We start from the raw sequence: 55595 nt of genomic DNA, 5'->3' as shown, positions 1-55595 counted from the left end.
CCGGACGACCCGGCCCTTCAGCCAGGCGCCCGTCGACCCGGTGCGGCGCCCGAAGGAGAGCGCCGAGGCGTATCCGCCGACGAGGAAGAAGATGCCCAGCATCTGGAGCACCCAACTGGCCGGGGCCAGGCCGCCGAAGGCGGACAGCGGACTGGCGTTGTGCAGGCCGCCGTCGGCGTCGAGGGTGAAGCCGCCGAGCAGCCAGTGGCCGGTGGGCACGGCCAGCAGCGCCAAGGCGCGCAGCCCGTCGATCGCCCGGTCGCGGTGGGCGGGAGTCCGACCGTCGATCCGCGCGGCGACCTTCCGCAGCGGGGCCAGGGTGGCGCAGGCGCTCATCGGACCTCTCCCTTCGCGATCGTGGCGAAGGCCGCCAGGGACTGGGTGCCGGGCACGAAGTAGCCGGTGTGGCCCTCTACATCGGCGGCGGGCACCCGGCGGGCGCCGAAGGCCGCGGAGGTGGGGTCGACGCCGTGGCCGATCCCGGCGAACTCGACGTTCGGGACGTCGGCTATCCAGTCGGAGGGACCCCGGGCCGCCCAGACGCGGGCTCCGGTGCGCAGCGCCGCCACGGTGTCGGCGCGCATCCCGGGGGAGCCGAAGGCGACGATGTCGGCGGCGTCGGTGTGCCGGGCCGCGAGCCCGCACACCACCGAGCCGTAGCTGTGGCAGAACAGCACCGGGTCCGGCGCGCCCACCGCGTCGAGTCCCGCGGTGAAACGGGCCAGCCGGGCCGCCCCGGCCCGGGCGAGGCGACCGTCGGCCGCGTCCAGCCCGACACCGACCGGGGTGGTGTAACCGATCCACGCGACGACGGCGGTGGACCCGCCGGACCCGGACCCGGACCCAGACCCGGAGACGGACCCGGACCCGGAGACGGACCCGGACCCGGACCTGGACCCGGACCCGGACCTGGACCCGGACCCGGACCCGGACCCCGTCCCGGTCGCTTCGCGCAGGGACCGGGCCATGCCGGCCGGCCCGGTGGCGGGCTTGCGCCGGGCGTCGTACCTGGCGGCGTCGTTGTCGGAGCCCGGCACGATCACCGAGACGTGCTCCGCGTGTTCCAGGTCCCCGAACACCTCGACCACCTGGCCCCGGCCACGGGGGTCGAAGGCCAGGATCTGCCGGTCCGGCGCGGCGAGGGAGGCGTACCGCGCCTCACCCGTGGCGGCCACCGCGATCCGGTTCGCCTCGTACCGCAGAGGGAGTGGCGCCCCCTCCAGATTGCCCACCACCAGCGGGTGGGACCTCAGCAGCCTCCGGCGTGCCGTGTCGTCCAGCCCGGCGAAGAAGGCGGCGACCTCGCGCGGCGCCGTGGTCGCCGGATCGGGCAGCGACCGGCCGGACGCCGTATCGGCCCGCCAGGCGGCGGTGCCCGGCGGCGGCCCGGTGACCGCCGCCTGGCTGTCGCCCGAGGCCCACCCGGCGGTCCCCCCGACGAGGGTCACCGCCAGTGCGGCCGTGACCAGCGTCCTTCCGAAGCGGCGCATGTCCCTTCTCCTCTCCTCGTGACGAGGAGGAAGGTAAGGAGGGGGTATCGGCCGTCACGTCGGACCGTGGAGCCAAGTCGTATGTCATACCCCGGTAGGGGGTGGAGGAGAAGCCGTCAGTAGACGAGCAGACGGTCGCAGGTGTTCGTCCCGCTGGGGAGCGAGCTGTCGCTGTTGAGGATGTAGAAGGACCGGGCGAATCCCATCGCCGTCATCTTCGCCCCGGTCCCGCGGCGCACCGGGCCCGAAGGGAAGCCGCCGGGAAGCGGCCGGGTGGCGGGATCAGCCGGAGTCGCCCGGTCGTACCAGCCCCGCCTCGTACGCGAAGATCACAGCCTGCGCCCGATCCCGGAGGTCGAGCTTGGCCAGCACCCGCCCGATGTGCGTCTTCACCGTCTGCTCCGCCAGCACCAGATGCCCCGCGATCTCCTGGTTCGACAGCCCGCGCGCGATGAGCTCCAGCACCTCGGTCTCGCGCGGGGTGAGCCCCTTCAGCCGCAGCGCCGGGTCCTTGCGCGGCGCCGGGCGCTGCTGGACGAAGTCCGCGATCAGCCGCCGGGTCACCGAGGGAGCCAGCAGGGCCTCGCCCGAGGCCACGACCCGGACCGCCGCGATCAGATCGGCCGGCGGGGCGTCCTTGAGGAGGAACCCGGAGGCGCCCGCGCGCAGCGCCTCGTACACGTAGTCGTCGATGTCGAAGGTGGTCAGCATCAGCACCTTCGGCCGGTGCACCACCCCGGGTGGCGGATCGAGGATCTCCCGGGCGGCCGTGAGCCCGTCCATCTCCGGCATCCGCACGTCCATCAGCACCACATCGGGGTGCGTGGAGCGCGACACCCGCACCCCCTGCCGCCCGTCGGGGGCCTCGCCCACCACATCGATGTCGGCCTGCGCCGACAGCAGCGCGGCGAACCCGGCCCGCACCATGGCCTGGTCGTCGACGATGATCACGCGAATGGTCAACTGGGGTCCTCGGTCGGATCGTGCAAGGGCAGCCGGGCGGCGACCCGGAAGCCACCGTCGGGCAGCGGCCCCGTGTCGAGCGTCCCGCCGGTCAACCGTACGCGCTCGCGCATCCCCACCAGACCGTGCCCCGTGCCCGAACTCTCCAGCTCCACCACGGCGTCCCGGGCCGGACCGTTGACCACCAGCACGAGGACCTCGTCCTCGTCCACCGTCACCGAGACCCGGGTGGGGGCGCCGGGCGCGTGCCGCACCACATTGGCCAGCGCCTCCTGCACGATCCGGTACGCCGACAGGTCCACCGCCGGTGGCGCCGCCCCGGCCGCCCCGGCCGCCAGCGACAGCTCCACCGGCTGCCCGGCCCGTACGGTCGCCTCCACCAGCTGCTGGAGCCGGTCGATCCCCGGCTGCGGGGCGCGCTCGCCGTCGGCGCCGTTCGACGGGCCCGCCCCGTTCGCGCCGTCGCCGCGCAGCACGGTGAGCAGCCGCCGCATCTCGCCCAGCGACTCCCGCGCGCTCGCCGCGATCGCCGCGAACTCCTCCCGTACGGGCTCGGACATGCCCGGCACCCGGTACGGCGCCGAATCGGCCTGCACGGTGATCACCGACATGTGGTGGGCCACCACGTCGTGCAACTCGCGTGCGATCCGGGCCCGTTCCTCCAGCAAGGTGCGCCGGGACCGCTCCGCCTCGCTGATGCTCTCCTGTTCGGCGACCCGCTGCTGCGCGTCGCCGAGTCCCCGCAGCGCGCCCGTCAGGACGAGCATGACCCCGGCGAGCACGAAGAGCAGGGCGTTGGTGTTCATCACGCCCGCGGGCTGGGAGAAGCCCAGTACCGTACCGACGACACCGGTCACCAGCCACACCCCGACCAGGGTCCGGACGGGCTCGCGCAGCCCCAGGCAGGCCATCAGCACCAGATAGCCCACGATGGTCATCGGCGGCCACGGCCAGGAATGCCCGGCCACCTTGTCGGCACCGATCAGCAGCACCGCGGCGACGGTGTCGGCGGCCAGGACGACGATCCAGGCGTGGAGCGGCCGGGTCAGCGCGAGGAGCAGCGGTACGGTCTGCGCCACTCCCAGCGCGCCCGCCCAGCCGCCGCCGACCCCGTAGTCGTTGGACAGCACCGCGATCGTCACCGGCAGCAGGGTGACGACGAAGATGCCGACGACGAGGAACGGCGTCGCCCGCTGCCACCGCTTCGGTGCTTGCGCGAACAGGGGTTGCGCCGCCCCGGCGGGCGTGCGCAGCACCAGGGCGAGCCGTGCCAGCGCGCCGGGCACCCGGGCACCGGCCGCCGAGGAGGTACGGATACGTGCGCGGGTCCGGCCGCGCAGCCGGGTGCGGGGTTCGTCGCTCATGATCGGTCCAGCCTATGCGCCGGTGGGCCGGGAGGCGGGTGGGGCTAGGCTGCTGGCCTGTCGATCATGGGGGACGCGGGCATGGGTGGCGCGGCGGCGTTGGAGAAACTGGTGCCGGTGCTGCTGGCGTTCGGCGGCGGGGTGCTGCTCGCCCGGCGGAAGATCGTGCCGGCCGAGGCCTCCAAGGTCTTCTCCGACTACGCCTTCCTCTTCGCCGTCCCCTGCTACCTCTTCGGCAACATCTACGCCAGCGACCTCGGAGCCCTGTTCAACTGGCGGGCGATCGGCGGCTACGCCGGGGCCGCCGCCCTCGCCGTGGTGGCGGTGGCCGCCGTGGCGGTCGCCCACGGTCTGCGCGAGCCCCGCGACGTGGCGCTGCGCGTGATGGCGGGAGTCCAGGTGAACACCGCCTACTTCGCCGTCCCCGTCTTCATCACCGTGTTCGGGACCGCGGCGCCGATCTTCCCGATCCTGCTGTTCCAGGTCTGCGTGCTGTCCCTGGTCGTCATCGCCCTCATGGAGCTGGGCCGCGCGGGCGCGGAGGCCGGCGGCCCGGGCCGCCGCCTCTCCCGCGCCGTCGGCGCCTCGCTCGCGACCCCGCTGGTCCTCGCCTGCAACGCGGGGATCCTGCTCAACCTGCTCTCGGTACGGATCCCGGCGGTCGTCCTGGACGGCGCCGCGTTCGTCGGGGACAGCGCCTCCCCGGTGGCCCTGTTCGCCCTCGGCCTCCACCTGGGCGGCCTCGGCCTCGACCTCCGGGGCACCACGCGCGAGGAATTCGCCCTCATAGGCTTCAAGTGCCTGGCGTTCCCGCTGCTGACCTGGGCGGTGTGCGGGCTGCTCGTCGGCGTGCGGGGCGAGTGGCTGGCGTACCTCGTCCTGATCGCGGCGATGCCGACCCCGCAGAACCTGTTCATCTTCGCCCAGCGCTACGACGTCGGCGTCGACCTCTCCGCGTCGATCGTGATCAAGAGTTCGCTGGTGTCGCTCCTGCTGCTGCCCCTGTGGCTGCAGACTGTGGTCGTATGAACGCCAACACCAACGCCAACGCCGATGATTCCGGCCCCTCGATATCGCCGAGCGCCGTCAGCTTAGGACTGCTCGCCGCCTGGACCGTGCACGACCTCGAAGAAGTGGCCACCATGGCGCGCTGGTCCCGGACCCGGGTCCCCGCCCTGCGCGAACGCCACCCCGGCGTACCCGACCGGGTCTGGCGGAGCCTGGAAGCGGTGGACGGCCGCGAGTTCGCCACCGCGGTCGCCGTGATGGGACTCGTCGTCGCGGCCGCCTCCGCCGACGGGTACCGCACCGGCGGGCGCTCCGCCTTCTACCAGGCCTCGCTGAACGGCTTCGGCCTGCACGGCCTCGTCCACGTCGCGCAGGCCGTCGCCACCCGCGGCTACACCCCCGGCGTGGTCACCTCACCGCTGCTCGTCGTCCCCTTCACCCTGTGGGCGCGCGGCCGGCTCCGCCGTGCCGGCGTCCTGCGGCCCACGCGGGCGCGCGACATCGTCTCGGGCCTGGCCCTCGCCGGCGCGGCCACCGCGGTCTCGCACGCCGTCGCCCGGCGGATCCACCGGGCCGCGTCCGCCCCGTAGGCCGTCTCCCGCCCGTACGCACCCCGGGCGGCATCGGCTCGTTGTCCCGGCATGGAACTGCCGACCATCGCGGCGCCGGGCGTCGGTGAACGGGCCGACGCCGTGGCCGATGCCGCCTGCCACCTCTACGACACCATCGCCCCCCGCGGAACCGGCGCGCCCGGCGGGTGGAGCCGGACCGCCGCCGAGGACGCCGCCGAGGCGATCGAGACCACCGCCCACGCCCTCGCCTCCGTCGACCCGGGCGCCGAGGTGGTCCTCGCGCCCGTCCACGCGGCCCTCGCCGACCTGCGCCGCCGGCTCGGCCTCGCACCCGCCGACGGGCTGAACGGCGACGGGCTCCCGGCGACGCCGCGTACGGTCGGCAACCCGCGCCGCACCCGGTGGGTGCGGGTGCTCACCGCCCCGCCTTCGCCCCGGCAACCGCCTTCTCGTACAACTTCCTGATGTCCGCGCCGAAGTAGGAGCTGTACGAGGTGTCGGCCTTGTCCCCGCCGGTCTTCCAGCCGCCGATGACCCCCACCACGTCACCGGTCCCGGTACGCGCGTCGTAGCGGGTCAGGAACGGGCCACCGCTGGTCCCGCCGGGATAGCCGGTGCAGTTGATGCGCAGGAACGACCCCGGGATCCGCGCGTCGGCGCTGGTGAACTTCGTCGTCCGGTTGACGCACACGCGGGGCCGGGCGGCGGAGGCCGGGTGACCGATCAACGTGACCCGCGCCTGCGCGTAACCGGCGCCGGTCACCAGCCGGTTCCCGCCGACCACGGCCTCCACCGGGAAGCCGCGGGTGTTCGGACCGACCTGGGCGAAGGCCACGTCGAGGGCGGCCGCGCGGTCGACGCCCTGGGAGCGGTAGCGCGGGTCGATCCAGATCTTCGAGTGCCCGCCCGCGTCCCGCAGGACCGGGAACATGCCGTACGGCTGCGGCTTCGCCCGCGTGTACTGCGGTACGAAGGCCACCTGCTGGGTGTCGGAGCCGAGCAGGCAGTGCCCCGCGCTGAGCACCAGGTTGCGGCCGGGGGAGGAGACCACGCTCGCGGTGCAGAAGTAGGCCCCGCCGCCCTTGACGAGGAACATTCGGCCGGCGACCGGGATGCCGTCGAAGTTCTGCCCGATGCCGGGGGTGAGGGCGGGCAGCGGGGGAACGGCCGCGCGCGCCGGTGCCGGAAGCGGAGCCGGGGTCGGGGGCGCCGGCGCGCGGGTGGGCGTGGGAGCGGCGGTGGCGGCCGGCGTGGGAGCGGCGGTGGTGGCCGGCGTGGGGGCGGTCGCGGGCGTGGGCGCGGGTGTGGCGGTCGGGGGCACGGACGGCAGCGGCAGCCCGGTCGCCGCGGGGGGCGGCGTGGCGACCGGGATCTCCGCGGCCGGCTCGACGGGTTCGGTGGGCTGGACGGGCTCGACGGGCTCGACGGGTTCCGCGGGTTCGGCCGGCTCCGGCGGTTCGGGCAGTTCGGGCGGCGCGGGATCGACGCGGTCGGGCGGCGCGGGGGGCAACGGGGCTGCGGAGGCCATCCGTTCCGCGGTCCAGAAGGACTGCGCCTCACGCGCCGACCAACGGCCGACGGCCACCGGGGCGGTGCCGCCCACGGCCCCGGCCACGGGCAGCGGCCCTGCCGGCACCAGCAGGGCGGCCACCACCGCGGCCATCGTCAACGTACGTCGCATGCCGGACACTCCCTAAACGGCCTGGGGGAATCGGAAGAGCCGGTCCGGGTCGTGGACACGCCGGACCTCCTGCAGGCGCGCGAGGTTCGGGCCGTAGTAGGCCTCGCGCCAGCCGGTGAGCTTCGGGTCGATGTAGTTCTGGTAGGCGCGGCCGCCCACCCAGGGGCGCAGGTCCTGCCAGAGCCCGTCGAGCCAGCCCTGGTGCCGGGCCACCTCGGCGGCCGGTGCGGACTCGGGCCAGTAGGCCAGGTACTGGGCGAGGAAGAGGCTGTCGCGGTGCACGAAGGCGGTGGAGCCGGCCGGGACCCGGTTCACCGCGCCCCCGCAGACCCCGTCGAACTGCACCACGCCCAGGCCGCCCGGGGGAACGCCCGTGCCGTACCGCCGTACGGCGTTCAGGACCGCGGCGATCGCCGCGTCGGGCAACCCGCCGCCCGCCCAGAAGTCGGACCGGGCGGCGTACGAGTCCCGGCCGAGCCGTCCCTGCGGATCCCGGCCGGGCAGGGCGCCCGGCAGCCGGCACTGCGCGGAGCTCAGCTCGGGGCAGCCGGACATGGCCCGGACGGTGTCCTCGTGGCTGCGTACGGTGATCCAGCTGTCCCGCGGCGCCCCGCCGACCAGGTCGGACAGCCGGGTCAACTGCCGTTCCAGCTCCGGGCGCCCGTCGAGGCACACCACCCGCACCGCCGGTGCCGCCGCGGCTCCGGCACCCACCTCGACGGTGAACTCCACCTGGCTCCAGAAGGGGTCCGGCAGCCCGGCCAGCCAGCGCTGCCAGCCGCGTAGCACGGCCGCGGAGTCACCGCCGGGCCAGTGCAGTTCGGCGAAGGCGCACGCGCCGACCGGATGCGTGCGGAAGCGGAATTCGGTGACCACGCCGAAATTGCCGCCGCCCCCGCCGCGCAGCGCCCAGAACAGCTCCGGATCGCGCTCGGCGGAGACTTCGCGGACGATCCCGTCGGGGGTGACCACCCGGGCCCCGGTGAGCCGGTCGGCGGTGGTCCCGTAGGCCCGCGAGGACAGGCCCAGGCCGCCGCCGAGGGTGAGTCCGGCGATGCCGACGGAGGGGCACAGCCCGGTCGGGACGGACCGGCCGCGCCCGGCGAGGGCCGCGTGCACGTCCCCGAGCCGGGCGCCGGCGCCGACCCGTACGCCGCCGCCGCTGTCGCCGTCGCCCTCGACCGACACCGCGGCCATGGCTCCGGTGTCGACGACCAGCCCGGCGGATCGCGTGGACCAGCCGGCGTAGCTGTGCCCGCCGCCGCGCGGGACCACGGGCGCGCCGGTGCGGCGGGCGAAGTCCAGGCAGACGGCCACGTCCCCGGCGTGCGCGGGATAGGCCACCGCGGCCGGGGCGACGGTGTCGTACCGAGGCTGGAACAGCCGGCGGGCCTCCGGGTAGTCCGGCTCCCCGGGGAGCACCACGCGCCCGTCGATCCCGCGCGCCAGCGCACCGTAGTCCGGGGTCCGGGCCGCCGCCCCGACGGTGGCGAGGACGGCCGCGGCCGCGCTGCCCAGGACCTGGCGGCGATTGAGGCTCATACCTCCTTCCTGCCACCGCCCGGGCCGATAGCCGTGCAGGCGGGTCCCACACGCACCGGGGTGCCCCCTGAACGGCGCACAGCCGAAACGGTTCGGCTTGTCCTATCGCCGTACCGCGCATCCGTACCGCGATCGCCGGTGAACCGGGGGCCCGGCCCGCCGCCCCCGCGGCGGGTTGCCGAGCCCCGACAAGATCCGAAAGAGACGGCCTGGTGCTGTGGCCGGAAGGGTTTGCCGGGTCGCGGTGTCCGGTGCGGTGCATCGCAAGGCGGAGGGCCGCGGGCCGTACCGGACGTACTTCCGTGGTCCGACAACGCGGCGAGGTGCCGTACCGGGCGCCGTGACCCGGTGGACCTTTCCGGTCACAGCACTAGCTCTTGCGTGCCAACAGGAAGCCGTGGGGGGACCTCTCGTCGGGGCCGGGCTTGCGCACGAGCCGGGCCGCCTCCGTCAGTCCGGCCCCCGCCAGCAGGCCGGCGATCAGCTCCGGCGGTGTCCGGTACACGTCGAGGTCGACCGCATGCCCGTACGCGTGGTCCAGCCGGAACAGCTCGTCGCCCGCCATGAAGGCGACCAGCAGGTGGCCGCCCGGCGCCAACACCCGGGCGAACTCCGCGAACAGCGCAGGCAGCTCCGAGGGCGGGGTGTGCACGGTGGAGTACCAGGCCAGCACCCCGCCGAGGACCCCGTCGGCCACGTCCAGGGCCGCCATCGACCCCACCTCGAACCGCAGCCCCGGATACGTCCGGCGGGCCACCGCCACCATCGCCGGGGACAGGTCGACACCGAAGGCCCGTACGCCGAGCTCGTTCAGGTGCGCCGTCACCCGGCCCGGTCCGCAGCCCAGGTCGGCCACCGCCCGGCCCCCGCCGCCCGAGTCCTCGCGCACGTATTCGGCGAAGGCCGCCAACATGGCCCGATCCAGCGGCTTTCCGTCCAGTTCCGTGCTGAACAGCCGTGCGTAGTCGACGGCGACGGCGTCGTAGGACGCCCGTACGGAGCTGAGGTACGAGGTCTCTGTCATGCCCGTGAACAGTAGCCTCCGGAGCCCCTTCGAGGGGAGATCGACCGAGTGCTCCCGCTCACCCCCCGACCAGCGGATTGGGCAGTTCCGCCCACTGATCGCCCGGAACCCCGGGGCTCAGCCGCATCAAGGTGAGCGCCTTGGTCGGCAGCGGCCCGGTCAGCAGCGCCCCGGTGTCCGAGGTGGCCGGCAGCGCGGACACCTCCGCGAGGGCCTCGGCGAAGGCTCCGGCCGAGCCGGCCGTGGCCCCGAGCGCTCCCGTCAGCAGGGACCCGAACAGCTTGCGCCGCAGCACGCTCACGTCGTCGGTGACCAGCCTGCCTGACAGCGGCGGCACCGGCAGCCCGTGCCGGGCCAGCCGGGCCGGGCTGATCCGGATGTCGGCGAGGTCGCGGTAGACCAGCCGCAGCGGGGCGCCGTCGGCCGAGAGCACGACGAGGAGGTTCTGGCCGTGCGCCTCCAGCGCGACCCCGAGCTCCAGCACCCGCAGGCACACCGAGAGGGCGAGCCGGGCGAACTCGGCCCGCCAGGCCGTCGAGCGCGCCGGGCCGAAGGACGCCAGGGCCGCCACCGGAAGCACCCGCTCACCGGCGGCGGCGTCCGCGTACACCTCGGGCGGCTCACGCAGGACGGCCGCCAGGTCCGGGCTGTGCGCGGTCGTGGCGCCCAGGGTCCGGGTGATGTGCAGCCGGCCGTCGAGCCGTTCGGACAGGCCCTGGGCGAAGGCGGAGACGGCCGCCGCCGTCTCGATGGAGTAGACGGAGATGTCCCGCACGGACGAGGTCAGTCGGGCGCTCAGCGCGGTCTTCACGTGCGCCCCGCCGTCGGCGGGAGCCAGGGTGCGCAGGGCCATCAGCGGATGCGCCGCGAAACCGGCGGCGCCCGGCCGCACCCGCTCGTGCTTCAGGACGTGCGCCGCCTGCCACGGGTGCACCGGGACCAGGACGCGTCCCGCGTCCCGCAGCTCCTGTGGCCAGTCGCCGGTGACCAGGCATTCCTCGGCCCGTACGGCGACCAGCCCGAGCTCCACCACCGGGCGGTGCTCGGGCGCGTACGCCAGCTGCTCGGCCACCGAGAAACCGGGCCGGGACCGGCAGTTCGGGTGGTAGGGGTGTCCGTCGACCACCCGCTGCTCCCACTCCCAGGTGGTCCGCGGGGCCGGGTCCTCCCCGGTGGGCCGACCTGCCCGCGACAGCGCGAGGGAGGCGGTGCAGGCGTCCAGCTCGGCGGCGAACTGCTCCCCGTGCGGCACCCCGAGGGCCGTCACCAACCGCGCGGCCTGCCGGTGGGGCCTGCCGTCGAGCAGCAGCTCGCTCACGTAGGGCTCGGTCGCGTACGGATCCGGCAGCGGGCCCTCCAGCCGGGCGCCCCCGGCCAGCAGCAGCGCCAGGCCGTCGGGCGCCTGCTCGCGGCCCACGACCCAGGGCAGCGGTTCGAAGGCCAGGGCCCGCCACAGCCGGGTCAGCACGGCCGCCCGGGCACCGTCGAGCGCGGCGGCGTACGAGGAGCCGAGCGACGGGCGTACGTCGGCCAGTTCGGCGGCCACGGCCTCTTCGGCCGGGGAGGGGGAAAGGTGCATGCTGAGGCTCCGGCATCGGAATATCGCTTTACGGGATGATCAAGTAATGATTGCGGATACCGAAGATCACGACCGGTGGTTGCGCACCGCGAACCCCCGGCGCACCGGATGGACCGAATGGAATCAGTGGACCTCAACGCCGCCGCCGACGCGTACGCCGCCGCCCCGCTCCTGAACTGCCTGCTCAGGGAAGCGGCCGAACCCGCCGGGGGAGACGGGGCGGGCTCGGGGACCGACCTGCGCGTCCACCGGCTGCGCGGCAGCGGACGGCTGCTCCGGGTGCGCGGCGGACGCCTGCCCGAACACCCCGAACTGCGTGCGGCGGACGGCTGGCATCCACTCAGCCACACCGAACTGGCCAAACTCGTCTCCGACGAACTGGGCCGGTTCACCGGTGTCCCCAACGACGAGCTCCCCGTCGAGATCACCGACAGCCGCGACGCGATCGCCGCGCTGCTGGCCGCCCGGGCCGCCACCGACCCCCCGGCCGACCCGTACCTGCTCTCCGAACAGTCCCTGGTGATGGGCCACCCGCACCACCCCGCCCCCAAGGCCCGCGGCGGAGCACCGGCCGGGAGCTGGTTGCCGTACGCGCCCGAGGCCCACGCCCGGTTCCCGCTGGTCTTCCTGGGGCTGCGCGAGGACCAGATCGCGCAGGAGGGCGGCCCGGCCGCCTCGGCCGCGATCGACGCCCTCGCCGACGCCCTCGACGGGCCGCGCGCTCCCGCCGGGTACCGGCTGCTGCCCGCCCACCCCTGGCAGCTCGACCTGGTCGGCGACCGGCCCGCCGTGCGCGAGGCCTTCGCCGACGGGCGACTGCTGCGGCTCGGCGCGAGCCGGCGGCCGGCCTGGCCGACCGCCTCGATCCGGACCCTGTACGTACCGGACGCGGCGGCCGACGTCTTCGTGAAGTTCAGCCTGGACGTGCGGATCACCAACGACGTGCGCCGACTGTGGCGCCACGACCTGCTGAAGCTGCGCCGTACCGACGCGGCCGTCGAGGCCGGATTCGCCGCGCTGCGCCGGACCGGGTCGGCCGCGGCCTGGCTCCCCGACCGTGGCTACCGCACCGCCGCCTTCGCCTTCGAGGAGCTCGCCGTCCTGGTCCGCGACGGCCTGCGCGCCCACACCGTGCCCGGGGCCACCCCACTGCTGGCCGCCGCGCTCGCCGAGGGCTACCCCGGGAGCCCGCCCACCGGGACCACCGACCCGCTCCGCTGGTGGCGGGCGTACCTGTGCCAGGTCGTACCGCCGGTGCTGGAGCTGTTCGCCCGGCACGGCATCGTGTTGGAGGCCCACCTCCAGAACACCCTGGTCGCCGTCGACGCGGACGGCCTGCCGGTGCAGGCACTCTTCCGGGACGCGGAAGGGGTCAAGCTGCCGGCGGACCTGCCGCGGGCGGATGCCTGGCAGCGCCTGGTCTACTGCCTGGTCGTCAACAACCTGATGGAGATCGCGGGAGCGCTGGCCGAACGGCATCCGGACATCGCGCCGCTCCTGTGGCCGGCCGCGCGGGAGGAGTTCCTGCGCTACGGGACCACCCGCGAGCTCCCCGAGATCGCGGAGCTGCTCGCCGCCGCGACCCTGCCGGGCAAGACCAACCTGCTGCTGCGCTGGACGCGGGCGGACGGAGCGGACGCCCGCTACCTCCCGCTGCCGAACCCGCTGCGCGGCCAGGGGGTGGCTCATCCGGATCCCGCCGGGCCCGCCGAACCCAAGACCTGAGGCACGGGCACGTGCACGACTCGTCGGACTCCTCGGCGTGGACCCGGTCAGCATCGACGATGCCACCACGCCGAATCCGGATCCGCCAGTGGCTCATGGTGCGTTCGCCTGAGCAGAACCAGGTCCAAACCCTCGACCCGCACCCGGAGTTCGGTGGCGGCCTTCGGCGGCAGGAGGAGCAGCGCTTCCTGCAGCCGGTCGCGAGCCCAGCCCTCGCCGCAGCAGGGGCAGGTGAACTCGGCCTCCCACTGCCTCCACCGGCGCTCGGTGCCGTGCACCCGCACGGACCATACGCTCAGCGCCACCGACACGACACCCGGGGACAATCGCTCCCGTTCGAGCACGCGGACGGCGGCATTCGCGGCCCCAGACAGGCCTGGGACATCGCGATACCGAACCCAGGGTCTGCTCCCACCGCGTACCCGAGGTCGGAGCGAAGCCGGTCTCTTACGCGGCACGGCCCCTTCGGAGGTAAGTCATGCAGGCATCCTCCCACAACCCGAGATCGACCGGCTCGGCGCGGAACGGCCCAGTGCGGGTCTCGGCGCCCGCTGACGGACCCCTGCCCCGTATGGTCCGTTCTCGGTTCTCAGTTGAAGACGTCCAGGACGTCCGGCCAGCATCCGCCCTGGTCGGCGGAGCGTACCCGCATCGGGCGCGGATCCGGGTAGGTTTCCGCCGAGGCCCTCGCGCGGACGACCTCCGGCCCGCCGCACGCCGCCACCGCGAAGTCGCCGAAGACCTTGGCGAACGCGGCCGGGTCGCGGAACTCCACGCCGTACGCCCGCCCGTCCCGAAGCGGCACCCACACCACCCGGTCGGACCGTCGCCACGTGGGCACCGGCTGGTCGTCCGCGGTCGACCGCCCCTCCAGCCACAGCCGTGCCACGTGCAGCAGGTTCACGTTCTCCATGGACAGCCGCTTGCGCCGCACACGTAGTTCATGGGTGGTGAGCGCGACCTTCTGGTCCTTCCTCGTATTCCAGCTGATGCCGATCCCGAACGGGCCCCACAGCACGATTCCGATCACCGGCCAGATCACAGCGTTGCTCCACGATCGCAGGAGCGCGCCGTCCAGGAGGCACAAGGCCCCGAAGACCAGGGCCCACTTCGCCGTCATCCGCCAGAATCCGCTGCCCTGCCGGTACAGGACCCGCTGCTTTGTCGTCATTGCCATGCCCGCACGCTATCCGCAGCCGTCCCACCTCCCCGAAGGCCGTCCGTCGTGGGGAGGGGCCGGGTACGGGTACGGGGCCGAGGCGGCCGATGCCCAGGTGAACCGAGCAGCCGCGCCGGGAACAGCGGGTCCGGCCGGCATCGTTGCATCGACCGGGGGTCCGGCACCGCGGGGCGGGAACGATGTCGTCCGCCCCGGCACGATCCGGCCTCCCGGGATCGCGGAACGCCCTCCGCGCACTCGGACCGACATATCTCTTCGCAGGAGGACTTCTTCATGACCGACCGGCCCCTGACGCTCATGGCAGTGCATGCCCACCCCGACGACGAGGCCACCGGAACCGGAGGAGTCCTTGCGCGGTACGCGGCAGAGGGCATCCGCACGGTTCTCGTGACGTGTACCGACGGCGGTTGTGGTGACGGGCCGGGGGGTGTCAAGCCGGGTGATCCCGGGCACGACCCGGCGGCCGTCGCCCTGATGCGCCGACAGGAACTCGAGGCGAGCTGTGAGGTCCTGAGCATCGGTGACCTGGAGCTGCTGGACTATGCCGACTCCGGAATGATGGGCTGGCCGAGCAACGACGCTCCCGGATCCTTCTGGAAGACCCCCGTGGAGGAAGGCGCTGCCCGACTCGCGGCCCTCATGCGGCACTACCGGCCCGATGTGGTCGTCACCTATGACGAGAACGGCTTCTACGGCCACCCCGATCACATCCAGGCCCACCGCATCACGATGGCGGCGCTGGAGATGACCGAGCTGACACCGAAGGTGTACTGGACGACGATGCCGCGCTCGGCGATGGAGCGGTTCGGCAAGATCATGCGCGAGTTCGGTGAGGACATGCCGGAGCCGGATCCTGCCGAGGCCGCCGCGCTGGCCGACATCGGCCTCCCCGACGATGAGATCTCCACGTGGGTGGACACCACCGCGTTCAGCGGCCAGAAGTTCGACGCGCTGGCCGCCCACGCCAGTCAGGGCGAGAACATCTTCTTCCTCAGGATGGGCAAGGAGAGGTTCGGCGAGCTGATGGGCATGGAGACTTTCGTCAAGGTCCAGGACCCCACCGGCGCGGCCGTACCCGAGAACGATCTCTTCGCCGGCCTGCGCTGACCTGACCTGACCTGCGCTGACCCGACCCGAACCGACCCTCCGGCCGGGGGGCCCGGGCTCGATCCCGCCGCGTTCCGCCCCCGCCACGCGCCCTACCGGCGGAAGTGGGCCCGGTGCTCCTGGAGGAAGGCGTCCAGGGTGCGGGGCGGGCGGCCCAGGACGTCGAAGACCGTGGTGGTGGGGATCTCGGGTCGGGTGACGGCGAGTTGCTGGATCTCCGTCACGTGGTCGGCGAGCCAGGCGGGCATGTGGGCCTCGCGGATGAGGTTGTCCCGCAGTTCGGCCGGTGTGAGGTCGACGTAGCGGATCGGACGGCCGGTCAGGGCGGACAGCCGTACGGCGAGGTCGGGGTAGGAGACGGCTTCGGGCCCGGTCAGCGTGTAGGTGCGGCCGGCGATATCCGGCCTGGTGAGGGCGGCGGCGGCGACGTCGCCGATGTCGCGGCAGTCGACGTAGTTGCAGGGCGCGTCACCCGTCGTGCCGAGGATGAGGCCCTGGGCGACGGCGGGGGCCAGGCGCAGCAGGTTCTGCGTGAACGCGTAGGGGCGTAGGACGGTGTGGGGGAGGCCTGTGGCCCGCAGGTGTTCCTCGACGGCGTGGTGTCCGCGGGAGACGGCGACGGGGGAGTCGGGTTCGGCGGCGGGTGCGGAGATCTTGACGATGTGTCCGACGCCGGCGTGGGTGGCGATGTCGATGACACGGGTTTCGAGTTCGACCTGTGCGGGGCCGTTGGCCATGGCGAGGAAGAGCTGGTCGGCGCCCTCGAAGGCGGCGCGCAGGGAGTGGGGGTCGGTGGCGTCGGCGTACCGGACCTCGACGGGCGGTCGGTGCGTACCGGTGGCGCCGGGTATCGGGGTGTGCGGGGTGCGGGTCAGCGCGCGGACGGGTACGCCGAGCGTGCGGAGGCTGTGGAGCAGGGCGTTCCCGGTCGCTCCGGTCGCTCCCATGACAACGATCATCGTGTGCTCATTTCTTGGTGACGTGCCGGCGACACCGTGGTGGTGCCGCGCCAGCGCAGGGTGACGATGGTGGTGGCGAGGGCCGCCGAGACGGGCAGGTCCACGCGCAGGCGCTCCAGCCACGGGGCGGCCGGTATCGGGGTGTGGGCGGGCAGCCACTGGGCGGCGAACCATCCCAGCAGGGCGGCCGTGCCGACCGTGCTGAGGACGAGTACGGCGGTCAGGACGCCGCGCGGCGTGGTGAGGGTCCACCGTCGGGGCCGTCCGCCGCGCCGCAGCCAGCAGCCGACCAGGAACGCCACCACGGCGGAGGTGCCGGCGATGGAGGTGCAGGCGGCCACGGCCAGGTCCCGCTGCCCGGTGACGATCCCGGCCGTGCCGGCCATCAGTGCGGGGGCGGCGTAGGCGGTCAGCACCTCACGCCAGAGGCGGAACGGTCCGGGCGGCCGGGGGACCGTTCGGTCGCGGCGGCCGGTTCTGTGCTTCGTTGCGGGCATGCCGGTCTCTTTCTCGGTCGGATGCGGGAGGCGAGATAATTAGGGGGCTAACTATTACTCCGCGAAAAGCGGCCCTGCTGTGGGGCGGGGCCGAAATGGCTGTGGGTCGGGTCGGGTCAGTCCGTGGTCAGGGCCGTGCTGCCGCGCACCACGCGGGCGAGCAGGTCCAGGAACACCGCGCGCTCCTCGACGGAAAGCCCGCCCACCATCGCTTCGAGCCGCCCGAAATGCTCGGGCGCCATGTCGCGCAGGCGTTGCGATCCGCGCGCGGTGAGGACGGCCACCGTGCCCCGGCCGTCCTCCGTGGACGGGCGGCGGGCGATCAGGCCCTCGCGTTCGAGGCCGTCCAGCAGGCCGGTGACCGTGGCCCTGGAGACGCCGAGGTCGACCGCGAGGTGCGAGGGGGACTTCTCCCCGCCGTGGTCCTCGAGGTCGGCGAGCAGGCGGTAGCGCCCCGTCGACAGGCCGAACCTGGCGAAGTGCGCCTCGGCCGCCCGGCCGACCCGCGCGCCCGCCGAGATCAGCCGCACCGCGACCAGCACCGCCTGGGGATCGACATCCAGGCCGTAATGCTCGACCTGTCGTCTGGCCTGCTCCGGTGTGGGTGCCTCGTCGTCGATGCCGTCCCTCGTCATGAAAGTAATATGGCGGCTAACCACTTGGCGTGTCAAGGCGTTCCGGCGCGAGCCCCGGTGTCCTCGGGTTCTTGCGTGCAACTTCCGCCAGTTCTCCGGGGATCCGCTCCGTCGGCGGTCGCGCGCGATCGGTCATGACAGGGCCGCTCCACGTTCTGTCGGCCGTCTCGAGGGGGCGCGCGGGCGCGGGTGGGAAATCGGCCAAGCCGGGGCCCGTGCCGCGATCTGCCTCACTGAAAGGTATAGACCAATGCTAGGTTGGTCGGGCAGACCGCGCAGTCCTTGACCACCCGTCAGAGGAGAAGCCATGCCCTCCCCTTCGCGGGGCGGCGGCCAGGCCGCCATGCCCAAGTATCAGCGGATCGCCGCAGCGCTGCGCCGCGATCTCGACCGCGCCGCACACACCCCCGGCGGCAGACTGCCGTCCGAACGCAGCCTCGCCGCCCGCTACCAGGTCAACCGGCAGACCATCAGGGCGGCCCTCCAGCACCTGCGCGAGGACGGCCTCGTCGTCACCGGCCGCCGAGGCACCCGCCCCGCCGTCCCCGTCGTCGCCGCCGTCCCGGCCATCGTCGCGGTCCCGGTCGTCCCGGTCGTCGCGGCCGTCTCCGGAGTCCCGGCCGCGGCGCCCTCCGCCGGTCCCGCGCCGACCCGCAGCTGGGCCACCTACGTCACCGTCCCGCCGTCCCTCGGCACGCTCCTCGGCATGGCCGGCGGAGACCGCACCCTGGTCCATCACCACCGCGAACGCGGACCGGCCGGTGAGACCCTCCGGGACGCCGTCACCTACTTCAGCCCCGGGGTCGTCGCGCGGAGTCCGGAGCTGGCGGCTCTGCGGAACCGGACGGCGACGACGAGCGCCCACGAGCAGGACCTGACCGCACTGCACCGCTGGCTCGACCGCGCCACCGCGGGCGGCAGGGTCGCCGAGACCCTCACCATGACCCGCGTCACCCACCCCCGGGCCACCGCCCCGGCCTGCGGGCTGACCGTACGCCGCACCCTGCACGACAGCTCCGGCCGCCTGCTGACCGTCACCGACCTGGCCTTTCCCACCTGGGACCGGCTCACCTTCCACCGTGACCGCCGCGACCACGCGACCACCGGTTTCCGCATCACGTGACGGCCGGACCGTCCGGACCGGCCGGACCCGCACTGTGGCCTCGGCCACACCCCGGGCGGCGGTGTGCCGGGCCCGGCGGCCGGGCCGCCCGCCGGATTCCGGTCCCAACTCCGCCCCGGGGGAAGGGCGTACCGGACCGCAGCCGTCCGCGGCCTCCCGATCCGGCGCGCGGATCCGCGTACCGGGGGCCCCGTACTCCGTAAGTGAGGAGGATCACCCCGGCGTTTGCTCAGGTGAATGCAGGGCATCGGCGCTGCTGGAGCGGAACCATGCCCTCCGGCCGATCGCGCCGGAGGGCATGGCGCACACGGGCAGATCCCGTCCCGCTCCACGGCCCCGCCGGCCCGCCGGTGCGCGCCGTACTTGGTACGACCCGTGAGGTGTATGTGTCCACGCTCCAGGCCGAGCACGTCTACAAGGTGTTCGGGAGGCGCCCCGCCGACAGCGCAGCCGCCGTCCGTGCGCTCGAAAACGGCGCAGGCCGCGACGAGTTGCGCGCCGACGGGACCACCGCCGCCGTGATCGACGCCTCCTTCGACGTCCAGCCGGGCCAGATCTTCGTCGTCATGGGTCTGTCGGGTTCCGGCAAGTCCACGCTGCTGCGCATGCTGAACGGCCTGCTGGAACCCACCGCGGGACGCATCCTCTTCGGCGGCCAGGACCTCACCCGGCTGAGCCCGAGCGAGCTGCGCCACGTACGGTCCACGAAGATCTCCATGGTCTTCCAGCACTTCGCGCTGTTCCCGCACCGCAACGTGCTGGAGAACGCCGGTTACGGGCTCGAGGTGCAGGGCGTGCCCCGCCCCGAGCGCGAGCGGCGCGCTGCCGAGGCCCTGGCCCTGTGCGGGCTCGAAGGCTGGGAGAAGTCCTGGCCCGACGAGCTCTCCGGCGGCATGCAGCAGCGGGTCGGCCTCGCCCGGGCCCTGGCCACCGACGCCGACCTCCTGCTGATGGACGAGTCCTTCAGCGCACTGGACCCGCTGATCCGCCGCGACATGCAGGACCAGCTGCTGGAACTCCAGAAGCGCCTGAAGAAGACCATCGTCTTCATCACCCACGACCTCAACGAGGCCATGCGCCTCGGCGACGGCATCGCCGTCATGCGCGACGGCCGCATCGTCCAGCAGGGCACCGCCGAGGACATCCTCACCCGCCCCGCGGACGACTACGTCGCCTCCTTCATCCAGGACGTGGACCGCTCCCGGGTCCTGACGGCCGATGCCGTCATGGACGATCCGGAACCGGCCGCCGACGCCTGCGACTGCCCGACCGTCACCGCCGGGACCCCGCTCGCCGACCTGTGCGCCGTCAGTGCCCGGGTTCCGCACGCGGTCGCCGTCACCGGTGCGGACGGCGCCGTCATCGGCTCCGTACCCCAGGACCGCCTCATCGCCTTCATCGGCGACGAGCAACGGCCCCCGATGTACTGCGCGGAGGTGGCCGCCTGATGCCCCGCCTCCCTCTCGGCAACTGGGTCGACAGCGGAGTCGACTTCCTCCAGAGCCACCTCTCCTGGCTGTTCGAGGCCATCAGCTCGCTCGTCAGCGGCCTCTACGACGGCATCGACGCCGTCCTCTCCGCCCCCGCCCCGCTGCTCTTCGCGGGCATCCTCGCCGTCGCCGCCTGGTGGCTGCGCGGTCTACTGGCGGGCCTGCTCGCCTTCGCGGGCTTCGCGCTGGTCGACTCCCTCGGCCTGTGGGAGGACGCCATGTCCACCCTGTCCCTGGTCCTGGTCGCCACACTCGTCACCCTGGCGTTCGCGATCCCGCTCGGTATCTGGGCCTCCAGATCCGACCGGGTGAGCGCCCTCCTGCGGCCGGTCCTGGACTTCATGCAGACCATGCCGGCCATGGTCTACCTGATCCCCGGCATCATCTTCTTCGGGGTGGGCGTGGTGCCCGGCATCATCGCCACCATCATCTTCTCGCTGCCCCCGGGCGTCCGGATGACCGAGCTCGGCATCCGCCAGGTCGACGGGGAACTCGTCGAGGCCGCGGAGGCCTTCGGCACCAGCCCGCGCGACACCCTCGTACGCGTCCAGCTCCCGCTGGCCCTGCCCACCGTCATGGCGGGCGTCAACCAGGTCATCATGCTGGGCCTGTCCATGGTCGTCATCGCCGGCATGGTCGGCGGCGGCGGACTCGGCGGCGCCGTCTACAAGGCCATCGGTAACGTCGACATCGGCCTCGGTTTCGAGGCGGGCGTCTCCATCGTCATCCTCGCCATGTACCTGGACCGGATGACCGGGGCGCTCGGCCGGCACGTCTCCCCGATCGGCCGTCGTACGCTCGCCAAGGCGCGGGCCGCCGCCACCGGCGCCGCCAAACTGTGGAACCACCGCCCCCAGCCCGCGTACGCGATCAGCGGCGCCGTGGTGCTCGCGCTCGTCGCGGGCGGCCTGAACACCTTCGGCGGTTCCACCGCCGAGGACGGCCCGGCCGGGGCCGCGAACATCGGCAAGGGGCGCACCCTCTCCGTCGGCTACATCCCGTGGGACGAAGGCATCGCCTCCACCTTCCTGTGGAAGGAGCTCCTGGAGCGCCGCGGCTACAAGGTCGACGCCCGCCAGCTGGAGGCCGGGGCCCTGTACACCGGCCTGGCCGGCGGCCAGCTCGACTTCCAGACCGACTCCTGGCTCCCCGTCACCCACGCCCAGTACTGGGAGAAGTACGGGAACAAGCTGGAGGACCTCGGCTCCTGGTACGGCCCCACCTCGCTGGAGCTGTCCGTGCCCTCCTACATGAAGGACGTGCGCTCGCTCGCCGACCTCAAGGGCAAGGCGGATCGGTTCAAGGGACGGATCATCGGCATCGAGCCGAGCGCGGGCGAGATGTCGATCCTCAAGGACAAGGTCCTGAAGGACTACGGCCTCGACGGCGAGTACAAGGTCGTCGACGGCTCCACGCCCGGCATGCTCGCCGAGCTGAAGCGGGCCTACGAGAAGAAGGAGCCCGTCGCGGTCGTGCTGTGGTCCCCGCACTGGGCGTACTCCTCCTACGAGCTGACCAAGCTCGAGGACCCCAAGGGGGCCTGGGGCAAGGGCGACGGGATCCACACCCTGGCCCGCAAGGGCTTCGCGGAGGATGAGCCGAAGGTCGCCGAATGGCTGAAGTCATTCAAGCTCACCGAGGAGCAGCTGACCGGCCTGGAAGCGAAGATCCAGGAGACCGGCAAGGGCAAGGAGCAGCAGGCGGTCCGCGCCTGGCTCCAGGACCACCCCGAGATCGACCGGCTCGCCTGACACTGTGCCGGGCAGCCGGGCATACAGGTAGCCGGGCATACAGGCCCCGAGGCATCCGGCAGGCCGGACGGCCGAAGGTCGCCCGGCGACGATGGCGCCGCCGCACGCAGGACCCGTACCGTCGTACGGTCCTTCGCGCGGCGGCGCCTTCGCGCTGTCCGGGGCGGATCAGCCGACCAGCACCCGGTCCGGGGTCCGCGGCGCGTCCGCGTCGGCCTCCCGCGTGCGGTGGCGCGGGCGCACCGGCCACCACATGGACCGGCCGAGGAGGGTGGACAGCGCGGGCACCAGCACGATCGACAGGACGAAGGCGGAGAGCATGATTCCGAGGGCCGTCGCGAAACCGATCTGTTGGGTGGACGGGGCGGGGGTCACGGCCAGGCTGCCGAAGGAGGCGGCCAGCACCAGGCCCGCCGTGGCGATGGCGGGCGCCGTGTGCCGGACGGCGCGGCCCACCGCGGCGCGGGCCGGACCCGGCCGGGCCATCTCCTCCCGGATCCGGTCGCTCATCAGGATGTTGTAGTCGGTGCCCAGCGCGACCACGAACAGGAAGAGCACCAGCGGCAGGGTGAAATCCACCCCGGGCCGGTCCAGCGCGTGCTGGAACACCAGGGTCGATGCGCCGAGGGTCGCGGCGAAGCCCAGCCCGACCGAGGCCAGCAGGATCACCGGCGCCAGCAGACTGCGCAGCAGGGCGAGCAGGATCAGCGCGATCAGCGCGGCCGCCACCGGGAAGACCACCCGCAGGTCCTTGTCCACCGCGGTCGCGATATCGGCGAACACCGCAGCCGTGCCGCCCACATGCGCCTCCGTACCGGCGGGGGTGTGTGCCAGGACCGCGGCCCGGATCGGACCCGTCACCAGATCACGTGCCTCCTGCCGCTGCGGATCGGCGGTCAGGAACAGGTCGATCCGGGCCGCCCGGCGGTCCTCGGTCAGTACCGTCTCGGCGACCTGGCCCACGCCGCCGACCCCGGCGAGCGCCTCGGACAGTCCGCCGAGGCGTTCGACGGTCAGGGCGACGCCGTCGGAAGCGGTGACGAAGACACTGGTCGGGTCCGACACCCCGGCCGGCAGAGCGCGGGAGATCTCGGCCGCGGTGGCCACGGCGGCGGTCCGCTCGCCGCCGCCACCGCTCTGCCCGTAGTCCATGCGCATCCCCACGACCCCGGCGGCCAGCGTGCCGAGAAGCGCCACCGAGGCCAGGACCAGCGTGAACGGCCGGCACGCCACCCGGTCGCCCATGCGCGCGGCGGACCCCGCACGGGGCTCGCGCTTCAAGGACCGGGAGGGCCAGAACATCTTGCGGCCGGTGACCGCCAGCAGGGCCGGCATCAGGGTCAGGCTGCCCAGCAGCATCACCAGCACGGACAGCGCGATGGCCGGCCCGAGGACCCGGAACTGGCCGAAGGAGGCGACCCCGAGCGTGGCGAACGCGGCGACGATGGTCAGGGCCGCGGAGGTGATGGCCGTACCGACCCGCCCGGCGACCTGGGCGGCCGCCTCGCGCCCGGACTGCTCGGGGTGTTGGCGCAGTTGCTCCCGGAAGCGGAAGAGGAGGAACAGGAAGTAGTCGATGCCGATACCCATCAGCACCACACTGATCAGACTCGGTGTGGACTCGGACAGTCCGATGCCGGTCAGCAGCGCGGCGCCGACCACCGCGCCCGCCGCGGCGCCCCCGATGACGCTGACGGCGAGCAGCGGCAGCAGGGCCGCCGCCAGGCTGCGGAAGACGAGTACGTGCAACAGGACGATGACCGCGAGCATGGCGATGCCGACGACCGTCGAGCGGGTCTTCTCGGCTTCCGTCGCGTCCACGCGGTCGGCGATCCCGCCGGTGAAGCCGGTACGCAGGCCCTCCTCCGCCCAGGCGGCCCGGGCCGAGTCCCGGAAGGCCCGGTAGGTGTCCTGGACCCCGGGATCGGCCGGGTTGCCGGTCAGTTCGACGGACAGCAGCCGGAAGGAGCGGTCGGGCGCCGTCATGGCCGGGGCGACCCGGGGGACCTGCGAGTGGTCCTGGGCGAGCGGCATCGTCTCCTCGGTCCTGGGCATGACGACACGCCTCTGCGACAACCGCGCGGCCTGCGCGTCGATGCGCTGCTCGTCGGCGGCGCTGAGCTGAGCCTCGTCCGACCGGGCCACCAATACGGTCAGGAGGTTGGCGTCCGGCTTCGCCCCGAACCGCTCCTCGGCGATCTTCAGAGCGGCCGCCGAGTCGTACTGCGCCGGCAGGAACCCGGCGTTGCCGGTCTGGACGGCGCGGAAGACGAACGCCTGGCCCAGGACAGCGGCGGCCATTCCCAGGACCGCCCACAGGGCGATCACCTTCCACGGACTTCTCGTCGAGAATCCGGTCAGGGCGCGGATCACATTTCCTCCGGTCTGTGCGGTGCCGGCCAGGGGTTCCCGGCCTGACTCCAGACCATCAGGGGCGAGCGGGCGAAACGTCAGGTCGGGGGAGGATCCGCCCCCCGGGACCAGGGTCCGGCCGGCCCCGCCGACCAGGACTCCGGTCCTGGTCCGACGCCCTACCGCGGTCGGGCGGTACGGGGGAGCCCCGGTGCCAGAATGGGTCTCGACCACCGGGGAACAGGACCGGCGGCACGGGGGCGGGCACGGACACGGCATGGGTGTGGGGACGGGCAGGGGCGGGGTCATGAGTACGGGTGCGGGTGCGGGTGCGGGTGCGAGTCCGGGTGCGGGCTCGGTCGAGGGCGCGGAGAGCGAAGGGGACCGGGGCCACTGGACGCGCAACGACGCGCTCGTCGCGGTGGCGGCGGCTGCCGCCGACCTCGTCGGCTTCTCCTTGAGCACGCTCACCGAGGGCGGCACCCTCAGTGTCACCGCGACGGTCCTGCTGGTGGTCTCGGCGATGACCCTGCTGGCCCGGCGCGCCCGCCCGCTGCCCGTACTGGCGGCGATCCTGGCCGTAGGGATCCTCATCAACCTGGCGGCACCGCAGTCCCCGCACTTCACCCTCAGCCTGACGATCGCCCTCTACACGGTGGCCCGGACGCACCGGCCCGCCGTCATCGTGACGGCCGCGGCCGCATCGGCGGTGCTCGCCTCCGCCGGGCAGAGCGGATGGCCGCTCCCCTTCGGCTGGTGGGGACTGGCCGGAAGCGCCACCGCGGCCCTCATCACCGTCGCGGCGGCCCGCGTGGTCGAACGCCGGCAGCGGGAGGCCGCCGCCCACCGGACACGGCTCGCCGACCGGGCCGTGGCCGACGAACGCCGCCGGATCGCGCGCGAACTGCACGACATCGTCGCCCACCACATCACCACCATGCAGCTGATGGCCGGCGGGGCGCGGGCCAACCTGGCGCACGACCCCGAGGTGTCCCGGGAGGCGCTGGTCACCCTGGAGGACTCCGGACGCATGGCACTGCGCGAGATGCGCCAACTCCTCGACGTGCTACGGGCCGGGGAGGAGCCGGAGCAGACCCCACCGGCCCCGCAGCCCGGTACGGACGATCTCGGCCGGATCATCACCGAGTCCCGGCTGGCCGGTACGGAGACCGAGTTCACCGTGGACGGGCCCGCCCGCCCGCTCCCGCCCACCGTGGGCCTCACCGTCTTCCGGATCGTCCAGGAGGCCCTGACCAACACCCGCAAACACGCGGGCCGGGCGCGGGCCCACGTACGGCTCACGTACCACGCCGACGAGGTGGGCGTGGAGGTGCGTGACGACGGAGCGGGAGCGCAGGCGTCGCCCGCACGCCCCACCGCACGCTCCGGATACGGTCTGATCGGCATGCACGAGCGGGTCGCCCTGCAGGGCGGAACCCTGGAGGGCGCCGCGCTCGCCGGCGGCGGATTCCGGGTGGCGGCCCGGATCCCTCTCCCGGTCCAAGACGCCTTCCACAGAGAGGTTCCGCACGCATGATCCGTGTACTCATCGCCGACGACCAGCCGCTGGTCCGGCGCGGCCTGGCCCTGATCCTGGGTCCCGACCCGGACTTCGAGGTCGTGGGCGAGGCCGAGGACGGGGCCCGGGCGGTGGCCCTCGCCCATGAACTACGGCCCGACGTGGTCGTCATGGACATCCGGATGCCGGTCATGGACGGGGTCAAGGCCACCGAGGAACTCGCGCGCACGCTCCCCGGGACGCGCGTCCTGGCCCTCAGCACCTTCGACATGGACGAGTACGTGGTCGCCGCCCTGCGCGCGGGCGCCTACGGCTTCCTGCCCAAGGACATCTCCCCGGAGGAGCTGATCGCCGCGGTCCGCATCGTCCACACCGGCGAGGCGGCCGTCGCGCCGCGGCTGCTCAGCCGGCTCCTCTCCGCCTACGTACGGACCCCCGAGCGGCCGCGGTCGTGGGCGGCCGAGACCCCTGCCGAACTCACCCCGCGCGAGCTGGAGATCTGGCGGCTCATGGCCACCGGCCGGGGCAACGCCGAGATCGCCGCGGAACTGGACATCAGCGTCTCCACGGTCAAGAACCACATCACCGGCATCTTCGGCAAGCTGGGCGTCCGCGACCGCGCGCAAGCGGTGATCGCGGCGTACGAATCGGGCCTGGTGGAGGCCGGCAGTGGGAGCGGTTGATCACCAAGTGCCCGTAAGAGGACCGGATTCCTCCTGCTGACCGCACCTCTGACCAGCCGGAACACTGGACGATCCGCCCATGCGCACCCGGGCCCGTCCATGGCACAGTGCGATCAGCCCAACCGCACGACCAGGGAGCCTCCATGCGCGATCCGCACACCACGCCGCTCACGGCCGCCCCCGACTGCCTGCCGGACCCCGGCCCGCTGCCCCGCTGCCCGGTGTGCGCGGACGACCCGGAACGCATCTCCTGGCGCCAGCGCCCGGGGCGGCCGGTGACCCTGGTCTTCGACCCCTGCGGCCACCGCTGGTCCTCCCCGGCCCCTCCGATCCTGGCGGTCACCCCCACCGCCCCCGGACATCTTCTAGTTCGGGCGGGGCCGCCACACGTAGGAGCGGTTGAAGCCGTAGTGGAGTCCGGTCTCGGCATCGAAGGTCTGGCCGGAGCGTCGGACGATGAGGATTCCCGGAGGTTCTTGGCTGCACTTCAGGTCGGCGACCTCTGCAGCGGAACTGTGGCCGAGGTATCTCGAGGGGTATCGGTGACCTTGGACGGCTTCGCCGCCCGTCCGCTGGGGTTTGTGGGACCGCTGGACCTGTCCTGGGGTCAGGGGCCGGTTGCAGTGGTGGAGGTGGGCCAACGGATCACCTCCGAGGTGACCTCCATCGACCTGGATCAGGGTCGAGCACGGCTTTCCAGAGCCGCCATGGAGCACCCCGAGCTCTGGGCGTTCCTGAAATCCCTCCGCGTCGGCGAGATGCTTTCGGGCAAGATCGCGTCAATCGAGCGGTTCGGCATCTTTGTGGCGTTGGACGACGGCCCTGAGCACCCGGTCTTCCCCGGCGTCGGGTTCATCACGATCCCCGAGCTGTCCTGGCGACGCTTCGAGACAGCTTCGGACGTCGTTCAGGTGGGACAACGCGTTTCGTGCGAGTTCCTCCAGTTCGACACATGGAACGGGGAAGCCAGGCTGTCCTTGCGGGCAACGCAGCCTGACCCTTTCCAGGCATTCGCCGAGGGCACCATGGTGGGGCAGACCCTGCGGGGACGGGTCACCAAGCTGGTCCCGTTCGGCGTCTTCGTCCAGGTCACGCCCGACATCGAGGGCCTGGTCCATCTGCAGGAGCTCACCTGGACGCCTGTCGAGGCTCCAGAGACGGTGGTCCAAGTCGGCGACAAGATCACGGTCGTTGTCACAGAGGTCGACCGAGAGCGACGCAGGCTGGCGCTCTCCCGACGACAGGCCTCTGCGACTCGAGTGCCCCGGCACCCGCGGCGCCCATGAGAAGGGCGGAGTCGAGGGCCAGATCGGCTGGTTCCGCCGCAGCCACCTTGTCCCCGTTCCTGAAGTTGACGCGCTCGCCGACGGGCTGGGCTACGTCGAACTCGATCGCCGCGGCGCTGAACTGCTTTTCCAGGTCCTGACCGAGCGCGAGAAGAAGAACAGCGTCGCCGTCGCTTCCAACGAGTCTTTCTCCGGCTGGACCGATACCTTCACCGGCCCTGGCCTCTGCGCGGCCATCGCCGACCGCCTCACCTTCGGTGGCAACATGATCGAGCTCGGCACCGGCGCCTACCACCTCGCCACTACCCGAGCGACAGGCAATCGCCTGAGCTGTCGAGGTTCAGATGTGGGCCTGGATTTGCTTCACCCGGATGGCCGAGGTGATCCGTCAGCGCCGTCAGCTCGTCCTCGCTGAACCAGAGGCGGTCGGGATTCCGGATGGCGATCTCGATGCGGGCGCATCCATACGGCCAGTTGTAATCCAGCACATCCAGAGTGGTTGATCCGCCACAACACGGGACATCGATCGCGAGCGGGGTGAACCCGTCGTCGCGGTGAGCCTCAAGGAGGTCGCGTAGCGGTGACCGCCCGGTCCGTCGGGTCAGGAGGGCCGGCGAATCGCGTTGCCCGGCGTCGTGCGGGCGAGCCAGGTCTGTGTCTCGTCCGCGGTCAGGAGGCGGGTCAGCTCGGCTGTGCCCGGGAGGTGTGGGAAGAATCGGTCGGCGTTCCAGCTGCGCTGGTAGGTCGGCTCGTCGAGCACGAGCAGGCGGCGTCCCTCCACCACGGGGATGTCGTCGGGCAGCCCCTCGTTCCAGATTCGCTCGCCGTCCGGGGCGAGGAGTTCGAAGGCCCCGGTCGCGACGGCCTGGGTCCGTCCCTGTGCCGGCTCGGGGTCCGTGGCCAGGCGGACGCTCTCTGCCGAAGGCCTGGTACCAGGGATGTAGCCGCCGCCGATGAGGACGTGGGCGAGCAGTGTGTGCAACTGGAAGTTGTCCCCGATGCCGCCGATGCGTATCTCGAACCCGGTCCCGGTGGGCCTGTGCAGCACCACGAGGGGCTCGTCATCCAGAACGGCGAGCGCGTAGGCCAGGCATTTGAGGTCGTGCCGCTCCAGGGCCGCCAGGTCGCGGCAGATGGGAAGGAGCGCGGATGCGTGCCGGCGGCGCACCTCGGCGCTGCGGCACAGCACGGCCAGCGCGGACGGCTGCCACTGTTCGACCGCGCACCAGGCCAGCGCCAGCTGCGTGGCCTCGCGCACGTCGCCGCCCAAGCGGGCCAGCAGGGCGTCGTCAATGATCTTCTCGTCCGGCTCCGGCAGTTCGTCCTCGGCTGCGCCGGTGGCGGTGCAGCGGCGGGCGAACTCGAGGGCGTCGAGCAGGTCCCGGTGGACGCCATCGAGGATCGGTTCGCCGCAGGCCACGGGATCGGCCCCACGCTCGACGCAGAAGCCGGCCGCCATCGCGAGCATCGGCCGCGGACCGGTGGGCGGGAAGGCGGGGAGCAGTGCCGCCAGCCGGGGCCCTGCCAGGACACGTTCTGCGTCCGACGCCGACTGCACACCGTTCATCATGGCGGTGAAGGCACGCTCAGTGCGGTCGCCATCGCGAGTGGCAACCGCCTCTTGCAGTTCGGACACAGTGGCGGTGAGGCCCGACGCCTTCCGCTTCCTCTTGAAGATCACCAGCACACCTTAGGCCTGAGGTCAGTCCGGCGTCATCAAGCCAGGACCCTCCAAACCTCTCGGACCGGCATCTGCAGGCGCAACCGGGTTCTCACCAGGAGCGATCTTCAGCTCGCGGTCGTCGTGCTCGATCCGCCACCCGGCTTCCTGACTCCCCGCTCCGGTTCCCGGCCGCCGTTCCTCCGGTGGCCGTCGGCATCCCGAGACGGAGGGCGAGGGCACGTGCCGGCCCGGCCTCCCGCAGCGGTCCGACCACGAAGATCCACCTCGTCGCCGACGGTCGTTGCCGGCGCCGGGGGCAGTGCACGTCATCAGCGGGTTGCACGTCGGTGACAGATGAGGGCTGCGGCTATGCCGACGAAGGCGAGGAAGTGTTCGGCCTCGCGTTCATAGCGGCGGTGGAGTCGGTGGCAGCCGGCGAGCCAGGACACGGTCCTTTCGACGACCCATCGGTGGCAGCCGAGTCCGGCCCCAGTGCCCCGTTCCGGCCTGCCTGGTCAGCTCCAGGCCCGGGTGTCGAGCGGGGCTTGCGATTGCCGTACGGGCAGTACGGCGGCCGGACCTTTCGGGCTTTGTCCGAGGCTCTTCGGGACGATGGTCAGGCGGCCGACAGGTTCGCGGAGAATGTCGGCGGCGCCGATTGGCGCAGGGTCACCGCGTTACCTGTCCGACGCCCCGCACCCGCTTTTCACGCGGGCAGCCACCCGGGCCACCACGGCGGCACGTTGTCCGGCCCGCACAGCCCCGAATCCCCGGGATACCCGTCCAGGGTGCCCTCGACGGCGAAGAACGAGATGACCAGCACCCCCAGCACGAGCACCACAGGCACCATCCGCAGCAGCGGGTGCCGACGCGGCGTGAGCATCGCGACCCCCACGGCGCACCCTGCGAAGCCCACCACCAGGACCGGGAGCAGGAACGTCATCTCGGCCACACCACCCGCGTCCCAGCCCGCGTCGCAGTAGGCGCGTGCGCGGGACGAGAGGGCGATCGCCAGGCATCCGGCCGCGGCGCCCAGCAGCCCGGAAGCGATCATCGAGAGGACGCCGGGCCAGGTGCGGGATCTGTCCGGGGCAGGGGCAGGGGCAGGGACGCGGACGGGGTCCGTGGGGATGGGTTCGACTCTGACTCGGTGCGGGGGCCGTTCGGTTCCTGTCACGAGATCAGGTGACGCCCCGGCCACGGCCACGGTTCCACGAACCAGCCACATCGACGTCGTCGCCCACCAGGCCCGCACTCCATCCAGACCGCGTTTCCCCCTGATGGATGTTCAAAGCTGCGCGATGGCAGCCGACTTCGAGCACCATCTTTCACGGAGGCCCGTCCGAGCGCTATCTTGCCGGGAGCATGCCAAAGAGCTGTGTCCGTGTCTCGGACCGCACGAGGAGCTGCCTCATGAGACTGCCCAGCATCCGCAGGAGCCAGGGTCGGCAAGGCCCGTCGGGCCACCGAGTTCAAGCGGTGAGGCATCGCCGCAGGCGACGCACCCCGGCCGCCGCCCTGCTCGCCGCGGCGCTCACCGTGTCGGGTCTGGCCGCCGCCGGACCGGTCGCGTTACCCGCCTCGGCTGCCCCCGCCGCCCCCGCCGCCCCCGCCGGAGCCACGGCGACGGCGGGCGACGTCACCGGATTCACCCGGTCCGGGAACACGTTCACCATCACCGCCTCCGGCGGGGCCAAGGCCCGCGTGGTGGTCGCCCGCGCCGACATCTTCCGCCTCTGGCTCTCGCCCGACGGGTCCTTCACCGACGACCCGGCCGGCACCGACCTCGCCCCCACCACCGACTTCGGCCCCGTGACCACCACCTACTCGGACGCAGGCGCGTACTACCGAATCACCACCGGATCGCTCTCCATCCGCGTCGACAAGAAGCCTCTGCGCTTCTCCGTCTTCCGCGCCGACAACACCACCCCCGTCTGGCAGGAGACCCAGCCCACCAGCTGGACCGGCGGCCGAACCACCCAGTACCTGGCCCGGGGCGCGGACGAGCAGTTCTACGGCACCGGCCTACGCCTGGGCGAGTGGGCGCTGCGCGGCAAGACCGTCCCGATCGCCGTCGACAACAAGTGGCGCGAGAACGACAACGCCAGCCCCGCCCCCTTCTACATGTCCACCAACGGCTACGGCGTCATGCGCAACACCTGGGCCCCGGGCTCCTACGGCTTCAACGCGCCCACCACCCTCACCCACGACGAGAAGCGCTTCGACGCCTGGTACTTCACCGGCGATTCCCTCAAATCCGTGCTCGACGCGTACACCGACGTCAGCGGAAAGCCGTTCATGGCGCCGATGTGGGGCTTCGAGCTCGGCAACGCCGACTGCTTCAACGCCTCCAACCCCGACTACCAGGGCGATCACAACCGCCTCCGCCACCAGAGCACCCCGGACGTCGTCGGCTACGCGGCCGACGCCCGGGCCGCCGACATGCCCTCGGGCTGGTTCCTGCCCAACGACGGCTACGGCTGCGGCTACACCGCACCCCTGAAGTCGACGGTCGACGCCCTGAAGGCCAAGGGCTTCCAGACGGGCCTGTGGACCTCCACCGGCCTCGGCTCCATCGCCGACGAGGTGGGCACGGCCGGCAGCCGGGGCGTGAAGACCGACGTGGCCTGGATCGGCAGCGGCTACAAGTACGCCTTCGACGGCGTGCGGCAGGCCGTGGACGGGATCGAGAAGAACTCAGACGCCCGCCGCTACGTCTGGACCGTCGACGGTTGGGCGGGCACCCAGCGCAACGCCGTCGTCTGGACCGGCGACACGTACGGCACCTGGGACGACATGCGCTGGCACGTCCCCGCCATCACCGGAGCGGGCCTCTCCGGCCTCAACTACGCGGCCGGCGACGTCGACGGCATCTTCGGCGGCAGCCCACGCACGTACACCCGGGACCTCCAGTGGAAGGCCTTCACCCCGGCCTTCATGACCATGTCCGGCTGGGGCGCGACCAACCCGTCCGCCGGCTACCACGACAAACAGCCCTGGAGGTTCGCCGAGCCGTACCTGTCCATCAACCGCAAGTACCTGCAGCTCAAGATGCGACTGATGCCGTACCTGTACACGATGAGCCGCATCGCCCACGAGAGTGGAGTCCCCAGCACCCGCGCCATGGTCCTGGAGTATCCCGACGACCCGGTGGCCCGCGGCAACCTCACCAGCGGCCAGTTCATGGCCGGCGACTCCCTCCTCGTCGCCCCCGTCGTCTCCGACACCTCGGTACGCGACGGCATCTACCTCCCCGCCGGGACCTGGACCGACTACTGGACGGGCCGCACGTACGCCGGCTCGGGGTGGCTGAACGGATACCAGGCGCCCCTCGACACCCTGCCGCTCTTCGTCAAGGGCGGCGCCGTCGTGCCGATGTGGCCGCAGATGAACCACACCGGCGAGAAGCCCGTGGACACCCTCACCTACGACATCCACCCGCGCGGCGCCTCCTCCTTCAGCCTCTACGAGGACGACGGTCGCACCCGCGCGCACGAGTCGGGTGCCTACGCCCGCCAGCGGGTCGACGTCACCGCCCCGACGGCCGGCTCCGGCGCGGTCACCGTCGCCGTGGGCGCCCCCACCGGCAGCTACACCGGCAAACCGGCCGCCCGCGGCTACGAGTTCACCCTGCACGTGGCCACCGCGCCCGCCACCGTCACGATCGACGGCGCCCCCGTCACGGGCCTGGCCTCCAAGGCCGCCTACGACGCCGCCGCGTCCGGCTGGTACTTCGACCCGGCGGACCGTTCCGGAGTGCTCCGGATCAAGACCGGAACGAGGTCGGGCGCCTTCACCGTCTCGGCCGGCGGAACCAGCCTTCCTGCGGCCGAACCCCTGCCCGCGGCCACCCCGATCGACCGCTCGACCTGGTCCCTGGTCCACGCCGACAGCCAGGAGACCACCGCCGAGAACGGGGCGGCCACGCACGCCTTCGACGGGTCCCCGACCACGATCTGGCACACCGCCTGGTCCTCCGGCACGCCCGCCGCGCTCCCGCACGAGATCCGGATCGACCTCGGCGCCCGCTACGCGGTCGACGGCCTCGGTTACCTGCCCCGCCAGGACGGCGGCGTCAACGGCCGGATCGGCGGCTACGAGGTCTACGTCTCCGACAGCACCACCGACTGGGGGCCGCCCGTGGCGACCGGCACCTTCGCCGACACCGCGGCCGCCAAGACCACGGCCCTCACCCCGAAGAACGGCCGCTACCTCCGCCTGAGAGCACTGACCGAGGCCGGCGGCCGCGGCCCCTGGACCAGCGCCGCCGAGATCACCCTCACCGGCCGACCCGCCCCCTGACCCCGCCTCAACCCTCCCCGTCGCCGAGCACGGCCCGGCACTCCCGCCGGGCCGGCTCGCTCAGCAGTCCGCGCAACCGCTCGAACAGGGCGCGGAGTTCGGCTCCCCACGCGTCACGGAAGGCGGGATCGATCCGCGCCAGGTCGAGCTCGTTGGCCGCCGACAGCTCGGCGAGGTCCCGCCGGAGCCACGGGGCGGGGGAGTGGACGTGCCCGGTGAACCGGTCGCGGAAGGCCGCCTCCTCACACGCGAGCGTGGGGTACGAAGCCGTGCGGTCGCACGCGGCGTACGCGTACACGATCTCCTCGGCCTCGTCGCCGATCACCGCGGCCAGTTCGGCCCGCCGGGCGAGCGGCAGCAAGGCCGTGGGGAAACCGTCCGTCCCGTAGAACGCGTGGCACAGGCCCGCCCGGCGGAGTGCGGGGCGCGCCCCCCAGGAGGCGAGGAGGTTCTCCACCCGTTCGAGATGCGCGAGGAGGGTCCCGCCCGGGTGGGCGATCTCCCGCGCGCCGAGCTCCCGCAGCCATGCGACGACGTGATCCGACACCAGCGTGTCCCTCCGGTCCGTGACGGTGGGTCGAGCGGGCCGGACGGGTCGACACCCGGCCCCGACCGAGCCCGGGTTCCGGACCCCGTGACGCAGGCGGGGACCGGGTTGCCGCCCAGGCCCTGCATCGAGCTTGATCCCACCCGACACCCAAGTCAATCCTCCGATTTACTCCCTACCCCCAAGCGATATCTTGGGTCGCGTGACCCTCGATGACCTTCGTGTGTTCGTGGCCGTCTGCCGCGCCGGCAGCCTCAGTGCCGTGGCACGCGACCTCGGCTGCACCCAGTCGGCCGTCAGCCAGCACGTCCGCCGTCTGGAGAAGCAGACCGGCGCCGGCCTCCTGGAGCGGCACGCCCGTGGCGTCGTACCCACCGAGGCCGGCCGCATCCTCCAGGCGGCCGCCGCCGACGGCATCGCCGGCCTCGACGGGGCCCTGCGTCGCGTGGACGACCTCGTCCGCGGCGGTGGCGGCACGGTCCGCGTCACCACCGGAGCGACGACCGTGCGGCACTTCATGTCCGAGGCCGTCGTCACCTTCCGCCGCAGCCACCCCGAGGTGAGCCTGGAGTTCCAGACCGAGAACTCCAGCCGCAGCTGCTTCGACGCCCTCGCCGCCGACGACCTCGACCTCGCCTGGATCACCGTCGGCGGCCCGGTCCGCGGCATCGAGCTGCGCCCCGTCATGCGACTGCCCTGGGTGCTCGCCGTCGGCGCGGACGACGCCCTCGCCGCCCGGCCCCACATCGACCTCGCCGACCTCGTCGGCATCCGGCACATCCGTCTGCCCGAGAACTCCGCCTCCCGCGCCCACCTGGACGCCGCCTTCGCCGAATCCGGCATCCGGGTCAGCTCCGACACCAGCGTGGCCGACTGGGACACCGCCCTGCTGCTCGCCGAACTAGGCCTCGGACACGCCGTCGTGCCCGCGCTGCCCGGCTGGCAGGTCCCCGGCTCCGACGGCCCGCTGCGCCTCGTGCCGATCCCCGCCCTGCCGCCGCTCGCGGTCGGCTGGGCCGTCCGCCGCTGGGCCGCCCTCGCCCCGCCCGCCCTCGTCTTCGCCGACGAGGTCGCCCGCAGCTGCCGGGCGCGCGCCGCCGGGCAGCAGTGAGGCCGCCGCCAGTCCTACGGCAGTCAGCGCGGCCAGAGCCACCAGCGACCAGCCGTGCGCCGCGGTGCTCGCGGCGACCGCGATCCCGAGGGCCGGGCCGATGTTCATGGCCGTCTGCTTGAGACCCCCGACCATCCCGGCGTATCCGGCCGGGGCCTCGCCGACCACCGCCCCGGTGGCCGTGACCATGACGGTGGTGAACCCGGCGCCGAGTACCCCGAAGGCCACCGGGGACGCGGAGCCCAGACCGGCGATCCCGGCGACGACCAGCCCCGTACCGGCCAGCGCGGTCCGGCGCGCCCCGAACCTGCGCAGCGCCAGGCCCGCCACCGGCGCCCCCGCGACCATCAGCGCGGTCAGCGGCAGCACCCGCACGCCGGTCGCGAGCGGGTCCAGCCCCTCGGCGTCCTGGAGATGGAACGTGGCCGTGAACAGCGCCCCGAACATGCCCGCGGAGACGAGGAGCAGCAGCCCCATCGAGGCGGTCACCGCCGTGGACCGGGCTACGGCGCGCGGCACGAACGGCTGCGCGGCCCGCCGCTCGCGACGTACGAACAGGGCCGCGAGCCCGACGGCACCGCCGAAGCCGATGACGGTGGGCGCGGCGGTCCACCCGTGCGCGGGCACGCCGACCAGCGCGTGCACGAACACCGCGAGGGCGGTGGCGAGCAGGGCGGCGCCGGCGAACTCCAACCGCCCGTGCTCCGCACGCGGCGGCGCGGGGGCCCGTACGGCGAGCGTCAGCGCGGCGATCACCAGGGCCACCGGCACATTGATCACGAACACCGCCCGCCAGTCCCACCGCGCGACCAGCAGACCCCCGAGCAGCGGACCGGCCGCCGCGGCCAAGCCGATCGCACTGGTCCGCACGGCGACCGGAGTGGCGAGCCGGTCGGGCGGGTACGCGAGCCGCAGCAGCGCCAGCGTCGCGGGCTGCAGCAGCGCGCCGAACACGCCCTGCGCGGCGCGCAGCGCGATGACCCAGCCCACGCCTGGCGCGAACACGATGCCGGCCGAGGCCGCGGCGAACCCGAGGACACCGACGCAGAGCAACCGGGCGTGCCCGTACCGGTCGCCGAGGCGCCCGGCCACCACCAGGAACGCGGCCACGGCCAGCAGATAGGCGGTGCTGGTCCACTGGACCTGCGCCACATCGGCCCCCAGATCGCGCCGCAGGCTCGGCTGGGCCACGGTCAGCACGGTGCCGTCCAGCGCGACGAGCATGGCTCCCGCCACGCTGACGAGCAGTGAGATCCGCTGCCTCATACGGGCTCCGGACCGAGGTGGGCGTCGACCGCGGCACCGACGAGCCGTTCGACGCCGTCGACGGGCGCGCCGCCGAGGGCCAGCTGCAGGCTGCCCCAGCGCCACAACTGCGCCACGCCGTGCAGGTTGGCCCACAACGCGGCCGCCGTGACGGAGGGTTCGGCCGCTCCGCAGCGGCGGACGAGCGTGACGAGGAGTTCGAACATCGGCAGTGTCGACTCCCGCAGCCGCGGCCCGTCCGAGGGCCCCTGGCCCGTACTGTCCAGCAGGTCGTGCCGGAACATCAGCGCGAACATCCCCGCGTGCTCCAGCGCGTAGCCGACGTACGCCACGCCGATCGTCCGCACCCGCTCCCGCGGGGACAGCTCCGGAGCGCCGGCCACCGCCGCGATGCGCACCCCGAGATCCTCGAACCCGCGCCGGGCGATCGCCGACAGCAGGGACTGGTGGGTGGGGAAGTACCGGCGCGGCGCCCCGTGCGAGACACCCGCCCGACGGGCGATCTCCCGCAGCCCGAGAGCGCCGGCGCCCTCGCTCAGGACGAGTTCCACCCCTACGTCGATCAGCCGCTCCCGGAGCGGTCTCTCCTGGTCCATGGACACTGTCTACCAGAGCGAGTAGACAGTGTCTACTCGCTCTGGCGGGCCGCGGACGCCGGCGGGTGATCGCGTCGACGACGCGTCAGGCCATGGGGGCGATGTGTCGGATCACGCCGTCGGCCACGACGCGTCCGTGCCGGCAGGCGTCGACACGGTGGTCATTCCGCCGTCCCGCGGCCTGGGGCCGATCCGGACCGAAGGCCTCCTCCCGGACGCCCTGCGCACCGCCCTCGCCGCCGTCCGCCCGAGGCCACGGATGGTGGCGATCTGTACCGGCACCTACGTCCTGGCCGCCGCGGGTCTCCTCGACGGCCGTCCGGCGGCCATCCACTGGCGTGAGGCCGACCGGCTGCGGCGGACGTTCACCCGGGTCCGCGTCGACCCCGACGTGCTGTTCGTCGACGACGGCGACGTCCTGACCTCGGCCGGGGTCGCCGCCGGCATCGACCTGTGCCTGCACATCGTCCGCCGCGACCACGGCAGCGAGATCGCCAACGACGTGGCCCGCGCCTGCGTCGTCCCGCCGTGGCGCGACGGCGGGCAGGCGCAGTACATCCGCCGCCCCGTTCCCGAGCCGACGGCCGATGGCACCGCGCCCACACGCTGACCCTGGCCGACATGGCCGCGCGCGCGAAGGTCGGCGTCGGGACCTTCACCCGCCGCTTCCGGGACGAGGTCGGAGCGAGCCCCGGACGGTGGCTCGGGCAGCAGCGGATCGAGCGGGCCCGGTACCTGCTGGAGTCCAGGGACCGGCCGGTCGACACGGTGGCCGCCCGCGCGGGCCTGGGCACCGGCGGCTCGCTGCGCCGGCACCTGCGCACCGCCGTCGGCGTCTCGCCCCACGCCTACCGCCGCACGCCTACCGCCGCACCTTCCGCGCGGCACGTCCGGCCCCGGAGGCCCCCTCCCGTGGTGCGGGGCATGATGGAGTGGCCGGGGAGGTAAGCCAGTGTGATCCCGCGGCCCGGTGGAGGAGGTGCACGTGCCATGACGGAGCACGACGGCGGTCCGTCGGCGCAGAAACTGGAGGAGGGCCGGCTGCTCAAGGAGCTGGAGGCCATCCACCGCACGCGCCACGAGACCCTGTTGCACGGGTCCGACGACGCTCTGGTCACCCATACGAAGCGGATGAACGAGCTGGAGCACGAGTACGTACGCCGCCACCCGCAGCGGGCCCAGACCGCGGGCCGCACCCGCTCAGGAGCCCGTGCCCGCGGCACCGGCGACTAGGCCGTCTCTTTCGGATCTTGTCGGGTCCGCGCCGCCCGGCACCGCGCCTCGCCGCACTGCCGGGGCAACCGAGTACGTCCAGTACACGGCAGCCCCGGCAGCACGCCGAGGCACGGCACCGGACGACGCGGACCTGACCGACAAGATCCGAAAGAGACGACCTAGGCCGCCGCCCGAGGCGTCGCGCACCAGGCGCCGTGCGGTCCCCTCGGCCGCCGTGGCCAGGTCGTGGTGGAGGGCGACGCTGCCCGGTACGGCGGTCGGTAGCTCCCGCGCCGCGCTGCGGCGGGCGTCGCCGTGGAGCCCGCCGGCGATGGCGACCGGCAGGGTCAGCGGGTGCTCCCGTAGCGGCGCTGGAAGCGCTCGACGCGGCCGGCGGTGTCCAGGACGCGGGCGGTGCCGGTGTAGAAGGGGTGGCTTCGCGAGGAGATCTCGACGTCGACGACCGGGTAGGTGCGGCCGTCCTCCCACTCGACCGTCCTGTCGCTCGTGGCGGTCGACCGGGTGAGGAAGGCGAAGTCGGCGGCCTTGTCGCGGAAGACGACGGGGCCGTAGGCGGGGTGGATTCCGGGCTTCACGGTGCGCTCCTTCATCAGGGGTGGGGCAGGGGCAGGGGCAGGGGCAGGGTCAGCGCTCTTCGCGGAAGTCGACGTGCCGACGGGCGACCGGGTCGAACTTGCGCAGCACCATGCGGTCGGGGTCGCTGCGCCGGTTCTTGCGGGTGACGTAGGTGTAGCCGGTTCCCGCGGTGGAGCGGAGCTTGACGATCGGGCGTACTTCGGTGCGTGCCATGCAGGCAGTATACGGAAATGATTGCCATTTTCAATAGAGGCTCCGCGAGTGAGTGCACTTTGCTTCGAATGAGACAATCTTGTATCGTCCGAGGCGAAGGAGGCTCACTGATGGTGAACGAAGAAGAACTGCTGGACAGCGCCGCCCGCGTCCTCGCCGGCGATCACAGCGCCTCGATGGTGCAGATCGCCGCCGGCATCGGCACCAGCCGCGCTACACTGAGCCGTCGCTACGCGACCCGCGAGGCCCTGCTCAAGGCCGTCGCCGTCCGGGCGATCGAGGTGGTCGACGGGTGCCTGGCCCCGCTCGACCTGACGCAGTGTGCCGACGCGGCCGCCTTCGACGCCGCCATCGAGGAACTGGTCATCGCCCTGATGCCCGCCGCGCACCTCTACGGTTTCACCTCGCGCGACGCCACCGTCCTCGCGGACCCGGAGTTCCGGGCCGGCGTGGACCGGCAGGACCAGCAGGCCGTGGCCTTCCTCGCCCTCGGCCAGCGGCTGGGCCGACTGCGCGCGGACCTGCCGCCGTACTGGATCTGGTACTCGCTCTGGGGCCTGCTCGACGCCGCCGCCGAGGGCGTGCGCGACGGCCACTTCGCCCCGCGCCAGATCGGCCACCTGGTGCTGACCTCCTTCCTCAGCGGAACACGGCCGCTCGCGCAGCCTCCCGCCGGCGCTCCCGCGCCCTGAAACGCCTCTCCACCGTGCGCACACGGCGCACCTCTGAACGGAACCTCATGCACACCCCCGCGCAGGCCCCCCATAGGTGGATCGTCCTGGCGATCCTCTCCGGCAGCCTCCTGCTCATCTCCATGGACACCACGATCCTCAACGTGGCCTTCCCCTCGCTCGTCGGCGACCTCCAGCCGGGGGCCGTACAGCAGCTGTGGATCATCGACGTCTACGCGCTCGCCCTGTCCGGACTGCTGGTCACCGCGGGTGCGCTCGGTGACCGCTGGGGCCGCAAGCGACTGCTCATGGCGGGCTTCGGCATCTTCTCGCTCGCCTCGCTCATAGCCGTGTTCTCCACCGAGGCCTGGCACGTGATAGCGGCCCGCGCCCTGCTCGGCATCGGCGGCGCGGCCATCATGCCCTCCACCGTGTCGATCCTGCGCACCGTCTTCACCGACGCCAAGGAGCGGGCCTTCGCACTCGCCGTCTGGGCGGCCGTCTTCGGTGGCGGCATGGCCTTCGGGCCGGTCGTCGGCGGACTCCTGGTCCAGGACTACGGCTGGCACTCCGCCTTCCTCCTCAACCTGCCCGTCGCCGCCGTCATCGTCGCGGCCGGCCTGCGCTACCTGCCCGAATCACGCTCACCGCGCGGCAGCGGAAGCTGGGACTGGTGGGGCGTCGGCCAGTCGATCGTCGGCATGCTCGCCCTCGCGGGCGGAATCAAGCAGCTCGGCAAGAGCGGCATCGCCGACCCGCTGCCCTGGGCCCTGCTCCTGCTCGCCGCCACCCTGCTGACCGTCTTCGTACGCCGCCAGCTGCGCCTGGACAACCCGCTGCTGCAGGTACGGCTGTTCACCAAGCCCGCCTTCAGTGTCGCGGCCACCGCGATCTTCCTGCCCATGGTGGGCATGGGCGCGATCCTGTTCCTCGTCACCCAGTGGTTCCAGTACGGCGAGGGCTACACCCCGCTGGAGGCCGGACTGCGCCTGCTGCCGGCCCCGCTCGCGCTGATCGTGGCCTCGATGGTGGCGCCCTCGCTGATGCACCGCTTCGCCATCCGCCACGTGCTCGGCGCCGGGCTGGTCGTCCTGGCCGTCGGCATGGCCCTGCCCTGGACCTTCCAGCAGTTCACCGACCTCGGCTACCCGGCCTTCGCGGCCGCCCTGACCGTGATGGGCTTGGGCGCCGGCCTCGCCACCACCGTGGCCTCGGTGACCCTGGTCTCCGCCGCCCCCGCCGCCGAGGTCTCCAGCGCCGCCGCCATCGAGGAGACCTGCTACGAACTCGGCTCGGCCATGGGCGTCGCCGTCCTCGGCTCCACCGCGGCCGCGCTCTACCGGGGCAACCTGCCCGCCCTGGAGCTGGACGGCCCGAGCACCGTCGCCGTACAGGGCTCCGTCGGCGAGGCCGCGCACACCGCCGAACGCATCGGCGGCGCCGTCGGCCAGGCCCTGCTCGACACCGCCTCGCACGCCTACACCCTGGCGATCACCCCGGCGTTCCTGCTGGCCGCCGTACTCGCGGTCGCCGCGGCGGCCACGACCTGGACCCTCATTCCGCGGGACCTGCAGCCCACCGAGAACCACTGACCCCGGCGGGCCGCACGGCGGGTGCGGCGGGCGCCGGGCCCAGGGTGGTGGTGCCGGGCGCCGCCCGGTGCCCCAGGCCCGTGCGGTACGCGTCCATGGCCGCCTCGACCCGGCCCGTACGCCGCAGCAGATCGCCCAACAGTCGGCACAGGTCCGCGAGATCACCGGTCGCCCCACTGCGCTCCAGCAGCGCCAGCGCCTGGACGTAGTGCTCCTCGGCGGCCTCCCACTCACCGCGCTCCTCGGCCATCAGGCCGAGGAGCCGGTGCGCGCCGCCCGCATGCACGGCGCCGTGACTGTCCCCCAGCTCCAGCAGCGCCGAGAGGAGCCCGGCGGCCTCCTCGTAGCGGCCGAGCTGGCGCAGTACGTCGGCCAGCTCGACCTCCACCTGCGCCGTGTAGAGCCCGGCGCGACGAGCCGACAGCATGTCCCGGGCGATCCGCAACTCCCGCTCAGCCGAGACGAGTTCGCCGTTCTGTGCCAGTACGTAGCCGCGCATCCAGTGGCAGTGGGCCAGATCGGTCCGCAGTCGCAGCTGCCCGTAGATCTCCTGGGCCTTCGCCAGTGACGCGTCGGCGTCGGCCACCCGGCCCCCGGCCAGGAAGGTCCGGGCCACCTGCCGGTGCATGCCCGCCACCAGTGCCGGGTCGCTGACCTGCGGAGCCAGCGCGAGCGCGAGTTCGGCGGCGCGGGCGGCGCGGGCATGGGCGCCCATGTCGAGGTACGGCCCGATGATCGCGGCGTTGAGCAGCACCAGCGCCTCGGGATCCGCCAGCCCGCTCGCGCCCAGCTCGTCGATGGTGGATTCGAGCAGATAGCAGGCATAGCGCAGCTCACCCGCGAGCAGGTGCGCGACGGCCCGGCCGCGGATCGGGCGGGCCCGGCGGGGCAGCGGCTCGTCGGCGAGGAGGCGTTCCGCGGCCTCGAAGTGGCCGATCGCGTCGGGCAGTTCGCCGGACTCCAGTGCGCACTCGCCGAGCCCGAGCCGGGCCTCCGCCTGCTCGGGGGCCAGCCCGAACTCCTCGGCCTCGGTGAGCAGCCGCCGGTAGCGCGCGGCGGCCTCGTCCGCCGCGCCCGTGGCGAGCGTCTGCTGGGCGTCGGTGAGGGCGAGCCGCAGTTCGGTGGCCAGGTGGGCGGGGCGGCCGGTGGCGAGCTCCTCGTACGAGGTGCCCAGCCGGGCGGCGAGGAAACGCAGCGCGGTCTCGGAGGGCCGGACCTTGCCCGACTCCAGTGTGGAGATGTAGGCAGAGGTGTAAGAGGGCTCTGCCAACTGCCGCTGGGTCAGGCCGAGTTCACCGCGCATGCGCTGCACCCTGCGGCCGATCCGGGCCGGTTCGTCCATGGATTCCCCCTGGTCGCTCGAACTCCCCAGTATTCAGGGGGAGCAGGCATTGCGCACGCCCCGCCCGCCCCCTAGTTTAAGCAACCGATTCACTGCACTTAACAAACTACTTAACTTCCGTTCCCGGGGGAGTACTTCATGGATCCAGTCAGAGACTCGGGCAGGCGTCCGGCCGTGCGCACGGCGGTGCGCGCGGCGCTCGCGATGGTCTGCGCGACCGCCGCGCTGGTGGCCGCCGGACCGGCCGACGCGGCCGACGCCCCGACGAAGCCGCGGATCGAGGTCGAGATCCCCGGGCCGGAGCACGGCGGTGACGCCGGATCGGGCCACGCCCGGGTACCGGCCGCCGGCAGCCCCGCCAAGACCACGAGCCGACTGTCCCCGGCGGAGCGGTCGGCCGACGGCCAGGTCACCAAAATGATCGACAACGGCTCCACGGCCGACCGCCTCGACGTCGTGGTCATCGGCGACGGGTACACCGCCGCCGAACTGGCCCGGTTCCACACCGACGCCGAGCAGAAGTGGGCCGAGGTGACCGCCGTCGAGCCCTACACCACGTACCGGAACCTCTTCAACGTCTGGACGGTCGACGCCGTCTCGCACGACTCGGGAGTCTCCGGCGACCCCGACCCGGCCACCGTCCGCGACACCGCCCTCGGCTCCTACTTCTGGTGCGAGGACATCGAGCGGCTGCTCTGCGTCGACCAGCCCAAGGTGGACGCGTACGTGGCGAAGGCCCCCGCCGCCGACCTCGTCATCGTCCTGGCCAACAGCGCCAAGTACGGCGGAGCGGGCTACAACGAGCCCAGCGCCACCCTCGGGTACGAGGGGATATCGACGGCCTCCGCCGGCCACCCGAAGTCCGGCCAGGTCGCCATCCACGAGACCGGCCACTCCCTCGGCAAGCTCGCCGACGAGTACTTCTACCCGGGCGTCCCGGAGTACGAGAAGTACACCGGCCCCGAGCCCGGCGAATCCAACAGCTCGGCCCTGCCGGCCGACCGCATGGCCGCGCAGCGGGCCAAGTGGTACCGCTGGCTCGGCGAGGAATCACCCGACGGCGGCACGGTCGGTGCGTACGAGGGCGGCAACTACTTCGTGACCGGGCTGTACCGGCCCACCGACAACTCCCTCATGCGGGTCCTGGGCAAGCCCTTCAACCTGCCCGGTGTCGAGTCGATGATCGCCGGGTTCTACCAGCACGCCCGGATCGTCACCCCGCTCACCCCGACCGACCGCACCCTGCGGCTGCGCCACACGGCGAAGGCCGCCGTACCGAAGCTGACCGGAGCGGACGGCCGGCAGCCCGTGGTCCGCTGGTACCTCGACGGCCGGGAGTTGAGGCGCTTCGAGGGCCGCACCGAGGTGTCGGTGGCGGAACTGTGGCTCTTCGACTTCCGCACGCACCGCCTGACGGTCACGGCCGAGGACCGCACCCCGTCGGTGCGCGACCCGAAGATGAAGCGCACCCTGCGCTCCTCGGTCGACTGGAACGTCCGACTCTGAGCCCCCTCGTCGCAGCCGGGCGGGGTGAAGGACGCGGGCGAAGGACGAAGCACCGCGGAGAACCCTCCTGACCAGCGTTCGGTCGGATGATTCCCTCCCGAAGGCGGGGGGAGCCTGCCACGATGGTGAACCCGCTGTTCCGTGCTGCGAGGAGGACGAGTTGACCGGTCTCGAGGCCAAGGGGCCCAAGCTGCCACCGAGCTACCCGCCGAAGTCGCCTCCGCCGCAGAAGAAACCGGTGGAGGCGCCTCGACCGCGGCCGGTCACGAAGCCCAAGACCCAGGCCGTCTCTTCCGGATCTCGCCGGGCCGACAAGATCCGAAAGAGACGGCGTACGGGGTGTGGCCTCGAACCTTCCACGACCGCGATCGAAGCGAGGCGGGCACTCTTACGAGGTCGCGCCACCGCCGGTCACGGAATCGCCTTGATCACGGCTCCGCGCTGCGATGCGTCCAGGACTTCCCGCACCTTGCGGTGACCGGCTTCATCGCGAGACCGGACGAGCGTCCGGCGTAGGGGGCCTGGGGGATCCCACGAGTCCTGATCCATGACGGCGACGCTGTCCGACAGCCGCCACCGCGAGGAACCCCATGAGGCTTCAGGTACGTCCACCAGCCCGTCGAGGAGCGCGACGGCAGTGGCGATCGGACTGCCCATGGGCCATGGCCCCCATGCTGCGACGCTGTCGGTGAGGGCATGCGATTCGATCAGGTGCGGGATGGAAGGGGCGATGGGGAGGTAGGGGCTGCGGCCGTCGATGTCGGTGCCCACACCGCCATCGGTGTGGATCAGGTCCCTTTCGACACGTGCTCACCGATCCATTCGAAGTACCAGCCGCCCCTCCGGGTCCTGCCACGCCGCCGTCCGCACGCCGAGGTGGTTGTACTCCCACGCGCGGGCGGCCTCGTACCGTTCTCCGCTGATGATCCGGCTGTGGCGCACCTCGTAGCGCACACGGCACAGGAGTGCCCAGCACGGCCACCAACAGGGCCGCCCACCACGGCGCCGGACTCCGGAAGAGCAGCACCACCGAAGCGACGGTGAGGCCGCCGACCGACGCCTGGGACGTGGTCAGCGACAGTCGTCGAGCCAGTCGCCCGGAATCCGTCGTCGCGGAGCCACGAACGAGGTACTGGGAGGGGTGATCGTTCGTCAGGGGGCGTTGTCAGTGCCTCCTCCTAGTGTGGAGACATCACTCGGGGAGCTTCAAAAAGGAGCAGAATCATGTCCGCCAACAGGATCCAGCACAAGGTGAACCACGTCGCGCTGGTAGTGGACTGTTCGGGTTCCATGCGTCCGCACCAAGGTCAACTGATCCGTGTCGTCGATGAGTTCGTGGCCGGCCTGAAGGCGGAGTCGGACAGTCTCGGGCATGAGACCCGGATCAGCCTCTACTCCTTCGACCACAAGGTGGAGAACCTGGTCTGGGACATGGACGTGAAGCACCTGCCGTCCATGCGGGGTCTGTACAAGGTCAACAACGGTGCGACCGCCCTCATCGAAGCCTCGCTGAAGTCGCTGGACGACCTGGGCCACATCTGGGAGGAGTACGGCGAGCACAGCTTCCTCCAGATCGTGGTGACGGACGGCGAGGAGAACGCCTCCGGTGGGGACCGGCGGCACGACGGTGACATGGCCATCCTCGGGCCCTGGCTCGACAGGATCGCCGCGAAGATGGGTGCGCTTGCGGGCCACTGGACGTCCGCGATCCTCGTTCCGAACTCCCTGGCGAAGCGGACCGCCCAGAACTACGGATTCCCGGCCGGCAACATCGCCATCTGGGACGCGGATTCCCAGGAAGGCGTCGAGGAGGCGATCGGCACCGTCCGTGCCGCCGCCACCAGCTTCCTCCGTGGCCGCGAGAAGGGGGTGCGCGGGACGAAGAACCTGTTCGCGGTCGGTCAGGACATCTCGGTCGACGACGTACGGGCGAACCTCGAACCGGTCCCGGCCGACAAGTACCGGCTCCTGAAGGTCGACGAGGAGGTCGAGATCCGGTCCTTCGTCGACTCGCATCCGGGCGTGACCTACGAACGCGGTTCGTGCTACTACCAGTTGGGCACCCGGGTCCAGGTGCAGCCCGACAAGGAAGTCATCGTGGTCGAGAAGGACACCGACCGTGCGTACACGGGCGACGCGGCACGCAGTCTCCTCTTCGGTACGGGCATCCAGGGGACCGTCTCCGTGAAGGCGGGGCGCAATCCCCAGCTGGAGGTGTACGTGCAGAGCCGCTCGGTGAACCGGAAGCTCAAGCCCAGGACGCGTCTGCTGATCATGCTCTGACCCGGCCCGTACAGCTCACAGCTCACAGCTCCGCGACGGCGAGGATCGCCTCCATGGCTTCGCGGGGCAGGTGGGGGGAGCCGGCCACGGCCAGGGCCGTGCGCAGGTCGGCGTCCCCGAGCAGCAGGAGCCCGGCCGGGGCGGGCAGGTTCGGGTGGGCGGCCGCCTCGCGGCGGACCCGGGCTTCGTCGTCCTGGGCGAGGCGCTCGACGAGCTCGGCGGGCAGTTCGGGGTCCCGTAGGGCGAGGGCGCGCATCCTGGGATCCGGATCGGTGGTGAATCGACGCATCGTTTCGGGTGGGAAGACCGCGTTGTCGGCGGGGCTGCCGGGCCACTTGCGGTTCTCCTCGTGCACGCGCTCGAGGCGTTCGGCGGTGTCCGGGTCGAGCACGGATACGGCCGCGGCCATCGTCTTACGGACCTCGCTGTCGGGGTCCTCGAACAGGCGGGCGATCGCCGGCCGCGGCAGGGCATCGCCGGTCGTCGCGGCCGAGCGGCGGAACACCGCGTACGGGGAATCGACGTAGGGGAGAGGATCCTCCAACACCCACAAGGCGATGCGTATGTGCAGCTCCAGCATCGCGACGGAGCAGAGGATGTCCTCCTCGTCCGCGTCGAAGGGGTTCACCTTCGTCTTCTCCGAGCCGGCCAGCAGGCCGGCATGGATCACCTCGCGCAGGCTCTCGCCGGTGTCCTTCCGCAGGAAGACCTTCACACGGACCATCGGATCCTCGTCGCGCCCCAGCAGGGCCACCAGATCCGAGGGGAGTTCCGGGTGCTCCGCGAGGGCGCCGCGCACGTCGGGATCCTCGTCGGCCGCCAACCGGTGTGCCGTCCCCGGATCGAGGTCGAGGTGGGCCACCACACCCGCTCGGGTCACGGGGTCGCCGAGCAGTGCCGGGTGGAGGTCGGCGGGCGGTACGGGGTGGGGCAGCTGATAGAAGTACGTCGCGCAGGCGGCCGCCCGGACCGTGGCATCGGAGTCGGTCAGCAGGGTGCGGCGGACTTCCTCCGGGGCATCGGTCCACCACTGCGCGAGCTCGGCGCGCACCGCGGGGTCCGGATCGGTGGCCAAGCGCGCCCGCAGATCGGACGGCGACCGCCGGTTGGCCGCGGCGGCCTGACGTACCTGCGCGGACGGGTCGGCGACGAACGCCTCGACCAGGTCCCGCGGGAGGGGCGCGTCACGGCCGGCGAGGGCCGATCGCACCGCGGCGTCATCGCTGCGCACCAGCCTGCGCTTCATCCCGACCGGAAGGTCCGGGTTGCAAGCCAGCGCGTGGCTCGCCTTGCCGTTACCGAGGGCGTCGATCTCCTCGGCCAGTTGCTCCGTCAGGTCGCTCCGCCACCTGGCCGCCTCTTCGCGGGCTCCGCCGTGCTGAAGCAGCCGCCGCAGTAGCGGAACCGGCAGTCGCGCGTTCCGTGCGAGCGCCTGCAGTACCTCGTCGAGATGAACCGGGACGGGAAGGCGCGGCGGGGTCTGCATAGCGGATCATGTTATGACGCCCAGCTGTTCAGCCGGCAGGCCGGCTCCACGTCCGGCGTTCAGTGGGGCAACTGCTCGACCACGCTCGTGCCGCTGCCTTCCTGGGACTCCCAGGTCCACGTCTCCTCCAGCCGCAGGCGACCGTCGGGGAGTTCCGTCAGGAGCGAGGTGCAATGCCCGGACGCGGTCGTCCCGTCGAGGCGGAGCTGGACGTAGCGGAAGTCGACGGTGCGGCCGGCCCGGGTGCCGACGAGGTAGCCCATGGCCACGTCACCGCCCCGGTATTCGGCCCAGACGCGGTCGTCCTGTTCGTGGTACTCGAACCGGGTCTGCCGGCCGACCTGTCCGGGGGCCTGGTCGGCCACGGGGACGAAGACGAGGCCGTCGAGCGAGCGTGCCACGGGTGACTCCTGGGGGAAGGCGGTCCGGGGCAGCAGCCTATGCGGTCTCTTGCGGATCTTGTCGGGCCCGGCGGGATCCGCAGGAGACGGCCCCGGCCGACGGCGGGGACGACCGGGGCCGATGACCGCGCAGCAGCCGTGGCCTCGCAGCAGCCGGTGACCGCGCAGCGGCCGGTGGCCGCGGCGACGGGGGATCGCGGCGGACACCGGCCGGTGCGGGTGCGTGGGGGAAGGGGAGCGGACGGGCTACATGGGGTCCATGCCCCGGTCGTCCATACGGCCCTCCTGCTCGCTCTGCTCCTGGAGGCGGCGGGCCTTCTCCTTCAGTCGGCGGCGCTCCTCCGGGTCGGTGGACCGCTCGGCCGCGTCGTTCAGCTCCTTCGCCTTGGCGCGCATCTGCTGGGACCGGCCGCGGGACTCACCTGAAACGCTCATGTTCGCTCCTTGGATCTGTGGGGGAGAGCGGGCGGATTCAGCGAACCAGGACTGCCGTGCGCCCGCATCTCGAAGCGTCCCCGAGTGTGAGCCGCCCCCCCACGCCGACGACCGACGGGGGCGGTCAGTCCGGGTCCGACCCGAGGGCCGTGGTGAGGGTGAACAGGGCTCCGTCCGGGTCGCGCAGCGTCACCCACCGCTCCGTCGCGTTCGAGGTGATGTCCGAGACGGGCCGCCCGCCCAGTGACACGGCCGCCTCCATCGCCGGCCGGAGCTTCGGCACCCGGAAGTGGACGTGCCAGCGGGGCCGGGTGTGGGGGGAGTAGGAGGCGATCTCCACAGGTCCGCTGTTCAGGCGGGCGACGGGTTCGCCGTCCTGCCGCAGCACGACCTGGTCCTCCTCGTACGAGACCTCGCAGCAGCCGGTTCGGCCGGTGGCCCACTCCAGCACCGCGCCGTAGAACATCGCCGCGTCCAGCGCGTTCCTGGTGCGCAGTTCCAGCCAGGCGGGTGACGGACCCCTGCCCACCCGCCAGCCCGCCTCCACATTGCCCTCCCAGATCCCGAAGACGGCGCCGTCCGGGTCGGCCACGAGCGCCGCGCGCCCACCGGACTCGAAGGAGACCGGGCCGACCGCGATCGTGCCCGTCCGCTCCCGGATCCGGTCCACCGCCACATCGGCGTCGTCGACGGCGAAGTACGGGGTCCAGGCCGCCGCGACCCCCAGGTCCGCGGCCAGTGCCCCGATGCCCGCCACCGGGACACGGCCCTGGAAGGCCACCGAGAACGCCTCGCCGAGGCGGGTCGGGCGGAACCTCCAGCCCACGACCGCACCGTAGAAGTGCTGGGCCGTACCGAGGTCGCGCGTCATCAGGCTCACCCAGCACGGTGCCCCGAAGACTTCCCTCGTCGAAATCTCCACCACTCGCTCCGTCCCTGACCAGCCGCTCGCCCTCCCCCTCATTCTGGTCCTTCTCGGGACGATCCTGGCGAACGACAAGAGTGAATGCGTACAGAAGGTGTCCGAGAATCACGCTCCGTGGCGATCCCGTCCGATGGCGCGCGGCGATAACCTCGGTCCCGGACGCCCCGCAGCCCCGGAAGGCAGGTCTCCCATGGCCGGATCCCAGATTCCCGTGATCGATCTCGGGCCGTGGCGGTCCGGCGGACCCGAGGCCCGCGCCCGTACGGCCGCACGCGTCGACGAGGCGCTGCGCGCGGCCGGATTCCTGCTGGTCACCGGGCACGGCGTGGATCCCGCACTGCCCGCGCGGATCCGGGAGGCGGCCGGTGAGTTCTTCCGGCTGCCCGCGACCGCGAAGGCGCCGTACGCCGTCACGGTCGGCGGCCGGGGCTGGCTGGGCCCCGGGGCGGAGGCCAACAGCTACGCCGAGGGCACGGCCTCGCCGCCCGACCTCAAGGAATCGTGGTCGTTCGCGGCCGAGGAGCCCACCGGAGTCCCCTCCGTGGACTCCGAATGGTTCGCGCCCAACGTCTGGCCATCCGAAGTACCGCGGCTGCGACCGCTGGTGACGGAGTACCTGCGGCTGATGCGGAACCTCTCCGACGAGCTGCTGGAACTCCTGGCCGGCGCCCTGGGGCTGGGGGAGGACCACTTCACCCGCCACACCTCACACCCCACCTGGGGGTTCAACCTCAACTGGTACCCGGGAACCGAGGTCGTCGGCCCGCCGCTGCCCGGCCAGTTCCGGATCGGCGCGCACACCGACTTCGGTACGGTCACAATCCTCGACCGGCAGCTGGGCGCGGGCGGGCTCCAGATCCACACCGACGCCGACGGTTGGCAGGACGCGCCCTTCGACCCCGGGGCGCTCACCGTCAACATCGGTGACCTGATGGCCCGCTGGACGGGCGACCGCTGGCGCGCGGGCCGTCACCGCGTGCTGCCGCCGCCGACCGACACGCCCACGGAGGAACTGATCTCCCTCGTCTACTTCTACGAATGCGATCCGCACACCCGGGTGGAGTCCTTGCCCGCCCCCGTCGGCCGGGTGGTGCACGACCCCGTCGACTCCCACACGTACCTGCGGGGCAAACTCGACTCGATCAGCGTGGCTCATACTCAGGAGTGACCGGGAGCCGCATCATCCCCCCGGGGTCGGACGGCGGATCGCTCTCGTAGCTGACGATCCGCCAAGATCCGCCGCATAGCGTGAAGTTCATGAAGCCGATGACGTCCATGAAGTCGACGAAGCCCATGACGTCCACGACGAGCCGCACAGCCGCGGCCTCCGTGGCTCTTCTCGCCCTCCTCCTGCCGCTCCCGCTCGCCACCGCCGGCACCTCGTTCGCCGCGGACACCTCCGTCGCCGTCGCCGGGCCCCCGGCGGCCGGCCCCGAGAGCCACCGCACGACGGTGGAACTCCCGCGCCCCACCGGCCGTTTCGCGGTCGGCCGGGAGGACCTGCACCTGGTGGACCGCAGCCGCACGGACCCCTGGGCCGGTTCCGGTCCGCGCGAACTCATGGTCACCATGCGCTACCCGGCGCGGCACGACACCGGCCGCACCACCCACTACCTCACCTCTGAGGAGGCCCGCCTGCTGCTCGTCGACCGCGGGCTGGACCAGGTGATCCCGGTCGAGACCCTGACCGGCACACGCACCCACGACCGGACGGGCGCCCGCCCGGTCGCCGGACGGTACCCGCTGATCGTGCTCTCCCCGGGCTTCACCACCCACCGGTCCACGCTCACCGCGCTCGCCGAGGACCTGGCCTCCCGCGGCTACGTCGTCGCCTCCGTCGACCACGCGTATGAGAGCGTGGGCACCGCCTTCCCCGGCGGGCGCGTCCTCACGTGCCTGGCGTGCGAGAAGGTCACGGACGAGGCCGGCTACCGGACCGTGGGCGAGACCCGCGCCCGCGACGTGTCCTTCCTCCTGGACCGCCTCACCGGACGCCACCTGGTGTGGAGGCATGCCGGACTCATCGACAAGAGCCGGATCGCGATGGCCGGCCATTCCATCGGCGGCGCCTCGACCGCCGCCGCGATGGCCGCCGACCACAGGATCCGGGCCGGGATCAACATGGACGGCGGCTTCTCCACGCCGTTCCCCGCGGCCGGACTCGGTGGGCGCCCCTTCATGCTGCTCGGCGCACAGCAGCGCGGCCCCGGCGGCAACGCGAGCTGGGACCGGGACTGGCCGCTGCTCGACGGCTGGAAGCGCTGGATCACCTTCGCCGACTCCGGCCACTTCACCTTCACCGACTTCCCGGCGATCGGCGAACAGTTGGGCCTGCCCGACGACGAGGCCCCGCTGCCCGGAGCCCGCTCCGTCGAACTGACCCGGCGCTACGTCACCGCCTTCTTCGACCAGCACCTGGGCGGCCGTCCGCAGCCCGTGCTCGACGGTCCGTCCTCCGACGCGCCGGAGGTCCGCTTCCACACCCCCTGACCCCCGGGGCCGGCGCCCAAGGGTCAGGGGTCAGGGGGCAGGAGTCAGGGGTCAGACCACCGTGACCGGGTGGCGGACCACCGCGTCGAAGAGGTACCCCTGCGTGTTGTGCACCGACGTCTCGGGCTGCGTCCGCCCGGTCGCGTCGGTCGCCCGCGCCAGCAGCGACGTCGCCCCCGTGGCCCTTGGGGTCCACGGCACCGACCAGCGCACCCAGCCACCCCGGCGCGGGGTGTCGTGCAGGTGGGCCCGCCGCCAGTGGTCGCCGCCGTCCGTACTGACGTCGATCCGGGTGACCGGTGCCGCCGCCGACCAGGAACGGCCGGTCAGCAGCCGGGTCCGGTGCACGGGAACGGTGGCCCCCAGCTCCAGCTCGAAGGCGCTCTTGAGGGTCTGCCGGGTCAGCGGGGCACCGCCCTGGGCCGGGTGCTCGGGCCCGAACAGCCGGTACATGTCGGTGTTCCAGGGCGAGTACAGTGCCTCCCCGCTCACCTCGATGTCCCCGACCCACTTGATCGACGAGATCCCGACCCAGTCCGGAACCACGAGGCGGACCGGCCCGCCGTGGTCGGGCGGCAGCGGCCGCCCGTTCATCTCGTAGGCCAGCAGTACGTCGTCCAGCGCCTTCGAGATCGGCAGCGGGCGCCGTACCCGGCCCAGGTTCACCCCGTTCGCCACCACCTCCTCGTCCAGCCCGCGCGGCAGGACGTCCACGGCGCCCCGGGTCACGCCCGCCAGACGCAGTACGTCCGACAGCCGCGCGCCGCGCCAGCGCGCTACGCCGATCGCGCCCAGGGTCCAAGCGGTGCCCGTGACCGGCTGGCCCTGCTGCGTGGCGTAGAAGCTCCGGCCGTTGCCCGCGCACTCGATGAACAGCGTCCGCTCCACCGGCCGCAGGGCGCGCAGCCTTGCGTACGACAGCTCCAGCGGGCCGCCGGCCAGCCCGTCGCCCCACACCGTCAGCCGCCACCCGTCGGCGTCGATCCGTGGGGTCGAGGTGTGGTTGCGTACGAAGAACCGGTCGATCGGGGTGAGCTCGCCCGTGCCGCGCAGCGCCGCGAAGTTCGTCTCCGCGTTCGTACCGCGAAGGGTGAACAGCTCGGGCGGCAGCGGCTTGACGGTGCGCGGCACCGGGTCGGCGACGGGAGCGGCCGTCCCTGCCGGCGCGGCCGCGGCCGCGGTGCCGCCCGCGGCCAGAGCCAGCGATCCGGCGGCGGCTCCCGCCGCGAACAGCTTCAGCAGATCACGGCGGTCCACTCCGGCGGAGCGGGCGCGGCCGCGCGTCCACTGCCGCAGGCGCGTGCGGTCGTACCGGCTCTCGTCCGACAGATCGAGGGGCATGGCAGGAGCACTCCTTGGTCGCGGTTCCCACGGACCGTAGAGGCCCGCGGCGAGCCGCGGGAACCTTCCCATGGTGCCTGCCACGAATCCGCAACATCCCCGCAACGGCCGATTACCGCTGGTCGGCGGAATTTCGGCAGGATGTGGGCATGACCGAGATCCGTACCCCCCGACTTCTCCTCCGCCGCTGGACCGACGACGACCTGGTCCCTCTTTCGGAGATCAACGCCGACCCGGAGGTGATGCGCTGGATCGGCGAGGGCGAGACCCTCGACCTGGACCGCACCGCCGAGGACATCGAGCGCTGGGAGGAGGAGTGGGACGAGGAGGGCTTCGGAATCTTCGCCGTCGAGCTCCTGGGCTCCGGCGAGCTGATCGGCGCCGTCGGCCTCTCGATCCCCGAGCACCTGCCCGAGGTATTGCCTCACGCCGAGATCACCTGGCGGCTCGGCCGCCAGTACTGGGGTCAGGGCTATGCGTCCGAGGCCGCCCAGGCCACTTTGGAGTTCGCCCTGCAGGACCGGGGCCTGGACCGGGTCGTCGCGATCAACCGGGCGGGCAACGAGGACTCGGAGAACGTGATCCGCAAGCTCGGCATGGTCCTGGAGCGCGACACCACGGACCCCCGGTACGGGCACCTCCTGCAGATCCACGGCATCGACCTCACCGAGTACGAGGCCTGAGCCCGCCGGTTCCGGTGCACGGGCCTGCTTGTCGGAGTCCCCGCAACGGCGGGCGTGCGTCTGAACTCATCCGATGGCGGCGCCGGGGTCGACGTCGGTCAGGTCGCAGCTCGCGTCCCACAACCGCGCCGCGACGGACCAGTCGGCGAGGTGGTTCCATATCGGGTCAGGGCGGGGCGCGCCGCGCAGGCCGAAGACGCGCGGTCCCCACAGTCGGTCGCCGCGCACGGCCGGGTCGAGCACCGCTCGGACCGCGGGCCACGCCCCGGCGTGCTTGCCCTGGAGGAGGAGCGCCGCCGTCCGCCCCGGCGCCCTCCGCCGCTTCCCCGCTGCCGGACACCGCCCCCACCCCGCAAGGGCTGCTGCTGACCGCCGACTTCGGGGCCGACACCGTGTCCTTCGTGGACCCCGAGCGCGGCACGGTCGCCTCCGTCACCGTGGGCAGGGCCCCGTACGGTACGGCCCTGGGCGCGGACGGCCGGGCATGGGTCGCCACCGCCGAGGGAGTGGCCGTCGTCGATACGCGTACCCGGGTACGCGTGGCCCTGATCCCGTACCGGACCGGCACCGGCCCCGTCACCGACGGCGAGTACCGAGGCGGCGGCATGGGGATCGCGCTGTCGCCCGACGGCGCGCACGCCTACGTCGGGGTCGACGTCCCCGGCACCACCGGGGTCCTGGAGGTCCTCGACACGGCGAGGAACGAGGTCACCGCCGTCGTGCCGGTCGGCCGACGCCCCTTCGACGTGGACGTGTCGGCGGACGGCGCCGAGGTCTACGTCACCGGGCACGACTCCTTCGACGTCACCGCGGTCGCGGTCGACTCCCTGCGCCCCCGCCGGATCGAGGTGGCCCCCTTACGGCACCGAGGGCGGGCTCGCCTCCTGGCTGAAGCCGCACCACGCCGTCGTACGCCCCACCGACGGGCAACTGCTGCTCCCCTTCGAGGGTGAGCGGCTGGCGGTGGTCGACCCGCGGACCGGGCGGACCCGGATCGAGCCGATGACCGCGACACCCACCAGCACGGCGCCGCCGTCACGGCCGACGGCCGGCTCCTGGTGGTCGGCACGGGCGCCGTGCGGCCGGGCGACGGGAAGGGCCCCTCACTGACCGTCCGTGCCCCGGACGGCACCGAGCGGGTGTACCCGCTCCAGGGCCCGCACGAGGACGTGGCCGTCTCCCGGGACGGCCGGACCGCCTACGTCACGGGCGGCTACACCCGGGACGACTACTGGAACGGCATCACGGTCGTCGCCCTCGACACCGGAGCCACCCGCCGACTCCCGGCGGTCGCCCGGCGGGCGCCCGGCCCCTGGGCATCTCCGTCCTCTGAGTACCGCGCCTCAGCCGGCGCCGCCGCCCGGCGCCTCGGCCCCGCCGCCCGCGCGGACCGCCGCGAG

Annotated in this window: 47 protein-coding genes and 7 pseudogenes (1 of these 54 running past the window's edge); 24 read left to right on the top strand and 30 right to left on the bottom strand. The window is 72.6% G+C overall.

The window, feature by feature from the left end; translation table 11 throughout:
* The 4 genes from AB8A24_RS19250 to AB8A24_RS19235 form a co-directional block, all read right to left on the bottom strand.
* Positions 1-336 carry the 5' end (the start) of an acyltransferase gene (locus AB8A24_RS19250; RefSeq protein WP_369476799.1) on the bottom strand. It extends 894 nt beyond the left edge of the window, so only the first 336 of its 1230 coding nucleotides appear in the window; the start codon lies at positions 334-336; its stop codon lies off the left edge, out of view.
* Positions 333-1490, bottom strand: a complete 1158-nt coding sequence (locus tag AB8A24_RS19245; protein WP_369476797.1) for an alpha/beta hydrolase — start codon at positions 1488-1490, stop codon at positions 333-335. The genes AB8A24_RS19250 and AB8A24_RS19245 overlap by 4 nt, the downstream gene beginning before the upstream one ends.
* Positions 1491-1772: 282 nt before the next feature.
* On the bottom strand, positions 1773-2453 hold the full coding sequence (locus AB8A24_RS19240; RefSeq protein WP_328960075.1) for a response regulator transcription factor: 681 nt from the start codon (positions 2451-2453) through the stop codon (positions 1773-1775).
* Positions 2450-3817, bottom strand: a complete 1368-nt coding sequence (locus tag AB8A24_RS19235) for a sensor histidine kinase (RefSeq protein ID WP_328960074.1) — start codon at positions 3815-3817, stop codon at positions 2450-2452. The genes AB8A24_RS19240 and AB8A24_RS19235 overlap by 4 nt, the downstream gene beginning before the upstream one ends.
* A gap of 66 nt (positions 3818-3883) precedes the next feature.
* On the opposite strand from AB8A24_RS19235, the gene AB8A24_RS19230 reads away from it, so the two are divergent.
* Genes AB8A24_RS19230 through AB8A24_RS19220 form a run of 3 tightly spaced genes read left to right on the top strand, consistent with a single transcriptional unit; the run spans position 3884 to position 5862 of the window.
* Positions 3884-4846 carry an AEC family transporter gene (locus tag AB8A24_RS19230; RefSeq protein ID WP_328960073.1) on the top strand — a complete coding sequence of 321 codons (963 nt, stop codon included), beginning with the start codon at positions 3884-3886 and terminating at the stop codon, positions 4844-4846.
* Positions 4843-5415, top strand: a complete 573-nt coding sequence (locus AB8A24_RS19225; protein WP_369476794.1) for an HXXEE domain-containing protein — start codon at positions 4843-4845, stop codon at positions 5413-5415. Before AB8A24_RS19230 ends, AB8A24_RS19225 begins: the two co-directional genes overlap by 4 nt.
* Before the next feature lie 51 nt (positions 5416-5466).
* Positions 5467-5862, top strand: coding sequence for a hypothetical protein (locus AB8A24_RS19220; RefSeq protein ID WP_328960071.1), 396 nt, complete (start codon positions 5467-5469; stop codon positions 5860-5862).
* On the opposite strand, the gene AB8A24_RS19215 is transcribed toward AB8A24_RS19220, so the two are convergent.
* The 4 genes from AB8A24_RS19215 to AB8A24_RS19200 form a co-directional block, all read right to left on the bottom strand.
* Positions 5813-7078, bottom strand: a complete 1266-nt coding sequence (locus AB8A24_RS19215) for a trypsin-like peptidase domain-containing protein (RefSeq protein ID WP_369476791.1) — start codon at positions 7076-7078, stop codon at positions 5813-5815. The two genes, AB8A24_RS19220 and AB8A24_RS19215, sit on opposite strands and share 50 nt — an antisense overlap.
* 12 nt (positions 7079-7090) lie before the next feature.
* Entirely contained in the window at positions 7091-8620 is a 1530-nt protein-coding gene (locus tag AB8A24_RS19210; protein ID WP_369476789.1) for an FAD-binding oxidoreductase, read from the bottom strand.
* A 370-nt stretch (positions 8621-8990) separates the two neighbouring features.
* Complete coding sequence (locus tag AB8A24_RS19205) at positions 8991-9644, bottom strand: methyltransferase domain-containing protein (protein ID WP_328960068.1); 654 nt, start codon at positions 9642-9644, stop codon at positions 8991-8993.
* A 58-nt stretch (positions 9645-9702) separates the two neighbouring features.
* On the bottom strand, positions 9703-11223 hold the full coding sequence (locus AB8A24_RS19200; RefSeq protein WP_328960067.1) for an IucA/IucC family siderophore biosynthesis protein: 1521 nt from the start codon (positions 11221-11223) through the stop codon (positions 9703-9705).
* A 108-nt stretch (positions 11224-11331) separates the two neighbouring features.
* Between AB8A24_RS19200 and AB8A24_RS19195 the strand changes: the two genes are divergently transcribed.
* Positions 11332-12948, top strand: a complete 1617-nt coding sequence (locus tag AB8A24_RS19195; protein ID WP_369476787.1) for an IucA/IucC family siderophore biosynthesis protein — start codon at positions 11332-11334, stop codon at positions 12946-12948.
* A gap of 589 nt (positions 12949-13537) precedes the next feature.
* Here the strand turns inward: AB8A24_RS19195 and AB8A24_RS19190 are convergent.
* Positions 13538-14125, bottom strand: coding sequence for a hypothetical protein (locus tag AB8A24_RS19190; RefSeq protein ID WP_369476785.1), 588 nt, complete (start codon positions 14123-14125; stop codon positions 13538-13540).
* Positions 14126-14401: 276 nt separating this feature from the next.
* Between AB8A24_RS19190 and AB8A24_RS19185 the strand changes: the two genes are divergently transcribed.
* Positions 14402-15235, top strand: coding sequence for a PIG-L family deacetylase (locus AB8A24_RS19185; RefSeq protein WP_328960063.1), 834 nt, complete (start codon positions 14402-14404; stop codon positions 15233-15235).
* Positions 15236-15327: 92 nt separating this feature from the next.
* Here AB8A24_RS19185 and AB8A24_RS19180 read toward each other — a convergent pair whose 3' ends face one another.
* From AB8A24_RS19180 to AB8A24_RS19170, 3 genes are all read right to left on the bottom strand, one after another.
* Positions 15328-16182, bottom strand: a complete 855-nt coding sequence (locus AB8A24_RS19180; RefSeq protein ID WP_328960062.1) for an SDR family oxidoreductase — start codon at positions 16180-16182, stop codon at positions 15328-15330.
* A gap of 8 nt (positions 16183-16190) precedes the next feature.
* Complete coding sequence (locus AB8A24_RS19175; RefSeq protein WP_369476782.1) at positions 16191-16691, bottom strand: hypothetical protein; 501 nt, start codon at positions 16689-16691, stop codon at positions 16191-16193.
* A gap of 116 nt (positions 16692-16807) precedes the next feature.
* Positions 16808-17326, bottom strand: a complete 519-nt coding sequence (locus tag AB8A24_RS19170; RefSeq protein WP_328960060.1) for a MarR family transcriptional regulator — start codon at positions 17324-17326, stop codon at positions 16808-16810.
* 307 nt (positions 17327-17633) lie between these two features.
* Here AB8A24_RS19170 and AB8A24_RS19165 point away from each other — a divergent pair, with 307 nt between their 5' ends.
* The 3 genes from AB8A24_RS19165 to AB8A24_RS19155 all read left to right on the top strand — a co-directional run bounded on the left by AB8A24_RS19165 (position 17634) and on the right by AB8A24_RS19155 (position 21690).
* Positions 17634-18449: a winged helix-turn-helix domain-containing protein gene (locus AB8A24_RS19165; RefSeq protein WP_328960059.1), complete on the top strand. Its 816-nt coding sequence runs from the start codon at positions 17634-17636 to the stop codon at positions 18447-18449.
* Between the two features lie 386 nt (positions 18450-18835).
* The gene (locus AB8A24_RS19160; protein ID WP_266479951.1) at positions 18836-19897 is read left to right on the top strand and encodes a glycine betaine/L-proline ABC transporter ATP-binding protein; all 1062 of its coding nucleotides are present in this window, start codon (positions 18836-18838) and stop codon (positions 19895-19897) included.
* The gene (locus AB8A24_RS19155) at positions 19897-21690 is read left to right on the top strand and encodes an ABC transporter permease/substrate binding protein (RefSeq protein ID WP_328960057.1); all 1794 of its coding nucleotides are present in this window, start codon (positions 19897-19899) and stop codon (positions 21688-21690) included. Before AB8A24_RS19160 ends, AB8A24_RS19155 begins: the two co-directional genes overlap by 1 nt.
* Before the next feature lie 168 nt (positions 21691-21858).
* On the opposite strand, the gene AB8A24_RS19150 is transcribed toward AB8A24_RS19155, so the two are convergent.
* Positions 21859-24063 carry an MMPL family transporter gene (locus AB8A24_RS19150; RefSeq protein ID WP_369476779.1) on the bottom strand — a complete coding sequence of 735 codons (2205 nt, stop codon included), beginning with the start codon at positions 24061-24063 and terminating at the stop codon, positions 21859-21861.
* Positions 24064-24349: 286 nt separating this feature from the next.
* Between AB8A24_RS19150 and AB8A24_RS19145 the strand changes: the two genes are divergently transcribed.
* From AB8A24_RS19145 to AB8A24_RS19130, 4 genes and pseudogenes are all read left to right on the top strand, one after another.
* Positions 24350-25579, top strand: a complete 1230-nt coding sequence (locus AB8A24_RS19145; RefSeq protein ID WP_369476777.1) for a sensor histidine kinase — start codon at positions 24350-24352, stop codon at positions 25577-25579.
* Entirely contained in the window at positions 25576-26244 is a 669-nt protein-coding gene (locus AB8A24_RS19140) for a response regulator transcription factor (RefSeq protein ID WP_328960054.1), read from the top strand. Before AB8A24_RS19145 ends, AB8A24_RS19140 begins: the two co-directional genes overlap by 4 nt.
* 143 nt (positions 26245-26387) lie before the next feature.
* Positions 26388-27530 carry a S1 RNA-binding domain-containing protein gene (locus AB8A24_RS19135; protein ID WP_369476775.1) on the top strand — a complete coding sequence of 381 codons (1143 nt, stop codon included), beginning with the start codon at positions 26388-26390 and terminating at the stop codon, positions 27528-27530.
* An 85-nt stretch (positions 27531-27615) separates the two neighbouring features.
* Positions 27616-27843, top strand: a pseudogene (locus AB8A24_RS19130) (ATP-binding protein); the annotation flags it as partial.
* 288 nt (positions 27844-28131) lie between these two features.
* Here the strand turns inward: AB8A24_RS19130 and AB8A24_RS19125 are convergent.
* The 3 genes and pseudogenes from AB8A24_RS19125 to AB8A24_RS19115 all read right to left on the bottom strand — a co-directional run bounded on the left by AB8A24_RS19125 (position 28132) and on the right by AB8A24_RS19115 (position 30247).
* Positions 28132-29097: a hypothetical protein gene (locus AB8A24_RS19125; RefSeq protein WP_328965766.1), complete on the bottom strand. Its 966-nt coding sequence runs from the start codon at positions 29095-29097 to the stop codon at positions 28132-28134.
* A gap of 425 nt (positions 29098-29522) precedes the next feature.
* Positions 29523-29675 (bottom strand): annotated as a pseudogene (locus AB8A24_RS19120) (transposase); the annotation flags it as partial.
* A 224-nt stretch (positions 29676-29899) separates the two neighbouring features.
* Complete coding sequence (locus tag AB8A24_RS19115) at positions 29900-30247, bottom strand: hypothetical protein (protein ID WP_328960052.1); 348 nt, start codon at positions 30245-30247, stop codon at positions 29900-29902.
* Positions 30248-30672: 425 nt separating this feature from the next.
* Here AB8A24_RS19115 and AB8A24_RS19110 point away from each other — a divergent pair, with 425 nt between their 5' ends.
* Complete coding sequence (locus AB8A24_RS19110) at positions 30673-33495, top strand: TIM-barrel domain-containing protein (RefSeq protein WP_369476773.1); 2823 nt, start codon at positions 30673-30675, stop codon at positions 33493-33495.
* Positions 33496-33502: 7 nt separating this feature from the next.
* Here AB8A24_RS19110 and AB8A24_RS19105 read toward each other — a convergent pair whose 3' ends face one another.
* On the bottom strand, positions 33503-34042 hold the full coding sequence (locus AB8A24_RS19105; protein WP_369476772.1) for a DUF6817 domain-containing protein: 540 nt from the start codon (positions 34040-34042) through the stop codon (positions 33503-33505).
* Between the two features lie 202 nt (positions 34043-34244).
* On the opposite strand from AB8A24_RS19105, the gene AB8A24_RS19100 reads away from it, so the two are divergent.
* Positions 34245-35153 (top strand): LysR substrate-binding domain-containing protein, encoded by a 909-nt coding sequence (locus AB8A24_RS19100; protein WP_369476771.1) that lies wholly within the window; start codon positions 34245-34247, stop codon positions 35151-35153.
* Here AB8A24_RS19100 and AB8A24_RS19095 read toward each other — a convergent pair.
* Together AB8A24_RS19095 and AB8A24_RS19090 are read right to left on the bottom strand one after the other, a co-directional pair.
* Positions 35139-36419, bottom strand: a pseudogene (locus tag AB8A24_RS19095) (MFS transporter); the annotation flags it as partial. The gene AB8A24_RS19100 and the pseudogene AB8A24_RS19095 sit on opposite strands and share 15 nt — an antisense overlap.
* Positions 36416-37015, bottom strand: a complete 600-nt coding sequence (locus AB8A24_RS19090; protein WP_369476770.1) for a TetR/AcrR family transcriptional regulator — start codon at positions 37013-37015, stop codon at positions 36416-36418. The gene AB8A24_RS19090 and the pseudogene AB8A24_RS19095, both read right to left, overlap by 4 nt.
* Positions 37016-37166: 151 nt before the next feature.
* Here AB8A24_RS19090 and AB8A24_RS19085 point away from each other — a divergent pair.
* Positions 37167-37963 (top strand): annotated as a pseudogene (locus AB8A24_RS19085) (GlxA family transcriptional regulator); the annotation flags it as partial.
* Positions 37964-38005: 42 nt separating this feature from the next.
* Positions 38006-38248 carry a DUF6158 family protein gene (locus AB8A24_RS19080; RefSeq protein WP_030718072.1) on the top strand — a complete coding sequence of 81 codons (243 nt, stop codon included), beginning with the start codon at positions 38006-38008 and terminating at the stop codon, positions 38246-38248.
* A 171-nt stretch (positions 38249-38419) separates the two neighbouring features.
* Here AB8A24_RS19080 and AB8A24_RS19075 read toward each other — a convergent pair.
* The 3 genes and pseudogenes from AB8A24_RS19075 to rpmG form a co-directional block, all read right to left on the bottom strand.
* Positions 38420-38581, bottom strand: a pseudogene (locus AB8A24_RS19075) (cobalamin biosynthesis protein CobW); the annotation flags it as partial.
* Positions 38578-38826: a type B 50S ribosomal protein L31 gene (locus AB8A24_RS19070; protein ID WP_328960047.1), complete on the bottom strand. Its 249-nt coding sequence runs from the start codon at positions 38824-38826 to the stop codon at positions 38578-38580. The gene AB8A24_RS19070 and the pseudogene AB8A24_RS19075, both read right to left, overlap by 4 nt.
* Before the next feature lie 49 nt (positions 38827-38875).
* Positions 38876-39040 carry a 50S ribosomal protein L33 gene (gene rpmG, locus AB8A24_RS19065; RefSeq protein ID WP_328960046.1) on the bottom strand — a complete coding sequence of 55 codons (165 nt, stop codon included), beginning with the start codon at positions 39038-39040 and terminating at the stop codon, positions 38876-38878.
* 110 nt (positions 39041-39150) lie between these two features.
* Here rpmG and AB8A24_RS19060 point away from each other — a divergent pair, with 110 nt between their 5' ends.
* Together AB8A24_RS19060 and AB8A24_RS19055 are read left to right on the top strand one after the other, a co-directional pair.
* Positions 39151-39732 carry a TetR/AcrR family transcriptional regulator gene (locus tag AB8A24_RS19060; RefSeq protein WP_030718081.1) on the top strand — a complete coding sequence of 194 codons (582 nt, stop codon included), beginning with the start codon at positions 39151-39153 and terminating at the stop codon, positions 39730-39732.
* Positions 39733-39779: 47 nt separating this feature from the next.
* Entirely contained in the window at positions 39780-41303 is a 1524-nt protein-coding gene (locus AB8A24_RS19055; protein WP_369476769.1) for an MFS transporter, read from the top strand.
* Here AB8A24_RS19055 and AB8A24_RS19050 read toward each other — a convergent pair.
* Positions 41266-42645 carry a tetratricopeptide repeat protein gene (locus tag AB8A24_RS19050; protein WP_369476768.1) on the bottom strand — a complete coding sequence of 460 codons (1380 nt, stop codon included), beginning with the start codon at positions 42643-42645 and terminating at the stop codon, positions 41266-41268. The two genes, AB8A24_RS19055 and AB8A24_RS19050, sit on opposite strands and share 38 nt — an antisense overlap.
* Positions 42646-42783: 138 nt before the next feature.
* Between AB8A24_RS19050 and AB8A24_RS19045 the strand changes: the two genes are divergently transcribed.
* Positions 42784-44151 (top strand): M64 family metallopeptidase, encoded by a 1368-nt coding sequence (locus AB8A24_RS19045; RefSeq protein WP_369476767.1) that lies wholly within the window; start codon positions 42784-42786, stop codon positions 44149-44151.
* Positions 44152-44562: 411 nt separating this feature from the next.
* Here AB8A24_RS19045 and AB8A24_RS19040 read toward each other — a convergent pair whose 3' ends face one another.
* The gene (locus tag AB8A24_RS19040; RefSeq protein ID WP_369476765.1) at positions 44563-44922 is read right to left on the bottom strand and encodes a hypothetical protein; all 360 of its coding nucleotides are present in this window, start codon (positions 44920-44922) and stop codon (positions 44563-44565) included.
* 453 nt (positions 44923-45375) lie between these two features.
* Between AB8A24_RS19040 and AB8A24_RS19035 the strand changes: the two genes are divergently transcribed.
* A complete protein-coding gene (locus AB8A24_RS19035; RefSeq protein ID WP_328960040.1) occupies positions 45376-46434 on the top strand; it encodes a vWA domain-containing protein in 1059 nt (352 codons plus the stop codon).
* A gap of 22 nt (positions 46435-46456) precedes the next feature.
* Here AB8A24_RS19035 and AB8A24_RS19030 read toward each other — a convergent pair whose 3' ends face one another.
* The 4 genes from AB8A24_RS19030 to AB8A24_RS19015 all read right to left on the bottom strand — a co-directional run bounded on the left by AB8A24_RS19030 (position 46457) and on the right by AB8A24_RS19015 (position 49627).
* Complete coding sequence (locus tag AB8A24_RS19030; protein WP_369476764.1) at positions 46457-47920, bottom strand: hypothetical protein; 1464 nt, start codon at positions 47918-47920, stop codon at positions 46457-46459.
* Positions 47921-47979: 59 nt separating this feature from the next.
* Entirely contained in the window at positions 47980-48321 is a 342-nt protein-coding gene (locus AB8A24_RS19025; protein WP_328960038.1) for a hypothetical protein, read from the bottom strand.
* Positions 48322-48567: 246 nt separating this feature from the next.
* Positions 48568-48756: a DUF6381 family protein gene (locus AB8A24_RS19020; RefSeq protein WP_030718106.1), complete on the bottom strand. Its 189-nt coding sequence runs from the start codon at positions 48754-48756 to the stop codon at positions 48568-48570.
* Positions 48757-48880: 124 nt separating this feature from the next.
* Positions 48881-49627, bottom strand: a complete 747-nt coding sequence (locus tag AB8A24_RS19015; RefSeq protein ID WP_266479906.1) for a VOC family protein — start codon at positions 49625-49627, stop codon at positions 48881-48883.
* 244 nt (positions 49628-49871) lie between these two features.
* Between AB8A24_RS19015 and AB8A24_RS19010 the strand changes: the two genes are divergently transcribed.
* Positions 49872-50849 carry a 2-oxoglutarate and iron-dependent oxygenase domain-containing protein gene (locus AB8A24_RS19010; protein WP_328960037.1) on the top strand — a complete coding sequence of 326 codons (978 nt, stop codon included), beginning with the start codon at positions 49872-49874 and terminating at the stop codon, positions 50847-50849.
* Between the two features lie 89 nt (positions 50850-50938).
* Complete coding sequence (locus tag AB8A24_RS19005; protein ID WP_369476763.1) at positions 50939-52171, top strand: alpha/beta hydrolase family protein; 1233 nt, start codon at positions 50939-50941, stop codon at positions 52169-52171.
* A gap of 51 nt (positions 52172-52222) precedes the next feature.
* Here AB8A24_RS19005 and AB8A24_RS19000 read toward each other — a convergent pair whose 3' ends face one another.
* A complete protein-coding gene (locus AB8A24_RS19000) occupies positions 52223-53512 on the bottom strand; it encodes a sulfite oxidase (protein WP_328960035.1) in 1290 nt (429 codons plus the stop codon).
* A 149-nt stretch (positions 53513-53661) separates the two neighbouring features.
* Here AB8A24_RS19000 and AB8A24_RS18995 point away from each other — a divergent pair, with 149 nt between their 5' ends.
* Positions 53662-54195 carry a GNAT family N-acetyltransferase gene (locus AB8A24_RS18995; protein WP_030718118.1) on the top strand — a complete coding sequence of 178 codons (534 nt, stop codon included), beginning with the start codon at positions 53662-53664 and terminating at the stop codon, positions 54193-54195.
* A 66-nt stretch (positions 54196-54261) separates the two neighbouring features.
* Here AB8A24_RS18995 and AB8A24_RS18990 read toward each other — a convergent pair.
* A pseudogene (locus AB8A24_RS18990) lies at positions 54262-54492 on the bottom strand (short-chain dehydrogenase); the annotation flags it as partial.
* Between the two features lie 20 nt (positions 54493-54512).
* Between AB8A24_RS18990 and AB8A24_RS18985 the strand changes: the two are divergent.
* Positions 54513-55528, top strand: a pseudogene (locus tag AB8A24_RS18985) (hypothetical protein); the annotation flags it as partial.
* Positions 55529-55595: the final 67 nt, after the last annotated feature.

This window comes from Streptomyces sp. BF23-19, assembly GCF_041106355.1.
Lineage (GTDB): Bacteria > Actinomycetota > Actinomycetes > Streptomycetales > Streptomycetaceae > Streptomyces > Streptomyces virginiae_A.
The sequence above is the reverse complement of the archived record's forward strand: the minus strand, read 5'-3'. Positions and strand labels throughout refer to the sequence as shown.

What these genes read in the sequence shown, in the direction of transcription:
- AB8A24_RS19245 (WP_369476797.1), bottom strand. Translation starts at nt 1,490, where the DNA reads ATGCGCCGCTTCGGAAGGACGCTGGTCACGGCCGCACTGGCGGTGACC.
- AB8A24_RS19235 (WP_328960074.1), bottom strand. Translation starts at nt 3,817, where the DNA reads ATGAGCGACGAACCCCGCACCCGGCTGCGCGGCCGGACCCGCGCACGT.
- AB8A24_RS19230 (WP_328960073.1), top strand. Translation starts at nt 3,884, where the DNA reads ATGGGGGACGCGGGCATGGGTGGCGCGGCGGCGTTGGAGAAACTGGTG.
- AB8A24_RS19225 (WP_369476794.1), top strand. Translation starts at nt 4,843, where the DNA reads ATGAACGCCAACACCAACGCCAACGCCGATGATTCCGGCCCCTCGATA.
- AB8A24_RS19220 (WP_328960071.1), top strand. Translation starts at nt 5,467, where the DNA reads ATGGAACTGCCGACCATCGCGGCGCCGGGCGTCGGTGAACGGGCCGAC.
- AB8A24_RS19215 (WP_369476791.1), bottom strand. Translation starts at nt 7,078, where the DNA reads ATGCGACGTACGTTGACGATGGCCGCGGTGGTGGCCGCCCTGCTGGTG.
- AB8A24_RS19210 (WP_369476789.1), bottom strand. Translation starts at nt 8,620, where the DNA reads ATGAGCCTCAATCGCCGCCAGGTCCTGGGCAGCGCGGCCGCGGCCGTC.
- AB8A24_RS19205 (WP_328960068.1), bottom strand. Translation starts at nt 9,644, where the DNA reads ATGACAGAGACCTCGTACCTCAGCTCCGTACGGGCGTCCTACGACGCC.
- AB8A24_RS19200 (WP_328960067.1), bottom strand. Translation starts at nt 11,223, where the DNA reads ATGCACCTTTCCCCCTCCCCGGCCGAAGAGGCCGTGGCCGCCGAACTG.
- AB8A24_RS19195 (WP_369476787.1), top strand. Translation starts at nt 11,332, where the DNA reads ATGGACCGAATGGAATCAGTGGACCTCAACGCCGCCGCCGACGCGTAC.
- AB8A24_RS19190 (WP_369476785.1), bottom strand. Translation starts at nt 14,125, where the DNA reads ATGGCAATGACGACAAAGCAGCGGGTCCTGTACCGGCAGGGCAGCGGA.
- AB8A24_RS19185 (WP_328960063.1), top strand. Translation starts at nt 14,402, where the DNA reads ATGACCGACCGGCCCCTGACGCTCATGGCAGTGCATGCCCACCCCGAC.
- AB8A24_RS19180 (WP_328960062.1), bottom strand. Translation starts at nt 16,182, where the DNA reads ATGGGAGCGACCGGAGCGACCGGGAACGCCCTGCTCCACAGCCTCCGC.
- AB8A24_RS19175 (WP_369476782.1), bottom strand. Translation starts at nt 16,691, where the DNA reads ATGCCCGCAACGAAGCACAGAACCGGCCGCCGCGACCGAACGGTCCCC.
- AB8A24_RS19170 (WP_328960060.1), bottom strand. Translation starts at nt 17,326, where the DNA reads ATGACGAGGGACGGCATCGACGACGAGGCACCCACACCGGAGCAGGCC.
- AB8A24_RS19165 (WP_328960059.1), top strand. Translation starts at nt 17,634, where the DNA reads ATGCCCTCCCCTTCGCGGGGCGGCGGCCAGGCCGCCATGCCCAAGTAT.
- AB8A24_RS19155 (WP_328960057.1), top strand. Translation starts at nt 19,897, where the DNA reads ATGCCCCGCCTCCCTCTCGGCAACTGGGTCGACAGCGGAGTCGACTTC.
- AB8A24_RS19145 (WP_369476777.1), top strand. Translation starts at nt 24,350, where the DNA reads ATGAGTACGGGTGCGGGTGCGGGTGCGGGTGCGAGTCCGGGTGCGGGC.
- AB8A24_RS19140 (WP_328960054.1), top strand. Translation starts at nt 25,576, where the DNA reads ATGATCCGTGTACTCATCGCCGACGACCAGCCGCTGGTCCGGCGCGGC.
- AB8A24_RS19135 (WP_369476775.1), top strand. Translation starts at nt 26,388, where the DNA reads ATGCGCGATCCGCACACCACGCCGCTCACGGCCGCCCCCGACTGCCTG.
- AB8A24_RS19125 (WP_328965766.1), bottom strand. Translation starts at nt 29,097, where the DNA reads ATGAACGGTGTGCAGTCGGCGTCGGACGCAGAACGTGTCCTGGCAGGG.
- AB8A24_RS19115 (WP_328960052.1), bottom strand. Translation starts at nt 30,247, where the DNA reads ATGATCGCTTCCGGGCTGCTGGGCGCCGCGGCCGGATGCCTGGCGATC.
- AB8A24_RS19090 (WP_369476770.1), bottom strand. Translation starts at nt 37,015, where the DNA reads ATGGACCAGGAGAGACCGCTCCGGGAGCGGCTGATCGACGTAGGGGTG.
- AB8A24_RS19080 (WP_030718072.1), top strand. Translation starts at nt 38,006, where the DNA reads ATGACGGAGCACGACGGCGGTCCGTCGGCGCAGAAACTGGAGGAGGGC.
- rpmG (WP_328960046.1), bottom strand. Translation starts at nt 39,040, where the DNA reads ATGGCACGCACCGAAGTACGCCCGATCGTCAAGCTCCGCTCCACCGCG.
- AB8A24_RS19060 (WP_030718081.1), top strand. Translation starts at nt 39,151, where the DNA reads ATGGTGAACGAAGAAGAACTGCTGGACAGCGCCGCCCGCGTCCTCGCC.
- AB8A24_RS19055 (WP_369476769.1), top strand. Translation starts at nt 39,780, where the DNA reads ATGCACACCCCCGCGCAGGCCCCCCATAGGTGGATCGTCCTGGCGATC.
- AB8A24_RS19050 (WP_369476768.1), bottom strand. Translation starts at nt 42,645, where the DNA reads ATGGACGAACCGGCCCGGATCGGCCGCAGGGTGCAGCGCATGCGCGGT.
- AB8A24_RS19045 (WP_369476767.1), top strand. Translation starts at nt 42,784, where the DNA reads ATGGATCCAGTCAGAGACTCGGGCAGGCGTCCGGCCGTGCGCACGGCG.
- AB8A24_RS19035 (WP_328960040.1), top strand. Translation starts at nt 45,376, where the DNA reads ATGTCCGCCAACAGGATCCAGCACAAGGTGAACCACGTCGCGCTGGTA.
- AB8A24_RS19030 (WP_369476764.1), bottom strand. Translation starts at nt 47,920, where the DNA reads ATGCAGACCCCGCCGCGCCTTCCCGTCCCGGTTCATCTCGACGAGGTA.
- AB8A24_RS19020 (WP_030718106.1), bottom strand. Translation starts at nt 48,756, where the DNA reads ATGAGCGTTTCAGGTGAGTCCCGCGGCCGGTCCCAGCAGATGCGCGCC.
- AB8A24_RS19015 (WP_266479906.1), bottom strand. Translation starts at nt 49,627, where the DNA reads ATGACGCGCGACCTCGGTACGGCCCAGCACTTCTACGGTGCGGTCGTG.
- AB8A24_RS19010 (WP_328960037.1), top strand. Translation starts at nt 49,872, where the DNA reads ATGGCCGGATCCCAGATTCCCGTGATCGATCTCGGGCCGTGGCGGTCC.
- AB8A24_RS19005 (WP_369476763.1), top strand. Translation starts at nt 50,939, where the DNA reads ATGAAGCCGATGACGTCCATGAAGTCGACGAAGCCCATGACGTCCACG.
- AB8A24_RS19000 (WP_328960035.1), bottom strand. Translation starts at nt 53,512, where the DNA reads ATGCCCCTCGATCTGTCGGACGAGAGCCGGTACGACCGCACGCGCCTG.
- AB8A24_RS18995 (WP_030718118.1), top strand. Translation starts at nt 53,662, where the DNA reads ATGACCGAGATCCGTACCCCCCGACTTCTCCTCCGCCGCTGGACCGAC.